This window comes from Phreatobacter aquiterrae (assembly GCF_053471285.1).
This window is the reverse complement of the sequence record NZ_JBJPHW010000003.1, coordinates 441,531-495,910: the sequence shown is the minus strand read 5'-3', so window position 1 is coordinate 495,910 and position 54,380 is coordinate 441,531. Positions and strand designations below refer to the sequence as shown.

Below are 54,380 nucleotides of genomic sequence, written 5' to 3'. Positions count from 1 at the left end.
TCGGCTCGGGCCGTGGAAATCCTTCGAGGCCGTCGAATACAAGACCCTCGAGTGGGTCGATTGGTTCAACCACCAGCGCCTGCTGGAGCCGATCGGCAACATCCCGCCCGCTGAGGCGGAAGCCAACTACTATGCAGCCCTTGAGAACCTCAAAATGGCCGCGTAGGACTCAAGCAATCTGCCCTCCGGCAAACCCAGAGCGGTTCAAAGTACTTCGACCAGATCTCACTTATTCATCCATCGCGAGCCTAGGACTCGGTCACGATGACGTTCTTTTTGATCCCAAGAACGACTCTTTGTGGAAAGTACGCCCCTACGCTAGGGGACTGGACAGCCTCACGCCTTCTCCCTTGTGACTCGCAGACAGAAATTCGACCCCCGCTTTGACCAACGCGTTCTCTACAGCCTGCAGTGTGCTGATCCGAGAGTCGACACGCCCCTTTTCCAAGCGGGTTATCGCGTTGAGCGACACTATCGCCCTATCCGCAAGCTCCTGCTGCGACCATCCTAGAAGGGCGCGAGCTGCTCGTATCTGACGCGGGGTGATCATGAAGATCACCAACGACAGCATAGCTGCCTGCCGCCACAATTAGGTGATTTTTTCACCTCATACGTTGAAATAATTGTCGTTAATGTGATTAGCTCTCCAGCAGCTTCCTGTGGCCGTTTCCGAATCAGGAGCAGGAGCAGGGAGATAGAATGGCTGACAATACCGGTACCCGATTGGCGATCGCCGGCATCGCTATAGTGGGCGCGCTCGTTGGCGCCTTTGCATACTCAGCAGGTCTTCTGCCCAGCCTGGGAGCTGGTATTGTCGCGGGGCAGATGCCCCAGTGTGACAGTCGTGTTTCCCGCGATCTGCTGCGCGACGCGATCGATAAATCGCCGCGAGCATTACAAACCGGCCTCAAGCTGTCGGAGATCGGCACCATCAATGACTACATCCCGGCCCAAGCGACCGACCCGAACAAGGACATTCGCTTCTGCCAGGCCAAAGTCTTCACCAACGGCGGCAGCGGCGAGGTTCATTTCGCCCTCAAGTGGATGGATCAGGCCAAGTCGCGTCTCTGGCTTGAAGTCACTCTTTGGACGTTTTGACAGCGTGTTACGGGAGCCCAGAGACCGGTGAGCTGCCGAACGTCTCTCCTTACTCTAAAAGATTGCAAGCGCCCGCACCCGGGTGTTTCAAAGCAAACTGTTGCGTTTCTTCTACGGTGATGCCAGCATCGCGAACCAACTATGCGTGAGGCATTAAATGCAACTAGCAGTCGTCGGCATGATGTTCGTTGCGACACTACTTGGTAGTTCAGCGTCGATGGCACAAGCACCTGTGACATCAGATTGGACCACACTGCAAGGACGTTGGGCGCCCTCGGAAGCGGCATGTGGCGACGACTCCGATTCGATAGTGACCATCACCCGATCAGGAGTCAGCGAGTATGAAACTAGCTGCCGCATGACGGACCGGAGGCGCACTTCGAATGGTTGGCAGTTGCGACAGATTTGCCAAGTTGATGAGAACACTCGGCCGCACCGCGTTCGCATCACGGTCACCGGCCGATCCAGCATTCGTCTAACAACGACACAGCAGGATGGGCAGGAGTATCATCGAGCGTTGCTGCGTTGTACCGCAGGCGCAGCAGTGTCGGGCGAACGTTCGGCCAGACCTGCCGATCATTCACCGATCCCCACCACGCGGCCGAGCACACCGTACGCCGACATCGGCTCATGGTCACGGTTCACCAATGCTCGCTACGGCGCGTCGGTCGAGTATCCAAGGTTCCTAGTAGCCGACGGATTCGTTGATCTGACTGATGGGCGGCCCGGTTCTGGTAACCGTCAGCCGACAGGCATTCGCTCAGTTCCGCTAGAGAACGGCACTGAGTTCGCGGTTTACGGCTTGCCGCACCCTCCCGCAGGTCGCACGATTTACGATGCCATGTGTCCTGGCAGCGAATGCGCCCGCCAAACCTATCGCGTAGATCAGTCGCGCTACGCCATCTCCTCTGGCGTCAACGGCGAGGTGATTTTCTATCGGAAATGCGTCGGCAGGGAGTTGTCGCAGTCGATAAGCTGCTTCGAACTTCTCTATCCGATATCGCTCAAAGCGCACTTTGATCCCATCGTTTCGAGAATGAGCCAATCCCTTCGTTGAGCCATGCGCCGAAGTTTCGCTTCGTCAGAAGCCGGCCTGTCAGAATCACGCATCGTCAGGGGGGCTAAGCTCCTGATAAGCCTAAGAGTGCGGTGACGTTCGCAAGGAAAGTTTCTAAAATCAGCTGATGGGCTTCCGAAACCAACATCCAGCAACCCAGTGCGATGCCCATTCAAATATGGGTAGTCGTATGGGTGTTACTGGGGCCGAAACGGGTTTAACTGCGATATCAATAAGATAGGCGAGTAAATGGCGGAGAGGGAGGGATTCGAACCCCCGATACGGTTGCCCGTATGCCGCATTTCGAGTGCGGTGCTTTCAACCACTCAGCCACCTCTCCGCGGTCGCATGGGCGATGGACAAGAGCCATCGCCAGCTGTTGAAGCGAAGCGCGACATAGCGGAACGGGACGGCGCATTCAAGCACAGCTTTGGCCGGCGGCGGAGAATTGCGGCGATGCAGCCGGGAGCCGGGGGAGAGCGGCAAGGCGGAGATCGTGGCGACGCGCCAGAAAAAGCCCCGGAGTTGCAGGGTTTTCCTTGACTCCGGCGGCCGTTTCCATCATTGAGCCGCCTCCTGGACCTTCAGGCTGCGCGTGTCATGCGGGCATCGGATCGTCCGGACCCTGAACCAACCGCCTCTTTCGGGGGCGGCAAGACCAAACAAGAAGACGGCCGGCCAGCCCCTCGCGGGGTCGCGCCAAGGCCCGTCGAGACAAGGACCCAGACGATGTACGCAGTCATCAAGACTGGCGGCAAGCAGTACAAGGTTGCCGCCGCCGACACGATCACGATCGAGAAGCTCGAAGCCGAAGCCGGCGACGTGGTGGTGTTCCCCGAGGTTCTCATGGTCGGCGGCGATGCCGGCGTCACCGTGGGCGCGCCCTTCGTGGCCGGCGCCTCGGTCGCGGCAGAGATCGTGCGTCAGGCCCGCGGCCCGAAGACGATCTCCTTCCGCAAGCGCCGCCGCCAGAATTCCAAGCGCAAGAAGGGCCATCGTCAGGACCTGACGATCGTCCGCATCTCCGAAATCCTCGTCGACGGCGCCAAGCCCTCCAAGGCCGCCGCCCCGAAGAAGGCCGCCGCTCCCGCCGCCGACGCGACGCCGCAGGGCATCGCCGCCGTGCCGGTCGCAGGCAGCATGGACACGTCCAACCTGTCGCTGATCGCCGGCATCGGCCCGACGATCGAGAAGAAGCTGCGCGCTGCCGGCATCACCTCCTGGGAGCAGATCGCTTCCTGGACCGAGGCCGACCTCGAGGCGACGGACAAGGAGCTCGCGCTCCGCGGCCGCGCCAAGCGCGAGGAATGGGTCGAGCAGGCCAAGGAGCTGCTGGCGGGGAAGCCGCCGCGCGCCAAGGCCGATCAGGCCGAGCAGAAATCCGGTGAGGACTGGTAAGCAGCGTCCTGCTGTTGCCATCTTCGTGAATCAGACGTCTTATAAGACATAACGGAATCGGGAGCTCCTCATGGCTCACAAAAAAGCAGGCGGCTCGTCTCGGAACGGTCGCGATTCGAATGCACAGCGTCTCGGCGTGAAGCGCTTCGGCGGCCAGGCTGTTGTCTCCGGCAACATCCTCGTGCGCCAGCGCGGAACGAAGTTCCATCCCGGAACCAATGTCGGGCTTGGCAAGGACCACACGCTCTTCGCGACCGTCGACGGCCGCGTAGAATTCCGAACGAAAGCGAATAACCGTACCTACGTGTCGGTTGTTCCGATGATTGCCGCCGCAGAGTAGCTGGCGGCACCGACATCGGAGCCGCCGGCGAGTTCGCCAGGCCGCTCCGCTGATCGAGGATCGTGGATCAAGGGGCGCCCGGCGAGACAGCCGGCGCCCCTTTTTCTTTCGGTCCTGGAAATGGTTCCGGGCCCGCATACCGGCGAGGGAAGGAACCTGCCATGACGTGCGTCGAAACCGAACTGGAAGGCCGCAGCGGCGGCGAACTGCTGGAGAGCTGTATGCCCGTCCTCGAGACGGAGCGGCTGGTTCTCCGTGTGCCGCGTTTCGAGGACGTCCCGGCGGTCGTGGCGATGGCCAACGATCGACGGGTTGCCGAAATGACGGCCAATCTTCCGCACCCCTATGCGGCAAAGGACGCGGAGAACTGGATCGCCGACGCCTGGACCTCCCAGGACCATCCCTTTCTCATCACCCTCAAGACCAACGGCGCGCCAGTCGGCGCGACGGGCTTCGTGATGCCTGAGCTCGGCGATCCGGAAATCGGTTACTGGCTCGGCACGGCCCATTGGGGCTGCGGCTATGCGACGGAGGCGGCCCGCGCCGTCGTCGACCACCTGTTCACGGATCGCGGCGCCGAGGCGGTCGCGGCCCGCGCCCGCGTCGTCAATCCGGCCTCGCGGCGGGTCATCGAGAAGTGCGGCTTCCAGTGGATCGGCGCCGGCCTCACCCGCTCGCGGCTGCTCGCAAGCTCCGTCCCGGTCGACAAGTTCCGCCTCGACCGCACGCTCTGGGCGAGCCTCAAGGCCTGGCGCGACCCGATCCTCAGGCGCTCGGCGCCCAAGGTGGTGATCGGCTCGCTCGCCTGAGGACTTGCCTCATCAACGGGGGTCCGCCGCGCTCCGGCGGACCCTCTCCGGAGACTGACATGACAGTGCCTGCGCCGTGATATCGTTTGCAACATGACCTCCCCTTCGCCGTGGCTTTCCGCCGCGCCGCTCGAAACGCGGCGGCTGGTGCTGCGCCAGCCAACCTTCGCCGACGTGTCGCGGATCGCCCTCTATGCCGGCGACCTCGACGTCGCCCGCATGCTGGTCGCGGTGCCCCATCCGTATAGCGAGGCCCATGCCTCGGCCTTCATCGGCGACGTGCTGGCGGCCAATCCCGCCGGCGGTTCGCTCGCCCTCGCCGTCGCCCGCCTGCGCGAGCCGCATGCTGCCATCGGCATGATCACCTTCACTCACGAGGGCGCAGCGGCGACCATCGGCTGGTGGTTCGGCAAGCCCTATTGGGGCCGCGGCTTCGCCACGGAGGCGGTCGTCGCCATGGCGGGCCTCGCCTTCCGCGATCCGGCCGTCTCCGTACTGAAGGCCGGGGCCTTCGAGGACAACCCCGCCTCCCTCAGGGTGCACGAGAAGGCCGGTTTCGTGCGGACAGGCACGGCGCCGCGCACCAGCGCGGCCCGTGGCGGAACCGTCACCCAGATCGACATGGAACTGACACGCCAGGGCTACGAGGCGTTGAGCGGCAGGTCGGGCCGGTCTAAGGAAGCCCGATGAGTTCTATCTCCACTCCCATCGGCGTCGTCACCGTCTCGGACCGCGCCAGCCGCGGCCTCTACGAGGACAAGGGCGGCCCGGGCATCGTCGCGGCGCTGACCGATCTTCTCGCCTCGCCCTGGCACCCGGTCGCACGCGTCATCCCCGACGAGCGCGCGGCCATCGAGGCGGCGCTGATCGAACTCGCCGACCGCGAGATGTGCCCGCTGATCCTGACGACGGGCGGCACCGGTCCGGCGATCCGCGACGTCACGCCGGAGGCGACCGAGGCGGTGTGTCAGAAGATGATGCCGGGCTTCGGCGAACTGATGCGGCAGGTGAGCCTCAAGGTCGTGCCCACCGCCATCCTGTCGCGCCAGACCGCCGGTATCCGCGGCCGGTCGCTCATCGTCAACCTGCCCGGCAAGCCCTCGTCGATCCGCGAATGCCTCGACGCGGTGATGCCGGCCATCCCCTACTGCATCGACCTCATCGATGGGCCGCGGCTGGAGACCAACCCGGCCCACTGCATCGCTTTCAGGCCGAAGGGGGCGTGAGGACGGAGCGTCGCCTCAGCGCAGCCGCTCCAGCACGCTGACGTAGTTGGCCACCGCCGCACCGCCCATGTTGAAGATGCCGCCGAGCTTCGCATCCTTCACCTGGATGCCGCCGGCCTCACCCGTCAGCTGCATCGACGAGAGCACGTGCATCGACACGCCCGTGGCGCCGATCGGATGGCCCTTGGCCTTGAGGCCGCCCGACGGGTTCACCGGCAGCTTGCCATCCTTCTGCGTCCAGCCCTCAAGGATGGCGCGCGCGCCCTGGCCCTCGGGGGTGAGCCCCATCGCCTCGTACTCGATCAGCTCGGCGACCGTGAAGCAGTCGTGCGTCTCGACGAAGGAGAGGTCGGAGAGAGTGATCCCGGCTTCCGCCAGCGCCTTGCCCCAGGCCTTGGTGCAGCCCTCGAACTTCAGGATGTCGCGCTTCGACATGGGCAGGAAGTCCTGCACATGGGCATGGCCGCGGAACGCCACCGCCTTCTTCATCCTGAGCGCCGTCGCCGTGTCGGTGATGACGAGCGCCGCCGCGCCGTCCGAGACCAGCGAGCAGTCGGTGCGCTTGAGCGGCCCGGCGACGAAGGGGTTCTTCTCGCTCTCGGTGCGGCAGAACTCGTAGCCGAAATCCTTGCGCATCTGCGCATAGGGGTTGTCGACGCCGTTCTTGTGGTTCTTCGCGGCGATCATGGCGAGCGCGTCGGACTGGTCGCCCCAGCGCTGGAAGTAATTGTGGGCGATCTTGCCGAAGACGCCGGCGAAGCCACCCGGCGTGTCGCCGTCCTCGGGCAGGTAGGAGGCCTTGAGCAGGTTCTTGCCGATCTCCGGACCCGGCGTCCGCGTCATCTGCTCGACGCCGACCACGAGGACCACGCGGGCGTCGCCCGCCTTCACCGCGCGCACCGCCTGATGCACGGCCGCCGACCCGGTGGCGCAGGCGTTCTCGACGCGCGTCGCCGGCTTGAAGCGCAGGCGCGGATCGGCCTGCAGCACCAGGGAGGCGGTGAAGTCCTGTGGCGAGAAGCCGGCGTTGAAGTGCCCCAGCAGGATCTCGTCGACGTCGTCCGGCCCGATGCCGGCATTGTCGAGCGCCTCGTTGGCGACACGGATGATCAGGCTCTCGACGGTCTCGGTCTCGAGCTTTCCGAAGGCCGTGTGGGCCCAGCCGACGATGCAGGCGGTCATGGAGGCGTTCCCCGGGAGTGATGAAGTGTCGTTACACTTTAGGCGGAGAGGGAGCGTTTCGCCATCCTCCGTCCGGCGCATGGCAGGTCCCGGCCGCGGCATGACGGCGGCAGCCGCCATGCTTTGGCCGCGTTGAGGTTGTTCTTCGGCACGACATATCCACCCTCAGACGGCCCGCGCCGGCCTGCTTCTGCGAGGTTTTCGTCTTCGCCCTTGGCGAAAGACGCCCGAAGCAGGTAAACAGGGCCGAGGTCGCGGCGACATTCCCAAAAGGCTCATGCTCTTGCGGATCAGCATCCCTGTTCTTGCCGGCGCCCTTGCGTTCTTCGCCGGCGCTTCCGCCGCCACCGCCCAGCAGGTGGGTCCCACCATCGTCGTCGATGCCGCGACCGGGCAGGTGCTGCAGTCGGATCGCGCCGGTACGCCCTGGCTTCCGGCCTCGCTGACCAAGATGATGACGACCTATGTGGCGCTCCGTCAGGTGCGCGCCGGCCGCGCCACGATGAATTCCGGCCTCGTCGTCTCGCAGCGCGCCGCCCGTTCCGCGCCGTCCAAGATGGGCTTCCGCCCGGGCACGGTGGTGACGCTCGACAACGCCCTTAAGATCATCATGGTCAAGTCGGCCAATGACGTGTCGGTGACCATCGCCGAGGGGCTCGGCGGTTCGGTCGAGAACTTCGCCGCCATGATGAACGCCGAGGCCCGCCGCCTCGGCATGAGCGGCACGCGCTTCATCAATCCGAACGGCCTGCCGGGCGCCGGCCAGCAGACCACGGCCCGCGACATGGCGCTGCTCGCCTATGCGATGATGCGCGAGTTTCCCGAGCACTCCCTGCTCTGGCGCATGCCGGCGATCCGCTACGGCAACCGCGTCATGCGCAATCCGAACCACTTGATCGGCCGCTACCAGGGCGCCGACGGCTTCAAGACCGGCTTCACCTGCGCCTCCGGCTTCAACGTGGTGGCGACCGCCACCCGCGGCGGCCGCAAGCTCATCGTCGTCGTGCTCGGTGCGACATCGGCCCGCGGACGCGCGGAAACGGCGGCCGGCCTGTTCGAGCGGAATTTCGTCTCGGGCGGCTCCGGCGTCGGCCTCAGCGGCATCGCCAACGATCTCTCGTCGGGCCCGCCCAACATCCGCGACCAGGCCTGCCGCCGGCGCGGCCGCGGCGGTCCGGTCTATATCGATGCCGGCGAGGAACTCGACAATGAGCCTGTCGCGTCGGTCACCGATCCGGGCAACCTGACCTATGCCCAGATGATGGCCGCCTCCCAGCAGCGTCAGGGCCGCTCCGGCGGCCGCCAGACCAGCGTCTTTTCCGCCATGCCCGGCGCGGTGGTCTCGCATCTCGGCCCCTACCGCCCCACCATGGACCCCGTCCCGGTCTTCATCGGCGGCGCCGGCCCGGCCGCAACGCCGGCGCCCGCCCTGGCAGCCGCGAGTTCGACCGCTGTGACCCTGCCGGCCTCCGCGCCCGTTGCGACCACCCCCACCGTCGCAGCTCCGTCGGCACCGGGCGCCATCCAGCGCGGCGCGGCCCCGGCCGCTGCCCCTGTGACGGCCGCCCGTCATGGCGCCATCGGCGCCCCGTTGTCCCTTCAGGGTGCGCTTCCCCCCGAACGGCCGGCCTCCGCCCCGCCGCGCGGCGCAGGCCCGACGGCAGCTCCCGCGCCGCGCCCCGCCCGCGCCGCCGCCGCGACACCGGCGCGCCAGACGACGACGCGCCAGCAACGCCAGCGCCCGCGCAGGTGACCCTCTCCCCGGTCGGCATCGGAATCGCAGCCGCTCTCGCCTCTGCGACGGCCTATGGCATCAACATCGTCTACGCCCGCATGGCGACGCAGCAGGGCGTCTCCGCCGCCGACCTCGTCTTCCTGCGCGTCTTCCTGATGCTTGGCGCCGTCGCGGTGATCGTGACCCTGCGCGGGCGGACGCTGGCCGTGGCTCCATCGGCCCGCCCCGCCGTGATCGCCCTCGGCATCGCCTCGGCCGGCGTCGGCCTCGCCTATTTCTTCGCCGTGTCCTTCGTGCCCATCGGCATCGCCGCGGTCCTGTTCTACACCTTTCCGCTGCTCATCCTCATCGCCAGCCCCTTCGTCGAGGGTGGCCGCTTCACCCCGCAGCGCTTCGCTGTCTTCGCCCTCGCCTTTGCGGGCCTTGCCATCGCCATCGGCCCGCGCCTCGGCGACATCGACATCCGCGGCCTGGCGCTCGCCGCTCTCGCCAGCACCCTGGCCGCCTGGCAGTTCTTCGCCGCCGCCCGCGCCGGACGCACGCTGAGCCTGCCGGTCCTGATGTTCTGGGCTCACGTCGTCATCATGCCGATCGCCGGCGTCTTCGCCTTCGCGCTCGGCGGCATCGGCTGGAGCGCCATCGCGATGGCCTGGTTCGCCTGCAGCGTGACGGTCACCGGCTATCTGGTGGGCTTTGCCCTGCAGATGGTGGCGGCGCGGCGCGCACCGGCCGCCCTGATCGGCCTCATCTTCTGCCTCGAGCCGGTCGTGGCCATCGTTTTCGCCGGGGTGATCCTTGGCGAAACGCTCACCATCGCCCAGATGACGGGGAGCCTGCTCGTCCTCGCCGCCCTCATCGCCACCTCGCTCGCCGAACTGAGGGGCGAGCCCGCCCCGCCAATGCCTCTCCAACGGCCCTCAGATGCCCGCTGAAGCCCCTCCCCGCCGCCCTGGGCCACCGATACCCGTCACCGTGCTGACGGGCTTCCTCGGGGCCGGCAAGACGACGCTGCTCAACCGGCTGCTGGCCGACGACGGCATGAAGGACACCGCCGTCCTGATCAACGAGTTCGGCGAGATCGGGCTCGACCACCTGCTCGTCCGCACCGTCGAGGAGGGCATCGTCATGCTGTCCTCGGGCTGCGTCTGCTGCACCGTGCGCGGCGACCTCGTGGCCGCCCTTGAGGACCTGTTGCGCGCCCTCGACAATGGCCGCGTCGCGCCCTTCAGCCGGGTCATCATCGAGACCACCGGCCTCGCCGACCCGATCCCCGTCATCCACACGCTGATGGCACACCCCTATCTCGCCCTGCGCTACCGCCTCGATGCGGTCATCACCGTCGTCGACGCGGTGAACGGCCTGGCGACCCTCGACGCCCACCCGGAGGCGGTGCGGCAGGCGGCAGTGGCCGACCGTATCGTGCTGACGAAGAGCGATCTCCTCACCGACGATGACAGGCGCGAGGCCCATGCGCGTCTGCTCGCCCGGCTCGACCAGCTCGCGCCCGGCGCCATCCGTCTCGACGCCGCGAAGGGCGAGGCGACGCCGGCCGCCGTGCTCGCCGCCGGACTGCTCGATCCCGTCACCAAGGCCCCCGACGTCGCCCGCTGGCTGAACGAGGAGGCGCTTGCCGGCTCGGATGGCGCCCACGCCCACGACGACGGCATCCGGGCCTTCGCGCTGACCAGCGACCGGGCCATGGGGTCGGCGTCCTTCGACATGTTCATGGATCTTCTGCGCGGCGCCCACGGGCCGCACCTGCTGCGCGTGAAGGGCGTGGTGAAGATCGCCGAGTTCCCCGACCGTCCGGTGGTTGTGCATGGTGCCCAGCATGTCTTCCACCCGACGACGGTGCTCGATTCCTGGCCGGACGGCGACGCGCGCACCCGCCTCGTCTTCATCCTCAAGGACATGGACCCGGCGGTGATCCGCGCCCTTCATGACGCCTTTCTCGGCATCGCCCGCGCCGACCAGCCGGACCAGGCCGCCCTGACCGACAATCCCCTCGCCATTCCGGGCATGCGTCTCTGACGGCACGATCCCGCCTCGGCGCTCTTGCCCATGGGCGCGGCGGATGATCGACTGCCGGCGGAGGCGAGGCCCATGGACTGGTCGGCGAAGCAGTATGTGAAGTTCGAGGACGAGCGCACGCGCCCCGCGCGCGACCTGCTGGCGGCGGTGCCGACCCGCGAGCCGCGCCGCGTGGTCGATCTCGGCTGCGGACCCGGCAACACGACCGAGCTGCTGCTCCAGACCTTCCCCAAGGCCGAGATCCTCGGCCTCGATTCCTCGCCCGACATGGTGACGAATGCCCGTGCCCGCCTGCGCGGCATCACCTTCGAGGTGGCCGACCTCACGACATGGCGGCCCGATCCCGCCGCCCCTGTCGACATCATCTATTCCAATGCCGTCCTCCAGTGGGTGCCGGGTCACGAGACGATCCTGCCGCGCCTTCTGGGGCTTCTCCCGGAGGGTGGCAGCCTCGCCATCCAGATGCCGGACAATCTCGATGAGCCGAGCCATGTCGCCATGCGCGAGGCTGCGCGGCAGGGGCCATGGGCGGTAAAGCTCGGCAATGCCGAGGATGCCCATACGCCGATCGGCACGGCCACGGCCTACTACCGGCTGTTGAAGCCCTCGGCCGCCCGGGTCGATGTCTGGCGCACGGTCTATCACCACCCGCTCGACGGCATCGACGGTATCGTCGAGTGGTTCAAGGGCTCGCGCCTGCGCAGTTATCTCGGCCCCCTTGATCCGGCCGAGCGGGAGGGCTTCCTCGCCGCCTATCGTGCGGCGCTCGCCCCTCATTATCCGGTCGATCCGGAGGGCAGGGTGCTGCTCGCCTTTCCCCGCCTGTTCATCGTCGCCACGCGCTGACATCGCCTGCCCAACACAAGAAGACCTGAGGAAACACCCATGAACCGCATCGACCTCGCCGGCCGCACCGCTGTCATCACCGGCGGCGCCCGCGGCATCGGCTATGCCGCCGCCGAGCGCATGCTCGCCTCGGGAGCCTCCGTCGCGATCTGGGACGTCGATGTCGCAAAGCTGCAGGAGGCGGCGGCAAGGCTGGCAGGGCAGGGCAAGGTCACCACCCACGCGGTGGAACTCACCGACGAGGCATCGGTCCAGGCCGCCACCGACGCGACGGTTGCGGCCCATGGCGGCATCGCCATCCTCGTCAACAATGCCGGCATCACCGGCGGCAACGGCAAGACCTGGGAACTGTCGCCCGAGGTCTGGAGGCGCGTGGTCGACGTCAACCTCGTCGGTCCGTTCCTGACCTGCCGGTCCGTCGTGCCGGTCATGCTGAAGAGCGGCTACGGCCGCATCGTCAACATCGCCTCCATCGCCGGCAAGGAGGGCAACCCCAACGCCTCGCACTATTCGGCCTCGAAGGCCGGCCTCATCGGTCTGACCAAGTCGCTCGCCAAGGAACTCGCCACCTCCGGCATCCTCGTCAACTGCATCACGCCCGCGGCGGCGAAGACCGAAATCTTCGACCAGATGAAGCAGGAGCACATCGACTTCATGCTGTCGAAGATCCCGATGAACCGCTTTCTGCAGGTCGAGGAGGCCGCCGCCATGATCGCCTGGCTGTCGTCGGAGGACTGCGCCTTCTCCACCGGCGCCGTCTTCGACATCTCCGGCGGCCGCGCGGTGTACTGAACCATGGCGCCGCGGGCCGATCCCGGCCGGCCCTTGCGGCGCGTCCTTGTGCGGTGCAACATCACGGCGACGTCATGACGGAGCCTCCCCTGAGCGACCTCAGTCTCACCATCGCCATCGTCGACGAGAGCCGCTCGCGCGCGGCCATCATCGAGGAGGGGCTGCGCGATGCGGGCTATGTCCGCATCGTCCACATCGACGAGATGACGAACCTGCTCGCGCGCCTCTATGCGACCGATCCCGACGTCGTCGTCATCGATCTCGAGAACCCTTCGCGCGATGTCCTCGAACAGCTCTTCCAGGTCTCCCGGCTGGTGAAGCGCCCGGTCGCCATGTTCGTCGACCAGTCCGACACCGGCATGATCAACAAGGCGATCGAGGCCGGCGTCTCGGCCTATGTGGTGGACGGGCTGAAGAAAGAGCGGGTGAAGTCCATCCTCGACATGTGCGTCGCCCGCTTCCAGGCCTATGCGCGGCTGCAGAGCGAGCTCGACCAGGCCAAGTCGGCGCTGGAGGAGCGCAAGGTCGTCGAGCGCGCCAAGGGCCTGCTGATGAAGCACAAGGGCATTTCCGAGGACGAGGCCTATGCCCAGCTCCGCCGCCGCGCCATGAACGAGAAGAAAAAGCTGGGGGAGATCGCGCAGGCGGTGGTCACCGGACTGGAGATGCTGGGATGAAACGAATCACCATCGGCTTCATCCCGCTCACCGACGCAGCCCCGCTGATCGCCGCCCACGAGCGCGGCTTCGCCGAGGCGGAAGGCCTCGCTTTCGATCTCGTGCGCGAAGTCTCCTGGGCGAATATCCGCGACAAGCTCTCCATCGGCCTGTTCGATGCCGCCCACATGCTCACCCCGCTGGCGCTGGCGAGCGCACTCGGCATCGGCCATGTGAAGGTGCCGATGATCGCCCCGGTGACGCTGGCGCTGAACGGCAATGCCATCACCCTGTCGACGGCCTTCGTCCGCGAGCTCGGCGGCCTGCCGGAGGACCCGGTGGCGGCGCTGCCGCTGATCGCCGCGGCGATCAAGCGGCGCGAGAGCGCCGGGCTGAACCCGCCGGTCTTCGCCAGCACCTTTCCGTTCTCGACCCACAACTACATCCTGCGCGCCTATCTGGCTGCCGGCGGCATCGATCCCGACCGCGACGTCCAGCTCGTCGTCATCCCGCCGCCGCTGATGGCGGGCTCGCTGGAAAAGGGCCTGATCGACGGGTTCTGCGTGGGATCGCCGTGGAACTCGGTGGCCGTGGACCGCGGCGCCGGACACATCCTCGCGCCGAGTTCGGCCCTGTTCTCGCGCATCCCGGAGAAGACACTCGCTATCGGCGACGCGCTCGCCACCTCCGACCCGGAGACGCTGCGCGCCGTCATCGCCGCCACCGTCAAGGGCGCCGCCTGGTGCGCCGACCCCGCCAATGCGCTCGAACTGGCGGCCATCCTGTCGGCGCCGCACTATCTGAGCGTCGCGGCCCCGCTCGTGCTGCGCACCATCGAGGGCCGGCTGATCTTCACGCCCGGCGGACCGTCGCATGCCGTCCCGGATTTCATCCGCTACGACGTTCCTGGCGCGACGCGGCCCGATGCCGGACGCTACGCCTGGCTCTACGCCCAGATCGTGCGCTGGGGCCAGACGCGCTTCGACCCGGCCGCGCGCGCCAAGATCGGGGCGCTGATCCGCACCGACCTGTTCGACGCCGCCGTCCCCGGCGCCGTCGCGGATCCGGCTCCCGATCCGGTTGGAAGCATCCTGGAGCCCGCCTTCGATCCTGCCGATCTCGGCGGCTATCTGGCGCGCTTCGATGCCCGGGGTCTGCCGAAGTCGGCTGCCTGAGCCACGTTTGCGCTGCACAATGAAGTGGCAGGCGCCGGACGATCTGGCGTCGATTCAGCCGCGGACGGCGTCGCAGTGCTCTTCGCCGACAGTCTGGAACGTTGAAAAACAACACTTTCGATCACCCTCGACCAGTTGGCACGGCCCTTGAATGGGTAAAGGCGAAGGTTTGGCTGTGATGGCCGGACCCCGGTCCAATGATGGGCCGATCAGCAACGCCGCTGACAAATGTCCGACGAGCCGCCCGCAAGCCAGGGCCGGCAGCTTCAGGACCTTTGTCGGCGGTTTTTTTGTGCCCGGAGCCAACCGGGCAGCATGGGGAAGCCAGCCGGATGCGGCACGCCGCGTCCGGAACCGAGGACCGAGATCAACCCGCGCCAATGCGCCGCAACCGGGACCTGACGAATGACAAAGACCTTGCAGGACACGTCCCTCATCTCCGCGCGCCGGCTCGACCGTCGCAGCTTCCTCAAGTCGACCGCCGCCACGGCGGCGCTGTTCTCGGCGGCCAGGGCCGCGTTTCCCGGCGGCGCCTTCGCGCAAGGAGCGGGCCCCGAGGTGAAGGGCACCAAGCTCGGCTACATCGCCCTCACCGACGCCGCGCCGCTCATCATCGCCAAGGAGAAGGGCTTCTACGCCAAGCACGGCGTGCCCGACATGGACATCGCCAAGCAGGCCTCCTGGGGCGCGACGCGCGACAACATGGCGCTCGGCACCAAGGCCAACGGCATCGACGGCGGCCACATCCTCCGGCCGAAGACCCACCTCTACACCACCGGCAAGGTGATGCAGAACGGCCAGCCGCTGCCGATGTACACGCTCCTCAACCTCAACGAGGACGGCCAGTCGATCTCGATCTCGAACGAGTATCGCGACCTCGCCATCAGCAAGGACGCCGCGCCGCTGAAGGCCGCCTTCGAGCGCAAGAAGGCGCAGGGCAAGGACCTCACCGCCGCCATGACCTTCCCCGGAGGCACCCACGACCTGTGGATCCGCTACTGGCTCGCCGCCGGCGGAATCGACCCCGACAGCGACATCAAGGTGATCGTGGTGCCGCCGCCTCAGATGGTGGCAAACATGAAGGTCGGCACCATGGACTGCTTCTGCGTCGGCGAGCCGTGGAACGAGCAGCTCGTCAACCAGAACATCGGCTACACTGCGGTCACCACCGGCGAGATCTGGTTCAAGCATCCGGAAAAGATCCTCGGCATGCGCGCCGACTGGGTCGACGCCAACCCCAAGGCGACCCAGGCCATCCTGATGGCCGTGATGGAAGCCCAGCAGTGGTGCGAGAAGCTGGAGAACAAGGACGAGCTGGCGCAGATCGTCGGCCGCCGCCAGTGGTTCAACGTACCGGTCAACGACATCAACGGCCGCCTCAAGGGCAACATCAACTACGGGCTCGGCCGCAAGGTCTCGGACTCGCCGCTTCGCATGAAGTTCTGGGGCGAGGGCGGCGCGGTCTCCTATCCCTGGAAGAGCCTCGATGCCTGGTTCGTCACCGAGAACATCCGCTGGGGCAAGTTCGAGCCGACCACCGACATCAAGGCGCTGGTCGACAAGACCAACCGGTCCGATCTCTGGCTCGCCGCGGCGAAAACCCTGGGCGTCACGGGTGTTCCGACCTCCGACTCACGCGGCGTCGAGACCTTCTTCGATGGCGTGAAGTTCGACCCCGCCGACCCGCAGGCCTATCTGCGCGCCCTCAAGATCAAGCGCACCCAGGTCTGATTGTCACAATTCTGACCGAACAGCCGCCCGGCCCGCCGGGCGGCACCGTCCCTCCCACGAGAGAGCGCTCATGTCCCGACCCGCATTGAGAGCCGTCGAAGCGATCCCCGCAGCCGGGATCGCGGCGCCCGTCGCCACGACGGCCGAGGTGATTCCGCTGACGCCGAAGGCCCGAACGACGCCCATGGAATGGCTGGCGCCCAAGCTCGCCGCCATCGCCACGGCGGTCGTGCCGCCGCTCCTGACGCTTGGCCTCATCATGCTGGTTTGGGAGATCCTCTGTTCCGGCGCCGGGGCGACGCTGCCCTCGCCGAGCCAGGTCTGGCGCGATGCCAGCGACCTGATCCTCGATCCCTTCTTCGTCAACGGCAGCCAGGACATCGGCCTCGGCTGGCGGGTGCTCACCTCGCTGCAGCGCGTCGCCATCGGTTTCGGCCTCGCCGCGATCGTCGGCATCGCGGTCGGCGCCCTCGTCGGACAGTCGACCTGGGCCATGCGCGGCCTCGATCCGATCTTTCAGGTGCTGCGCACCGTGCCGCCGCTCGCCTGGCTGCCCATCTCGCTCGCCGCCTTCCGCGACGCCAATCCGAGCGCCATCTTCGTCATCTTCATCACGGCGATCTGGCCGATCCTCATCAACACCTCGGTCGGCATCCGCAACATCCCGCAGGACTACCGCAACGTCGCCGCCGTGCTGCGGCTGAACCAGCTCGAGTTCTTCTGGAAGATCATGCTGCCCTCCGCCGCGCCCTACATCTTCACGGGCCTGAGAATCGGCGTCGGCCTCGCCTGGCTCGCCATCGTGGCCGCCGAGATGCTCACCGGCGGCGTCGGCATCGGCTTCTTCATCTGGGACGCGTGGAACTCCTCCAAGCTCTCCGACATCATCATCGCCCTCGTCTACATCGGCCTCGTCGGTTTCGTTCTCGACCGGCTGATCGCGGCGCTCGCGACCATCGTCACCCGCGGCACGGCCGCGAACTGAGGACAGACGCGATGAAACAGGTCCCCTATCTCCTGATCGAAGACGTCGAGAAGACCTTCACCCGCGGCGGCACCTCCAACAACGTCCTCGCCGGCATCAATGTCGGCATCGAGAAGGGCGAGTTCGTCTCCATCATCGGCCATTCCGGCTGCGGCAAGTCGACCCTGCTCAACATCATCGCCGGGCTCACCCCGGTGACGTCGGGCGGCGTGCTGCTGGAGAACAAGGAGGTCAATGCGCCCGGCCCCGACCGGGCCGTGGTCTTCCAGAACCACTCGCTGCTGCCCTGGCTCACCGTCTACGACAACGTCCGCATGGCCGTGGACAAGGTGTTCGGTGGCGCAAAATCGCGGGCCGAGCGCCATGAATGGACCATGCACAAGCTCGACCTCGTCCATATGGTCCATGCCAAGGACCGCCGCCCCGCCGAGATCTCCGGCGGCATGAAGCAGCGCGTCGGCATCGCCCGGGCTCTCGCCATGGAGCCGAAGATCCTGCTGCTCGACGAGCCCTTCGGCGCCCTCGACGCGCTCACCCGCGCCCATCTGCAGGACTCGGTCATGCAGATCCACGCCACGCTGAAGAACACGATGATCATGATCACCCATGACGTCGACGAGGCTGTGCTGCTGTCCGATCGCATCATCATGATGACCAACGGGCCCTCCGCCACCATCGGCGAGATTCTGGACGTCACCCTGCCGCGGCCGCGCAAGCGGCTCGAACTCGTCACCAACACCACCTACATCAAGGCGCGCGAGGCGGTGCTGAAGTTCCTCTACGAGCGCCACGCCTTCGTCGAAGCCGCCTGACGGGGCGCCATCATGTCCGAACCGCTCGTCGTGATCGGCAATGGCATGGCCACCGCACGCCTCGTCGAGGAGCTCGGCCGGCAGGCGCTCGGACGCTATTCCATCCTCGTCGTCGGGGCCGAACCGCGTCTCGCCTACAACCGCGTCCTGCTCTCCTCGGTCCTCGCCGGCGAGATGGCGCGCGAGGAGACCGAGCTGAAACCCCAGACATGGTGGGAGCGCCAGGGCGTGACGCTGGTCTACGGCCGCAGGGCCACAGGCATCGACCGCGACCGCAAGCAGCTCGTGCTGGAGGACGGCACCCTGCTGCCCTACGCGAGGCTGGTCCTCGCCACCGGCTCAGACCCCATCCGCCTGCCGAAGCCCGGCATGGACCTGCCCGGCGTCGTCACCTTCCGCGACCATGACGATGTCGGCGCCATGCTGGCGGCGGCGGGGCCTGCGACGCGCGCCGTGGTGATTGGCGGAGGCCTTCTCGGCATCGAGGCGGCCTATGGCCTCGCAGCCACCGGCACGCGGGTCACCCTCCTGCATCTGATGGACCGCCTGATGGAGCGCCAGCTCGACGCCGAGGCGGCAAGCCTGCTCAGGGCGGCGCTCGAGGCGCGCGGCATCACCGTCCTGCTCGGCGCCGACACCGCGGCCATCGAGGGCGAGGGCTGCGTCGAGGCGGTGCGCCTCGTCGACGGCCGGGAACTGCCCTGCGACATCGTCGTGTCCGCCGTCGGCATCCGCCCCAATGCGACGCTCGCCCGCGAGGCGGGCCTTCAGGTTGGCCGCGGCATCGTCGTCGACGACCAGCTCGCAACCTCCGATCCCGCCATCCACGCCATCGGCGAATGCGCCGAGCATCGCGGCGTCTGCTACGGCCTCGTCGAGCCGGCCTACCAGCAGGCGGCGGTGCTCGCCCGCCAACTCGCCGGGCGGCCGGCGGCCTATGCGGGAACGGTGCTCTCGACCAATCTCAAGGTGTCCGGCGTGCCGGTCTTCTCCGCCGGCGATTTCCTCGGCGAGCCGGGGACCGAGACCATCGTCTGGCGCGATCCGGGCCTTGGCGCCTACCGCAAGCTGGTGCTGCGCGACGGGGCTCTCGCCGGCGCGGTCCTCTTCGGCGAGACCTCGGACGCCCTCTGGTATCTCGATCTCATCCGTTCCGGCCAACCGCTCGGACCCCTGCGCGATCAGGTTGTCTTCGGCCGGTCGCTGGCCGAGGCGGCCTGACATGGCCATCCACGGCCCGCTGCCCAACCCCGTCGCCACCACCTGTCCCTATTGCGGTGTCGGCTGCGGCGTCATCGCCAGCGTCGACGCCGGCGGGCAGGTGACGGTTGCCGGCGATCCCGCCCATCCCGCCAACCGTGGCCGGCTCTGCGTCAAGGGCTCGGCGCTCGGCGAGACGGTAGGGCTTGAGGGCCGACTGCTACATCCGATGATGCGCACCCGCTCCGGCGGCATGGAGCGGGCGTCGTGGGAGACGGCGCTCGACGCGGTCGCCGAGGGCTTCGCCCGCACCATCCGCACGCGCGGGCCTGATGCGACGGCCTTCTACCTGTCCGGCCAGCTCCTCACCGAGGACTACTACGTCGCCAACAAGCTGATGAAGGGCTTCGTGGGGACGGCCAATGTCGATACCAATTCGCGGCTCTGCATGGCCTCTTCGGTTGCCGGCCACCGCCGTGCCTTCGGCTCCGACACGGTGCCCGGCACCTACGAGGACCTCGACGAGGCCGATCTTCTGGTGCTGGTCGGGTCGAACGCGTCCTGGTGCCATCCGATCCTGTGGCAACGCATGGTCGCCAGCCAGACGGCGCGGGGTGCGCGCATCGTCGTCATCGACCCCCGCCGCACGGCCACCGCCGCCGAGGCCGACCTCGTGCTGCAGATCCGGCCCGGCATGGACGGCGCGCTGTTCTCCGGCCTGCTTGTCCACCTCACCGATGGCGGCCATCTCGACCGCGCCTATCTCGACGCCCATACGACCGGCCTCGCCGAGGCCCTGATCCGCGCCCGCGAGATCGCCCCGTCCATCGCCGCCACCGCAGCGGCCACCGGGCTTGCGGCCGACGACGTGGCAAGGCTCTTCGACTGGTTCGCAAGGACCGAAAAGGCGGTGACCCTCTACAGCCAGGGCGTCAACCAGTCGGCGCAGGGCACCGACAAGGTTTCGGCCATCCTCAATTGCCACCTCGCCACCGGTCGCATCGGCCGGCCCGGCATGGGCCCCTTCTCCCTCACCGGCCAGCCCAATGCCATGGGCGGGCGCGAGGTCGGCGGCCTCGCCAACATGCTGGCCGCCCATATGGGCTTCACCGCCAGCGACATCGACCGCATCCGCCGCTTCTGGGGCGCACCGCGCATGGCCGGACGCGAGGGCCTGAAGGCCGTGCAGATGTTCGACGCCGTGGCAAAGGGCGCGATCAACGCGATGTGGGTGATGGGCACCAATCCGGCCGCCAGCCTGCCGCGCGCCGACCACGTCCGCCGCGCCATGGCCGGCCTCGATCTGCTCGTCGTCTCGGAGAACGTGCTGTCCAACGACACGGTCAACGCCGGCGCCCACATTCTCCTGCCCGCCGCCGCCTGGGGCGAGAAGGACGGCACCGTCACCAATTCGGAGCGTCGCATCACCCGCCAGCGACCGTTCCTCGCCCGGCCTGGCGAGGCGCAGCCCGACTGGTGGATCGTCGCGGAGGTGGCGAAGCGCCTCGGCTATGCCGAAGCCTTCACATGGTCAGATGCCGCCTCGATCTTCCGCGAACATGCGGCGCTGTCCGGCTTCGAGAATCGCGGCACGCGCGACTTCGACATCTCCGGCCTCGCCCGCATCACCGATGCCGACTATGACGGGCTCGCCCCCGTGCATTGGCCGGTGCGAACGCCCGCCGACCGCGGCGACAAGCGTTTCTTCGCCAAGGGCGGCTTCTACAGCGCCGATGGGCGCGCCCGCCTGATCGCCATCGAGCCGCCGGCTCTCAAGGCCTCGACGGATGCCGAGCGCCCATTGCTGCTCAACACCGGCCGTATCCGCGACCAGTGGCACACCATGACCCGAACGGGGAAGGCGCCGACCCTGGGCCGCCATAGCCCCGAGCCCTTCGTCGCCGTCCACCCGGCGGATGCTGCCGCGGCTGGCCTCGCCGAGGGCGACATCGCCCGGCTCGACAGCGCCCATGGCGGCGTCAGCCTCAGGCTCGCGCTCGACGAGGGCCAGGCGCGCGGCGAGGTCTTCGCGCCCATCCACTGGACGGCTGAGACGGCGGCCGACGCCCGCATCGGCGCTGTGGTGAATGCCTTCACCGATCCCTACTCCGGCCAGCCCGAGATGAAGGCGACGCCGGTGGCGCTGACCCGGGTCGCCATGGCCAGCGACGGGTTCCTGCTCTGTCGCGTCGAGGTCCCGGTCCCCGAAGGCCTCCTGTGGACGCGCGTGACGACCGAGGGCGGCATCGGGCTCCTGTTCGCCTCTCCAGCGTTCGTCGACGGCGCCGCGATCGTCGGCCGCCTCGCTGGCGACGGCGGGGCGATATCCGAGGTCAGCGATCCCGCCCGCGGCCTCTATCGCGCCGCCGTGTTTCGTGACGGACGGCTGGACGCGGTCATCTTCGCGGGGCCGGGCGCGCGCGACGCCTGGACCATCGTGCAGGGTCTCTTCGCCCGGGCGCATCTCGAGCCTGCGGATCGCAGGGCGCTTCTGTCCGGCCGCTCGGCCGACGGCCTCGCAGACCCGGGGCCGACCGTCTGCGCCTGCTTCGCCATCGGCCTGACCGCGGTGCGCTGCGCCATATCGGACGGCGCCACCGACGTCGACGCCGTCGGCCGCGCGACGAAGGCCGGGACGAACTGCGGCTCCTGCCGGTCGGAAATCCGCAAGCTCATCGCGCGCGAGGGCCCGCTCGTCCCGGCATGAAATCCCTGCGGCGAACGGGCGAGACAAAGCCCGCGCGCCATCCTATTCAGGACCCCATGGATCTGGGTCTGAGGAACAAGTCGGCCATCGTCTGCGGCGCGAGCCGCGGCATGGGCTTTGCGGCCGCCGGGATGCTGGCGGCGGAGGGTGTGGCGCTGACCATGTTCGCGCGCAATCCGGAGCGTCTGGAGGCCTCCGCCGCCGACATCCGCGCCCGGTTCGGCGTGCCCGTGACGACGGTCGCCGGCGACGTGACCATCGTAGCGGATCGCGAGCGGCTCGTCGCCGCCTGCCCGGCACCCGACATCCTTGTCACCAATGCCGACGGCATGCCGCCCGGCGACTTCCGCGCCTGGACCCGCGACGACTGGATCGCCGCCCTCGACGCCATGATGCTCGCCCCCATCGCCCTGATGAAGGCGACGGTCGACGGCATGATGGACCGCGGCTTCGGCCGCATCGTCAACATCGTCTCGCGCTCGGTGAAGAGCCCGCAGGCCGAGATGGGGCTGTCGAACGGCGCGCGGTCGGGCCTTGTCGGCTTCGTCGCGGGCCTGTCGCGCCAGACGGTCGGGCGCGGCGTCACCATCAACAACGTCCTGCCGGGCATCGTCGCCACCGACGCGCAGAAGCACCATGTCGAGAAGCTCAGCACGATGACCGGCCGGCCCTTTGCCGAGATCTGGGCCGAGCGCGCCGCGCAGAATCCCGCCGGCCGCTATGGCGAGGCCTCCGAGATCGGCGCCACCATTGCCTTCCTCTGTTCCGCCCATGCCGGCTTCATCACCGGACAGAGCCTGCTGGTCGACGGCGGCCAATATCCCGGAACTTACTGAGCTTCGCACCCCCATGGCCATCGACCTCGCCCGTATCCGCGCCGACGTGCCCGCCGTGGAGCGCCGCGCCTACCTGCACAACGCCGGCGCCGGCCTCATGCCGCGACAGGTTGTCGATGCGATGAAGGCCCATCTCGATCTCGAGGCGGAGATCGGCGGCTATGCGGCCGCCGATCGCGAGGCAGCGAGACTCGACGGCGTCTATGGCGCGGTCGCGCGCCTGATCAACGCCGCGCCCGACGAGATCGCCCTGATGGAGAACGCCACCGTCGCCTGGCAGATGGCCTTCTACGGGCTGGCCTTCGCGCCCGGCGACCGCATCCTGACCTGCGAGGCGGAGTATGGGGCCAACTTCGTCGCCTATCTCCAGATGGCGAAGCGCACCGGGCTCGTCATCGACGTCATCCCGAGCGATGAAACCGGCGAGATCGACCTTGCCGCCCTCGCGCGGATGATCGACGCGCGGGTGAAGCTCATCGCCATCACCTGGGTGCCGACCAATGGCGGCCTCGCCAATCCGGCGGCGGAGGTCGGCCGCATCGCCCGCGCCCACGGCATCCCCTATCTGCTCGATGCCTGCCAGGCGGTGGGCCAGATGCCGGTCGACGTCGCGGCGCTCGGCTGCGACATGCCCTCGGCGACCGGGCGCAAGTTCCTGCGCGGCCCGCGCGGCACCGGCTTCCTCTATGTCCGCCGCGACCTGCTCCGCACCATCGAGCCGCCGATGATCGACCATTTCTCGGCCGTCTGGGTGGCGCGCGACCGCTACGAGCTCAGGACCGACGCCCGCCGCTTCGAGACATGGGAGAACGCCTATGCCAACCGGGCCGGGCTCGGCGTCGCCGTGGACTATGCGCTCGCCATCGGCATGGAGGCCATCGCGGCACGCTGCCGGCTCCTGTCGGGCCGCCTGCGCGAGGGGCTTCGCGCGCTGCCCGGCGTGACGATCCGCGATCTCGGCCGCAACCCCTCGGCCATTGTCAGCTTCACCCTTCACGGCGTCGAGGCGCCGTCGGTCGTGGCCGCCGCCGACCGGGCCGGCATCACCATCGGCGCCTCTCACCCCTCGAGCACGCGGCTCGATGCGGAGGCGCGGCGCCTGCCGCCGCTCGTGCGCGCCTCGCCGCACTACTACAACACGGAGGCGGAGGTCGACCGGCTGGTCGACCTCGTGGCCGGCCTCCCCCGCTGAGCGGTCAGTCGCGCGTCACAAACACCGCGGCCAGCGCCAGCGCCGCCGGCAGCGCCTGCACGAACAGGATCGAGGCCTTGGCGGTCGCCGCGCCAAACAGGCCCGCGACGATGACGCAGCCGAGGAAGAAGACCTTGAGCGGGAACGCCAGAGATTTCGGCGCAACAAGGCTCCAGATCAGGCCCGCGGCGAGGAAGCCGTTATAGAGCCCCTGATTGGCGGCGAGCACCGCCGACTGGGCCGCAAAATCCGGCGTCAGATTGAAGGACCGCTGCCCGAAGGGCGTGTTCCAGAAGAACATCTCGATGACGAGAAAGCCGACGTGAAGCAGCGCCACGAGGGCGACGAGGGCCTTGGCGACCAGCGGCATTGGAAACTCCTGAGACTCTGCGGCGGCGGTGTCAGACCAGACGCTGTCCCGCGCCTGCGACACCGGGCCAACGGTGGACGGTCAGCGCTTGCCGCGCAGCTTGAACACGGCCTGCTCGCCGAAGAGGTTCCAGAACCACCAGGGCGCGTTCACCCGGACTTCGCGGCCGTGCCAGTCGAGCGCGGTCGAATGGTCGATGACCGCCTCGACCTCGCGCACCAGATCGACGAAATCGCGAATGGTGCAGAAGTGGATGTTGGGGGTGTCGTACCAGTGGTAGGGCAGATTTTCCGAGGTCGGCATGCGTCCGCGGGTGACGAGTTGCAGGCGCAAGCGCCAGTGGCCGAAGTTCGGGAAGGACACCACGACCTGCTTGCCGATGCGCAGCATGTGCTCCAGCACCACGCGCGGCGCCCGCGTCGCCTGGATCGTCTGCGACAGGATGACCACGTCGAAGGCATCGTCCGGATAGAAGGCGAGATCGGTGTCGGCATCGCCCTGGATGACCGCGAGGCCCTCGGCGACGCAGCGGTTGACGCCCTCGCGCGACAGCTCGATGCCGCGTCCGTCCACGCCCTTCTCGTCGCGCAAGAGCTTCAGGAGGCCGCCGTCGCCGCAGCCGACGTCGAGCACCTTCGAGCCCGGCGCGATGAGCCGCGAGACGACGAGATAGTCGGCACGGATCGGCCCGGGCACGGCCGCCATGGTCAGGTCGGCGTTCATGCCGATGTCCTCATCCCCGGACCCCTCATGCGATGCCCCGGGCGCGCGCCGCCGATTCGAGGAAGCCGCGGGTGATGGCAAAGAGCTCCGGCTCGTCGAGCAGGAAGGCGTCGTGGCCCTTGTCGGAGGTGATCTCGGCGAACGACACCGAGGCGCCGGCGGCGTTCAGGGCGTGGACGACCTGGCGTGAATCCGCCGTCGGGAACAGCCAGTCGGAGGTGAAGGAGACGACGCAGAACCGCGTCTTGGTGCCGGCGAAGGCTCGGGCCAGCGTGCCGCCGTGGTCGGCCGCGATGTCGAAATAGTCCATCGCCCGCGTCACGTAGAGATAGGAATTGGCGTCGAAGCGCTCGACGAAGGCCTCGCCCTGGTAGCGCAGATAGCTTTCCACCTGGAAATCGGCATCGAAGGAGAAGGTCGGCGCGTCGCGGTCCTGGAATCGGCGGCCGAACTTGCGGTGCAGCGCCGCATCCGAGAGGTAGGTGATGTGCGCGGCCATGCGCGCAACGGCGAGGCCGTCCGACGGCCTGGCGCCCTCCGCCAGATAGCGTCCGCCGCGCCATTCGGGATCGGCCATGATCGCCTGGCGGCCGACCTCGTGAAAGGCGATGTTCTGCGCCGAATGGCGCGCGGCGGTGGCGATGGGCATGGCCGAGAAGACGAGGTCGCGATACTGCGTCGCCCATTGCAGCACCTGCATGCCGCCCATCGAGCCGCCGACCACAGAGAACAGGGTGTCGATGCCGAGGCGCTTCACCAGCATGGCCTGCGCCCTGACCATGTCGGGGATGGTGATCAGCGGCAGCGACAGCCCATAGGGCTCTCCCGTCGCCGGATCGGTCGAGGCCGGCCCCGTCGTGCCCATGCAGCCGCCGAGGACATTGGACGAGATGACGAAATAGCGATCCGTGTCGATCGGCTTGCCCGGGCCGATCATGATCTCCCACCAGCCGGGCTTGCCGGTCACCGGATTATCGCTGGCGACATGCTGGTCGCCGGTGAGCGCGTGGCACACCAGGATGGCGTTGGACCGGGCGGCGTTCAGCCTGCCGTAGGTGCGGTAGGCGATCTGGAAGGGGGCGAGCGCGATGCCGGCATCCAGCACCAGCGGCTCGTCGCGGCCGAAAAGGGCCACCTCGCCGGCGGGCTGATCGGCCTGCAGGCGGGCGATATCGTCGGAAATGCGCCGGGGGCGAGCCATGGACGGGCGTGATCGCGTTTCACAAGACAGTCGGACCGTTCGTTATTCCGAACAGCCCTCAGATGGCAAGAGGATTCGCGGAGGCCTCAGTCTTCCGAACGTCTGAGACGGTCGAGATCGCGACGCTCGGACTTGGTAGGCCGGCCGCTGCCCGCCTCGCGCTCGGCCACCGGGGAGGGTGGGTCGAACCGCGGGGGTTCGGGGGAAAGATCCTGGTAGAGATGCTGGGCCTCGGAGAAGGGGCCGCGCCGCTCTGCCATCGAAATAACCTTCAGCACCTTGATGCGGTCCGCCAGCGCCACCGTGACCACGTCATCGACCCTGACGGCCTTGTGGGCCTGATCCACTCTGATGCCGTTGAGGCGGACCGAGCCGTCCTCGCAAAGCGCTGTCGCCGCACTTCGCGTCTTCACGACGCGGGCGAACCACAGCCATTTGTCGATCCTCAGCTTGCCTGTGTCGCTCAAGCGTCCTCGTCCGGAAGGCGTCAGGGCTTCTTCGTCAGCGCTTCCTTCAGCGCGGCGAGCTTGGCGAAGGGCGAGTTCGGATCGGGTTCCTTCTCCTTGCGGGGGGCGCGATCCTGCGGACGCGGCCCGCGCTGGTCGGGACGCTCGTCGCGCTGCGGACGATCGCGGCGCTCGTCGCCGCCCTTGCCGCGGAAGTCCTTGGCGCGGACATCCTTGAACTTGGAGAAGTCGCGGCGCGGCGGACGGCCGCCCTCGCGGCGTTCTCCCTCCGGCGCCCCCTCGCGCGGTGCGGGACGCTCGCCCGCGGGCGCGCCCTCGCGCGGAGGAGCACCCTGCGGCGGACGCTGGCCGCCCCGCTGGTTCTGGCCATGGCGCGGCCGGCCCTGATGGGGACGCTGTTCGCCCTCGCCCCGTTCGCCGCGCTCGCCGCCGCGGCGGAAGTCGCGGCGGGCGGGACGCTCGCCGTCCACACGACCGCCGGGCCGCCAGACATCGACGAGAACCGGTTCGGCGGCAACGGCCGCTTCGGGAGCCGCCGCGGCCTCTGCGGGCTCGGCATTGGTTTCCACATTCGCATCGACCGCCGGGGCCTCGGCCACGGCAACGGACACATCTGCCTCCACATCGCCGTCCGCAGCCAAAGGCTCGGCAGGGGATGCCGTTCCGGCGTCGGCGGCAGCGTCCTCGACAGCGACCGGCGCGTCAGCCTCGACCTGACCGTCGGCGGCGAGCGGCTCGGACAGCGCGGGCGCCTCGAAGCCGGGAGCGACCACATCGACGGGAGCGAACTCTGCGGCAGGCACCGCGGCGGGTTCGTCGACCACCGTCGCGACATTGGCTTCGACATTCGCATCCGTGGGCTCGGCCTCGGGCGCCGTCTCCGCGTCAGGTGATGCGGCCGCTTCCGGAGCGGTCTCCACCGGCGCAAGCGCGCTCTCGACGACGGGCTTCGGCGGCGGCGCGGGACGCTTCTCCACCCGGTAGCCGAGGCCCTTCAGGATGGAGGCGAAATCCTCGCCCGAACAGCCGACCAGCGAGGTCATGCCAACGGTCGCGGTGAAGCCGCCACCGGGGAAGTGCCCTGCCGGTTCCGGCGTCGGCGTGCCGGGACGCCAGGCGAGGGCCGGGCGGATGATGTCGGCGAGGCGCTCCAGGATATCGACGCGCACGGCGCGGGTGCCGAGCGCCCGGAAGCCGACGAGGCGATAGAGATCCTTCTCGATCTCCGGATCGACGGCAATCGAGGTGCGGCCCGAGGCGGCCAGGGCCGGCAGTTCGGCGAGGCCCTTCTTCTCCAGCATGTCGTGCCTGAGCATGTAGAGCTGCAGCGCCATGGCGCGCGGCGCCGGCTTCAGTGTCGCCGGCAGGTAGATGTGATAGGCGCCGAAGCGCACGCCGAGCTTGCGCAGGGCGGCGCGCGCCTCCTGGTCGAGCTGCTTGACGTCGTCGGCGACCTTCGGCCGCTCGATCACGCCGAGCGCTTCGGCGAGCTGGAAGGCGACGCCGCGGGCAAGCCCGGTGAGCTCCGCCGAGGTTTCCAGCGCGAGGACCGGGCCGAGCAGCTTCTCGATCTGCGCATGGACCCACAGGTCGAGACGCGCCTGCACCTGGTCGCGCGGGCCGCCGGTCAGATGCTCGTCGGAGAGGATGCGGACGCGCGGCGACAGCACCTTGTCACCGCCGACGAGCTTGGCCACCGCCTCGCCGTGCCAGCGAATGGTGCCGTCGTTGGACAGGATGAAGGCCTCGTCGCCGGATGAGGAGAGCTTCTCGGCGCGCGAGTCGATCTCCCCGGACAGCGCCTTGGCGGCGGCCGCGCGCAGGGCCTTGCCGGCCTCGCCGTCGCCCGCCTGCGGGTCGGGCACGAACCGGAAGCCCTCAAGCCGGCCGACGTGCTGGCCCTCGACGGTGACGTCTCCGGTCTTGGTGATCTCGGCCTCGAGCATGGTGTTTTCCCTTAGGCGCCGCATCAGCACGCTCGTCCTGCGGTCGACGAAGCGCTGCGTCAAGCGTTCATGGAGGGCGTCGGACAAAATGTCCTCGACCCGGCGGGTCTCGGCCTGCCAGTGGACGGGGTCGTCGACCCAGTCCGGGCGGTTGGCTGCGAAGGTCCAGGTGCGGATATGGGCGATGCGCGTCGACAATGTGTCGATGTCGCCATCGGTGCGGTCGGCGAAGGCCACCTGGGCGGCGATCCAGTCGGAGGGAATGCGCCCGGAGCGGCCCGTCAGATAGCCGAACAGCGTCGAGACGAGGTCGGCATGGCTCGCGGGAGAGATGTTGCGGTAGTCCGGCATCAGGCAGGCGTCCCACAGCCGGGACACCGCCGCGCGCCCGCGCGCCCGCGCGCGAACCTCCGCATCGCGCAGCACGAGCTCGAAAACCCTCTGGTCCTGGGCGATGGGCGAGCGGGTCAGGCCGGGCTCGCCGGGATTCTGGTCGAGGCTGTCGCGGAGGCTCTCGACGGACGAGAAATCGAGATGGGTGTTGCGCCATTGCAGCACCTTCACCCCGTCGAAGGAGTGGCTTTCCAGCGCCTGGACAAGGTCGTCCTCCAGCGGCGGGCAGCGGCCCGTGGTGCCGAAGGTGCCGTCGCGGTTGGAACGCCCGGCCCGGCCAGCGATCTGCGCGAACTCCACCGGATTGAGGCGGCGGAACTGGTAGCCGTCGAACTTGCGGTCGGCGGCGAAGGCGACATGCTCGACGTCGAGGTTGAGACCCATGCCGATGGCGTCGGTGGCGATCAGGTAGTCGACGTCGCCCGACTGGTAGATCTCCACCTGCGCGTTGCGCATGCGCGGCGACAGCGCTCCCAGCACGACGGCCGCCCCGCCCCTCTGGCGGCGGATGAGCTCGGCAATGGCATAGACCTCGTCCGCCGAGAAGGCGACGATGGCCGACCGCCGCGGCAGCCGGGTGATCTTCTTCTCGCCGGCGAACATCAGGTTCGAGAAGCGCGGCCGCGTGACGATATTGGCGCCCGGAATGAGCTTCTCGATGAGTCCGCGCATCGTGCCGGCGCCGAGCAGCATGGTCTCGTCGCGGCCGCGGCGGTTGAGGATGCGGTCGGTGAAGACGTGGCCGCGCTCGAGATCGCCGGCGATCTGGATCTCGTCGATGGCGAGGAACGACACGTCGAGGTCGAGCGGCATGGCTTCGACGGTGGCCACCCAGTAGCGCGCGCCGGGCGGCTTGATCTTTTCCTCGCCGGTGACGAGGGCGACCGCCCCTGCGCCGGCGCGGGCGACCAGCTTGCCATAGACCTCGCGGGCGAGGAGCCGGAGCGGCAGTCCGATCAGGCCGGAGGGATGGGCCAGCATCCGCTCGATGGCGAGCGTCGTCTTGCCCGTATTGGTGGGCCCGAGCACTGCGGTGACCCCACGCCCGCGAAGGGCGGGGGGCAATGGCGGAAAAGACAGGGTCATTCAGGACCGTGTGTATCATGCCGGCACGCGCATGGCGTGACATTTCGGTATCGGGCAGGGGCGTGTTCACGCGGAGAACGAGTCTGGAACGAATCGGGTCCGAATCGCTGACTCACGCAGAGTCACGATTCGTTCACGACCAGATGTGGTGGCTCAGAGTCGAGCAGGCCACTAGACGAGTCGATTCGTGGAGAGCTGCGAGTCGAACGTCGCGCCGGTTGAGTCATTCTGGTTGACGAATTCTTAACGACGACTCGCAAGGCGCCGGATCGTCCATGGCTCGGCCCCGCAAGACTCAGGCCCCCACGATGAGGATTCATGTCCCGGTTCCGGCGACTCGCAGGGACCGCAATAATCTTCAGGTGAAGGCGGCCAGCACCCGCCGCACGTCCGCCATGGTGAAAGGCTTCTCCATGATCGGGATGGTGCCGTCTCCGGCATGGCGCGCGATGGCGCCCGGCCCCTCCACGGCATCGCCGGTCATGATCACGACGCGGTCCGCCAGACCTGGGTTGAGCCCGATCGCCCGGTCACGGAAGCGCAATCCGTCGACGCCGGGCATGCGCAGATCGACGAAGACGAGATCAGCGTCGAGAACCGCGCCTTCCTCCAGGGCCTCGCGCGCCGTCTGCGCCGGCAGCACGCGATGTCCGAGAAGCTCGAGCATCTCGGCCAGGCCGGAACGCACATCGGCCTCGTCGTCGACGACGAGGATCGACAGGCCGTTCTTGGCGGCCGGCTCGTCGGCCTCCGCAGCATCGGCGTCCCCGGCGGCGACCGGGATCAGCACCGTGAAGCGCGCTCCACCCTCCTCGCTGCGGTCGAGACCGATGGAGCCGCCATGCGATTCCACCACCGTCTTGCAGATGGATAGGCCGATACCGGTGCCGACGCCGGACGGCTTGGTGGTGAAATAGGGCTCGAAGATGCGTCCGGCGATGGCATCGGGAACGCCGTGGCCGTTGTCGGAGACGACGAGCCGGACGTGACCGTTCTTGCGGCGGGTGGAGATCGTCACCTTGCGCGGCGGCTCCAGATCGACGAGCGCGTGCTGGGCGTTGATCACCAGATTGGCGATGACCTGCCCGATGAAGTCGCGGTCGGCGATGATGGCCGGCAGATTTGGATCGAGGTCGAGGTCCAGCGTCACGTCGTGGCTGCGCAGGCCATAGGCCAGCATGTCGGCGGTGGCCCGCACCAGCTCGTTGATCTGCGTCGTCTCGCGCTTCTCCGGCCTTTGCCGCGCCATGGCGAGGAAGCTCTTGACGATGCGTCCCGCCCGGTCGGCCGCCGCATGGATGCGCTCGGCGCGGCGCTTCTGCCCGGCATCGGCCGCGGTTTCCATCAGCAGCGTCGACTGCGCGACGAGAATGGCCAGCGGATTGTTCAGCTCGTGCGCGACGCCGGCCAGCAGCGAACCCATGGCCGAGAGCTTCTCGGCCTGGTGCAGCCGCTCGCGCTGCTGTTCCATCTGCCGCTCGGCCTCGCGCGCCTGGGAGAGGTCGCGCAGATGCGCGGTGAAGACGCGGCGCTGCGGCAGCCTGATCTCGGAAATGGTCAGCTCGATCGGGATCAGCGCTCCGTCGGCGCGCTGCGCATCGATGGTGATGCGCTGGTCCAGCACGCGGCTGATGCCGGTGGAGGTATAGCGCGCCATGCCGTTGGCATGGGCCTGCCGCAGCCCCGGCGGGATGATCAGCTCGGCGATGGAGCGGCCGACAGAATTGCTGCGCGAATAGCCGAAGGTCGCCATCGCGGCGGGGTTGAGGTCGATGAGGACGCCTTCCTCGTCGACCACCATGATCGGGTCGATCGAGGTCTTGATGATGGCGGTGTTGATGGTCTCGGCGACATTGAGCGCCACGATCCGCGCCTCCAGCGCCTCCTCGCGCTCCTTCAGCGCGGTGGCGTCGCGGATGAAGGCGATGAAGCCCACCAGCCCGCCCTCCCGGTCGACGCAGGGCGAATAGGTCTGTTCGACAAAGCGTCGCGTACCGTTCCGATAGGAGACCCAGTCGCTCCAATGCAGGGTCTCGCCCTTCCGGAGCGCGGCCAGCATCGGCGCGGTGCGCTCGGCCATGTCGTCGCCGAGGACCTCGCGCACGGTGCGGCCGACGACGTCCTCAAGGCCGAGATCCATCATCGCGAGGGCGACGCGGTTGGCATAGACGAAGCGGCCGTCGGCATCGGCGGCGGTGACGCGCATGGGCATCGCGTCGAACAGCCGGCCGAGGATGCCCGGGTCGAACCGGCCGTCCGGCGCCACGATGTCGTCGCGAAGCATGGCGGCAAAGCCGTCATCGAGATCCGGGGTCGCGTCCCCGCCGAGGGCCGCCATCTGATTCAGGCTCCGTTGGGGACGAAGACATAGCCCTCGCCGCGCACCGTCTTGATGAAGCGCGGGTGCTCGGGATCAGGCTCGATCTTCTTGCGCAGCCGCGTCACCCGGATGTCGATGGACCGGTCGCTCTCGTCCGCCGAGCGCCCATGGGCGAACTCCTGGAGCTGTCCGCGCGACAGCACGCGATTCGGCCGCGTCGCCAGGGCCTGCAGCAGGTCGAATTCCATCGCGGTCAGCTCGACCGCGCCGTTCGATCCGTCCACCAGCCGCCGCGCGTCGAGATCGAGCGTCAACGAACCGAAGCGCAGGCTGCGTCCCTCCGGCGCCTGGGCCGCCTGGGGCGTCGCCGAGGCCGGAGCCGCCTTGACGCGGCGCAGGACGCTCTTGATCCGGGCCAGCAGCTCACGCAGCTCATAGGGCTTCACGACATAGTCGTCGGCGCCGATCTCGAGGCCGACGATGCGATCGATCGCCCGCCCCGCCGCGGTCGCCATGATGATTCCGGTGGACCCCGACTTGCGGATGAACCGCGCCAGCGACAGGCCGTCCTCGCCGGGCATCGCGATGTCGAGGATCGCGACATCGATGTGCTTGCCGGCGGACTCCTCGCGGAACACCTGGGCGTTGCGGTAGCTCAGGACCTCGAAGCCCTGCAGCTCCAGATACTCACCCACCGCCTCACGCAGGTGCTCCTCGTCGTCGACGATCGCCACGATGGCCTTCATGCGGGATGCCCTTGTGTTTCGAGCGAGGGTGACAGCGCGGAACGGCGCGCACTAGAATAGTCTGTCGCATTCAGATTCACACTCTGCGACCGTTCTGGAAAGGTCTGATGATGGCGCGGCGCGGCCGGATTGCGGTGCTCGACGACGAACCCGACTGGGCCGACGCGGTGCGCGAGTATCTGTCCGATCTCGGCTACGATGTCGATTGCCTCAAGGCTGCCTGGGAGCTGGAACCCTATCTCGCCCGCGAGAAGCCCGACCTGATCATTCTCGACATCGGCCTGCCCGGCGAGAACGGCATCGACATCCTCATCCGCACCGACCTCGCCAGCGACGTCGCCGTGCTCGTGCTGACCGGAAATCCCGATCCGGTGGACCGGGTTCTCGGGCTTGAACTGGGGGCCGACGACTACGTCCAGAAGCCGGTGGAGCTGAGGGAGCTGGCCGCGCGCGTCGCCGGCATCCTGCAGCGCCGGCTCGGCCGCCGCCGCAATCTGGTCGTCTTCGAACAGGCCTCGGTCGACCTGGTGGCTGCGCGCATCCTGAAGGCCGATGGCTCGACCGACCGGCTGTCCGCCGGCGAGGTGGCGCTGATCCGCATCTTCGCGGAGAACCCGGGAAAGGTCCTCACCCGCGAGGAGATCATGGAGCAGGCGCCGGCCGAGGACGAGGAGGCCTTCGACCGCGCCATCGATTCGCGCATCGCGCGCCTCAGGCGCAAGCTTGAGACCGAGACCATCCGGACGGTGCGGGGCCATGGCTACGTCTTCGACGTGCCGAGCCATGCCGCCACGCCCCCGGCGGCCGACGAGGGCGCCTGAGAGCCCCGGGGGTCTCCCCTGGTCTTCTTGCGGCGTGCGGATTGTGGTCATGCGGGGTGGCATCGGGTGTCCATGCTGCTTGCGACCTAACTGCCCGCCTTATTCCTGCGTTTGAATGTCGCGGCGCTGCCGGCGGTGTTTCAGTCCGTGTTTCAGCGCGCGGCGCGGACTGGCCCACGGTTCGCGGAAACGGGAGAAACAGGCCCCCTGTCCGGTCGGCATGCCCGGGAAGGATCGAGAAGGCAGGGTGCGGTCATCAACCCAGACCGTAACCGGATCCCTCCATGACACCCTCCCAGATCACCCTCATCCGCCATCAGTTCGGCACCATCGCCCGCCAGTCGGACGCCTTCTCGGGGCAGTTCTACGACCGGCTGTTCCGGCTCGATCCGGCGCTGCGCCCGATGTTTCCCGCCGATCTCGGCGGACAGCGCGGTAAACTGGTCAAAGCCCTCGCCCACGTCATCCTGTCGCTGCACGACCTCCCGGCGGTGATCGGGGACATTCGCGCGCTCGGTCTGCGCCACAACGGCTATGGCGTGACCGCTGCGCACTACGACACGGTCGGTCTGGCCCTGCTCGAAACGCTGGCCGAGATGCTCGGCGACGCGTTCGACGACGGGTCGCGGACCGCCTGGGCGCTCGCCTACGGCACGATCGCGGACGCCATGATCGAGGCGTCGGAGCAGGCCTGCACGCGCGTCGCCGCCGAGTGACCGTCAGCCCGTCGGGGAGCGCTCCGCTGCCGGCCCGCCGCCTTCGCGGACGGCGCGCGCCATGGCCGAGCGCACCTCGTCGAAGGTGAAGGGCTTCTCGAGCACCATCACCTCGGGGCCGAGCGCCCGGGCGAGGCGGTTGGGTCCGGCGACGGTATCCCCCGTGACGATGACCGTTCGACGCGCCAGCGCCGGGTCGCGCGCGTGGATGCGGTCGCGCAGATCGACGCCGTCGAGGCCGGGCATGCGCAGGTCGGCGAAGATCACGTCGAAGCGCTGGCTGTCGATCCGCTCCAGCGCCGCCGTGGAGCGGTCGACGGTGATCGGCCGATGGCCCAGGCCCTCGACGATCTCGGCGAGGCTGCGGGCGACATCGACCTCGTCGTCGACGATCAGCACGGCAAGGCCGGCATCTGACGACAGGGCCTGCGGCGGCGCCGTCTCGGCCTCGGCGACCTCCGCGATCGGCAGGGTGATGTCGAACTGCGCCCCGCCCTCCGGGCGATTGCCGAGCGTGACCTTGCCGCCATGGGCCTCGACCACGTTGCGGCAGATCGACAGGCCGATGCCGGTTCCGACCCCGGCCGGCTTGGTGGTGAAGTAGGGCTCGAACACCCGCCGCATGATGTCCTCTGGAATGCCGGGGCCGTTGTCGGCGACGCGGATGGCGATGTCCGTGCCGGACCGGAAGACGCTGAGCTCGATGCGCCGGGGCGGAGCGCGGTCCATCAGCGCCTGCTGGGCGTTGATCATCAGGTTGGCGAGCACCTGTGTCAGGAGATCCTTGTCACCCGAAATGGCCGGCAGGTCCGGGGTGATGTCGACGTCCAGCTCGATGCCGGAGCTGCGCACCCCGTAGCTCACCATGTCGAGGGCCGCCGCCACCGCCTCGCCGATATGGACCGGCTCCCGCTGCGGCGGCTTCTGCCGCGCCATGGCGAGGAAGCTCTTGACGATGCGCCCGCAGCGCTCGGCGGCGGCATGGATGCGCTCGCCGCGCCGCCGGACATCGTCGCTGGCGGCCTTCTCCACCAGCAGCGAGGACTGGGCGATGACGATGGCGAGGGGGTTGTTCAGCTCGTGCGCGACGCCCGCCAGCAGGGATCCCATGGCGGAGAGCTTCTCGACCTGATGCAGCCGCTCGCGGCCCGCCTGCGCCTCGGCCTCCATGCGGCGCGCTTCGGTGAGGTCGCGGGCATGGGCCATGAACAGGCGATGGTCGCCGGTCCTGACGGTATTGACCGAGTACTCGACCGGAAAGGTCGAACCGTCTCGGCGGCGGGCGAGACCCTCGAAGCGGCGGGCGAGGTTGCCGACGTCGGCCTTGGACTTGTAGCGCTCCATCACCCCGATCTGATCGTCGCGCATGGTGTCGGGCACGACGATGTCGAACGCCGGGCGCCCCAGCGCCTCGTCGCGACGGTAACCGAACATCGCCTCGGCGGCGGGGTTGAACTCCACCACCTTCCAGTCCACGTCGGCGACGATGATGGCGTCGAGCGAGGACATCACCACGGCCCTGTTCATCGCCTCGCTGCGCGCCAGTTCCTGCTCGCCGAGCTTCAGTTCGGTCAGGTCGCGGGTGAAGGTGAGAAACCCGACGCGGGTGTCGCCGACCGCCACATAGGGCATCAGCGAGACCTGTAGGTAGCGCTGGCCACGGGTGACGAAGGGAATCCAGCCCTCCCAGCGCATGGTCTCGCCAGCCTGAACCCGCGCCGCCATGGCGTGATACTGGTCGACGACTTCGGGGCCGAGGATCTCCGCGACGGTATGGCCGATGACCTCGTCGCGGCTCTTGCCGACGAACTCCAGGAACTCGCGGTTGGCGTCGCGATAGATGAGGTCCGGGTCGACATAGACCGTGCGCAGCGGAATGCCGTCGATCATCGCCCGGAGCTGGTGGATCTTGGCCTGCTGCTCGGCGATGGAGATCTCGAGCTGCCGCCGCAGGCCCGTCCAGGGTCCCGGCACCTGCGGCAGGCTGACGGCGGCCCCGGCTCCCGCTGCCGCGGCGGTGCGCGCCAGCGCCACCGCCGGCGCCACGAACTGGCGCCAGACGAGGGTGGCCAGGATGGTGAAAGTCGCGACGATGCCGACGACGAGCACCAGATGTTCCAGGAGGTGTTCGCGGGCCTGGGCCGTGATCTCGGCGCGGCCATAGGTCGACCAGGCGAGGATGAGGACCAGAAGGAGCAGCGGCAGCCCGCACAGGACGAGCAACCCGGCGAAACGACGGGACAGGTCCGAGCCGCCATGGTGCGGCGAGGCACCGCGCGTGCCGGTTTCGGGCATCGCCTTCTCCGCGGCCTTGCGTCACGGCCACAGACCGGACACCGGTCGGGACATTGGTGGCCGGCTGACCCCGCGTCAAGACGGACGGCGGCGCCCGTCCTGCTCGAAGAGGCGGCCGACGCGCAGGAGATCGGCGGTGGTCGCCCGCATCTTCTCGCGGAAATCCTCGTGAATGCGGTGCGCCGCCTCGGGGAACTCGGTCATGACGCGGCGGAACAGCGCCCGCGGTATCCGCAGGACGGTCGCCGCATCGCGCGCCGTCGCCGTCGCCGGCCGCAGCGTCTCGACGATCAGCGCGATCTCGCCGATGAGACTGCCCGGCCCGGCCAGGTGTTCACTCAGGCCGCCGTCATGGGTGAGCGCGATCTGCCCCGCGGCGACCACATAGCCACAGTCGGCCGCCTGGCCCTCCTTGAACAGCACGTCGCCGGCCCGCAGGAACCGCGTCTCGGTGGAAAAGGCGAGAAGACGGATCGGCTCTCCGCCCAGACCTGCGAACAGCGGAACGCGCGACAGAAGGGCGATGTCGTCGTCGAGGGCCATGGGCTCCGCTTTGCACGACCGGCAGGACAGGGGGCAGCGTCACGGCCCGCGCACCGCTGGAACGGACGCACCGGGACGATAGATCGTTTCGTCGTCGAAAGGGAGTTCGGAAACGGCCTATGGGACGAGCTTGTAGCCGCCACCCTCGGTGACGAGAAGAGTGGCGTTGCCGGGATCCTTCTCGATCTTCTGCCGGAGGCGGTAGATATGCGTTTCCAGCGTGTGGGTGGTGACACCCGAATTGTAGCCCCAGACTTCGGACAGCAGGATCTCGCGCGACACCGGCTTGATGCCCTGACGGTACAGATAGCGCAGGATCGCCGTCTCCTTCTCCGTCAGGCGGATCTTGCCGTTCTTCTCGGTGACGAGCAGCTTGGAGGAGGGGCGGAACGAATAGTCGCCGATCTGGAACACCGCGTCCTCGCTCGCCTCGTGCTGGCGCAGCTGGGCGCGCACCCGGGCCAGCAGCACGGCGAACCGGAACGGCTTCACCACATAGTCGTTGGCGCCAGCCTCGAGGCCGAGAATCGTGTCCGAATCGGTATCGTGGCCGGTGAGCATGATGATCGGGCTCTTGAAGCCGCCCTTGCGCATGATCTTGACGGCCTCGCGCCCGTCCATGTCGGGCAGGCCGACATCCATGACGAGGAGGTCGTAGTGGTCCGCCTTGGTGGCCTGGATCGCCTTGCTGGCCGAATCGACGCTCGTCGTGTCGAACTCCTCGTGGAGCGCCAGCTGCTCGGACAGCGCCTCGCGCATGTCGGCATCATCGTCGCAAAGCAGGATCTTGCGGACTTGGCTCATCGAATCACCCGGGGAAAGATGGGCAACCGCGTGCACGGGCCCGATAATGGGACACAGAAGCGCTCTGCGCGCAAACGGCCGGCCGCATCAGGCGGTCGACCGCATGCCTCCGCAAGATATGGATGACATTTTCATGGCGAAAGGCCGCATCACACGGATTTTTGTCCACGCGCTGCCCGGCCGGCGCAGCCGCGGCATGCTGCATGTCGGCCTTGCCGCCTTTCCCTGCGCGCTCGGCCGCGGCGGCATACGCTCCGACAAGCGTGAGGGTGACGGAGCGACGCCGCGGGCCCGGCTGCCGCTGCGCCGCGTCTTCCATCGTGCCGACCGCCTTGTCAGGCCGCGCACCCTGCGGCCGGTCCGACCGATCGGACCTGAGGACGTCTGGTGCGACGATCCGGCCGACCGTCGCTACAACCGCCTCATCCGCCGCCCGCCCGGACCGGCCGAGGAGCGCCTGATGCGCGGCGATCATCTCTACGACACCATTGTCGAACTCGGCTGGAACGACGCGCCGGTCCGCCGCCTGAAGGGCAGCGCCATCTTCTGGCACGGCGCCCGCGACGGCTTCACGCCGACGGCGGGCTGCGTCGCCATCCGTATCGCCGACTTCGCCAGGATCCTGCCGCGGCTGTCGCGCCACGCCGTGATGGTGGTCAGGTAGGCGTGGCGGAGGCTCAGACCGATGCGGTCAGGCCACCGTCGACAAAGAGGACATGGCCGGTGACGAAATCGGACGCGGCGGAGGCGAGGAACACGCAGGCTCCCTGCAGTTCGGAGACATCGCCCCAGCGGCCGAGCGGCGTGCGCGCCTCGAGCCAGGAGGAGAATTTCTCGTCCTTCACCAGCGCGTCGGTCAGCTCCGTCTTGAAGTAGCCCGGGGCGATGCCGTTGGAACGGATGCCGCGGCGACCCCATTCCACCGCCATCTGCTTGGTCATCATCTTCACCGCGCCCTTGGAGGCGGTGTAGGGGGCGATCGAGGGCCGGCCGAGCTCGCTCATCACCGAGCAGGTGTTGATGATCTTGCCGTAGCCGCGCGGCAGCATGTGCCGCGCCACCGCCTTGGAGACATAGAAGACGCTGTCGATGTTGGTCGCCATCACCCGGCGCCAGGCGTCGTCGGCGAAATCCTCCAGGGGCTGGCGGATGGTCATGCCGGCATTGTTGACCAGGATGTCGATCGGCCCGATCTGGCGCTCGACGGCATCGACGCCGGCCGTCACGGCGGCCGGATCGGTCACATCGAAGGCGCTCGACGACACTTTGAAACCCTTCGCCCTGAGGGCCGCCTCGGCGCCCGCCAGCTTGCCCTTGTCGCGGCCGTTGAGGACGATCTCGCATCCGGCGCCGGCGAGGCCCTCCGCATAGGCGAGGCCGATGCCGCTGCCCGATCCGGTGATGAGGGCGCGCCGGCCGGTCAGGTCGAAGGTCTTGAGGGTCATGGTGGATTGCCTTTGTCGTTTCCTCGCTCGGCCGAGGAGCAAAGGCCAAGGCGCGACCGGACGCAAGCGCCGACATCGCCTTGTATGGCAGTCATTGCTCCGCGACGAACTTGACCAGTTCCCCGCCCCGCGGCTGTTCGCCGTCGGAAAGCCCGTTGAGCACGCGGAACCGCTCCTCGGCGCGGTCGGGCACCTGCATGCGCCGGGCAAAGGTCAGCACCGTGTCGCCCTCGCCGGCGCGGATCGTCCGGACCCGGATCGGCTTGACCGCGGCCTCGGCGGCGGTCAGCCGGCGGAACGTCTCCATGGAGGCCCGGAAGCTGGCGTCGACCTCGCCGTTCAGGTCACGGGCCGCGTAGATGATGCGGTAGACCTCGCTGCCGAAGCGCACCACGAAGATGCGGAACGACCAGTCGCTGCCGCGGGCCACTGCGGTGGCCGCCTGGAAGCCGTTGACCGTCACCGCCTCGACCGTGGTCTCGGACAGGCCGTCGATCCAGCCCGAGGAGAGGTAGGAGGTCAGCGCCTGGTTGGCCTGGACGCGGACCACGTCGAGCCGGATCGCCATCTCGCTGGGGCCGAGGCCGGTGACCGCCGAGCGCGAGTTTTCCAGCGTGAAGCCCTCCGGTGCCGTGACCGTGAAGCCGAGGCGGGGGTGGATGAAGCTGCGGCCGCGCACAAAACCCTGGCGCGGATCGTCGCCGAAGGTGATGCCGTCGATGGCGCGGAGGTAGCGCTCGCGGTCACGCGGCCGGCCCTCGGGGGCCATGTGCTGTCGGGCGGCGAGGACGGCCTCGCGAACACGATCGGGCGTCGAGGGATGGGACGCCATGAAGTCCGGCCCGCCGCCGGCCGCCTGCGTCGGCGTCCTGAGGCTGGCGTTGCGGTCCATGGTCTGCAGGAAGCGCGAGGCGCCATAGGGGTCGTAACCGGCCTTGGCGACCAGTGCGACGCCGATCACGTCGGCCTCCAGTTCCTGGGTGCGGGAGAAGCTGGCCAGCGACACGCGGGCCGCCTCGCGCCGCGCCTCGGCGCCGGCCATGTCGTTGAGCAGGCGCGCACGCATCACGGCGACCAGTTCGCTGGTGCGGACCTGGTCCTCGCGCTGGCTGGCGTGCCGCGCCGAGACATGGGCGATCTCATGCCCGAGGACGGCCGCGAACTCGCTCACGTCGTTGATCAGGGCGAGCATGCCGCGCGTGATGTAGAGATGGCCCGAGGGCAGCGCGAAGGCGTTGATGCTCGGCGAATTGAGGATGGTCAGGCGGTAGCGCTGGTCCGGCTTGTCGGAGGCGGCGGCGAGGCGGTCGAGGATTTCGTTGGCCAGCCGCTCGACCGTTGGCGCGGTATATTCACCCCCGAAGGCCGTGAGGATGCGGCCATGGTCGCGGCTCGTCAGCGGTGGCAGCCGCGTTTCCGTCGGAACCGGCTCGGGAACGGACACGGTCGATTCGGGAGCTGTGGCGCAGGACCCCAGAAACAGGGCGAGCGCCAGCATCGACGGCCTGACCGCCCGACACAGCACTGTCTCTGCTCCTGCGAACCGAAACACGGTCCTGGGCTACCTCGCGCCGCGGACCGGCGCCTGTGCGGTGGTGATCGCCTCCGGCATCGCCGCCGCGATGAAGGGGCTGCGCCGGATCGTCACGGTCCCGCGCACCCGCAGCATGTGCCCACGGATTGCGGCAGGTTCAAGCCCGGCCTCGCGAAAAGCCGGCATGTCGCGATCATGGATCGTCACCGTCAGGGCCCCCGACCGGGGCGGCCCGAAATTCACGTAGGTGATGCGATTGACGGTACGAACGCTGCGAACCCGGCCCGTCGCGACGACGAAGCGCCCGTCCGCGGCCTTCAGGGCCTCGGCGTCATTTGTATCGAGAATTGCATCAGCCGTTGCCCAGATGCCACGCCGGGCGGTAACGGCGTCCGTCTCCGCGGCCTCCATCAGGCGCCAGCAGTCGCGCGGAACGAGACGGGACGGCGTGAGACGCGCGCCGCCGTCACGCAGGATCACGGCTTCCACCGGTCCGTCGGCGCCGAGCGCGATGACGGGCAGCCGCTCGTGACGATCGGGCCCGCCGAGGATGGCGACGCGGACGACGCGATCCGCCGGCACGGCGGCGTCCCCGCTGAGGGCGACGAGACGGAAACGCCGCCCGTCCGGCGCGGCAAGCGTCAGTGGCGTGTCGGGCCTGAGGCCGGAGACGGGCTCGAGTCGTTCGGGAGCGCAGGCGAGCGCCGGAACGGCCAGAACCGCCGCGACCAGACGGATGAAAAGGCTCCACAGGCGCGTCATGGCCGGGCTCCACCCGGCCATTGAGAGCGCCGGGCGGCGCTCGCGTCAACAGGGGCCGGGAGTGGGCCCGGCCCGCCGGAGAGAGGTCAGGCGCCCTTGCGGTTCTGCCGGTTGTTGATGAGATCGTCGACGACGGCGGGATCGGCAAGCGTCGTCGTGTCGCCCAGCGCCCCGAACTCGTCCTCGGCGATCTTGCGCAGGATGCGGCGCATGATCTTGCCCGAGCGTGTCTTCGGCAGGCCGGGCGAGAACTGGATGAGGTCGGGCGAGGCGATCGGGCCGATCTCCTTGCGCACCCAGGCGACGAGCTCCTTGCGCAGTTCCTCGCTCGGCTCCTCGCCGGTCATCAGCGTCACATAGGCGTAGATGCCCTGACCCTTGATGTCGTGCGGATAGCCGACCACCGCCGCCTCAGACACCTTCGGATGGGCGACGAGCGCCGATTCCACCTCGGCCGTGCCCATCCGGTGGCCGGAGACGTTGATGACGTCGTCGACGCGGCCGGTGATCCAGTAGTAGCCGTCGGCGTCCCGCCGGCAGCCGTCGCCGGTGAAGTACTTGCCGGCATAGGTCGAGAAATAGGTCTGCACGAAGCGCTCGTGGTCGCCGAACACCGTGCGCATCTGCCCCGGCCAGGAATCGGCGATGACGAGATTGCCCTCGCAGGGACCCTCCAGCACCTTGCCCTCGGAATCGACGATCTCCGGCTGCACACCGAAGAAGGGCCGCGTCGCCGAGCCCGGCTTCAGCGCGATCGCGCCCGGCAGCGGGGTGATGAGGATGCCGCCGGTCTCCGTCTGCCACCAGGTGTCGACGATCGGGCAGCGGCCCTCGCCGACGACGCGGTGATACCACTCCCAGGCCTCCGGATTGATCGGCTCGCCGACCGAGCCGAGGAGGCGCAGCGAGGCGCGCGAGGTCCGCTTCACCGGCTCCTCGCCGGCCCCCATCAGCGAGCGGATGGCGGTGGGCGCGGTGTAGAAGGTGTTGACCTTGTGCTTGTCGACCACGTCCCAGAAGCGCGAGATCGACGGATAGGTCGGGATGCCCTCGAACATCAGCGTCGTCGCGCCGTTGGCGAGCGGCCCGTAGACGATGTAGCTGTGGCCGGTGACCCAGCCGACGTCCGCCGTGCACCAGTAGATGTCGCCGTCCTTGTAGTCGAAGACGTACTGGTGGGTCATCGAGGCATAGACGAGATAGCCGCCGGTGGTGTGCAGCACGCCCTTGGGCTTTCCGGTGGAGCCCGAGGTGTAGAGGATGAACAGCGGATCCTCGGCGTTCATCGGCTCCGGCGGGCAGTCATCCGGCACGTTTGCCGCGAGGTCGGCATAATAGTGGTCGCGGCCCTCCTTCATCGCCACCGCCGAACCGGTGCGCTTCACGACGATGACGCTCTTCACGACGCCCGGCACCTTGTCGCAGGCGGCATCGACATTGACCTTCAGCGGCACCTTGCGGCCGCCGCGCAGGCCCTCGTCCGCCGTGATGACCACCGCCGTGTCGGCGTCCTCGATGCGGCCGGCGAGGCTGTCCGGCGAGAAGCCGCCGAAGACGATGGAATGGACGGCGCCGACGCGGGCGCAGGCGAGCATGGCATAGGCGGCCTCGGGGATCATCGGCAGGTAGAGCGTGACCCGGTCGCCCCTCTTCACGCCCTGGCTCTTGAGCACGTTGGCCCATTTCATCACCTCGGCATGGAGCTGCCGGTAGGTGATCTTCGCATCATCCTTCGGGTCGTCGCCCTCCCAGATGATCGCCACCTGATCGCCGCGCTTGGCCAGATGCCGGTCGACGCAGTTGTATGAGACATTGGTCGTGCCGTCCTCGAACCAGCGGATCGACACGTTGTGCGGGTCATAGGAGGTGTTCTTCACCCTGGTGTAGGGCTTCATCCAGTCGATGCGCTTGCCGTGCTCGCCCCAGAAGGCTTCCGGCGAGGTCACCGAAGCCTCGTACATGGCCTTGTACTTGGCCTCGTCGACATAGGCGCGCGACGCCCAGTCGGCGGTGACGGGATAGAGCTTTTCCGACATGGCGGTCCCTCTCGATGGTCGCCGCCCGTCCACGATACCGGGTAGCGATGCCGTTTCCCCATGGGGCAGCCCGTTCGACCGGGCGCCTCCCGTATTCAGCCGCGACCATACGTCGGCGCGGCGCACCGGCTCAAGAGAGGCCTGTCTCACACTTTGGTCGCTCGCATCGCGCGCAACCGGCTTGGCGCTTCGGCCGACTTGCCCCCGTCGCGGCAGGCGTCAAAGCTGACCGCCCCTGCCAATGCCGCGGATTCCTTGCCCATGACCAGCGCCCTCGACACCCTCCTCGCGCGATCGGCCGCCCGCGGCGACGTTCCCGGTGTGGTCGCCATGGTCGCAAACCGCGACGGCGTTCTCTACGAGGGTGCCTTCGGCGTCCGCCGTCTCGGTGAGGCACAGCCGATGACTGCGGATACGGTTGCCTGGATCGCCTCGATGACCAAGGCGATCACCACGGCCGCGCTGCTGCAGCTCGTCGAGGAGGGCAAGGTCGCGCTCGACGCGCCCGCCGAGACCTACGCCCCCGGGATCGGCACGGCGCAGCTGCTGTACGACTTCGACGCCGAGGGGCGGCCATTGACGCGCCCGCCGGCGCGGCCCGTCACCGTCCGCCACCTCCTCACCCACACCTCCGGCTACTCCTACGACTTCGCCTCCTCGGCCATCCGCAAATACATGAAAGCGACGGGCATGCCGGCGACCAACACCGGGCGCATTGCCTCCCTCGGCGCGCCGCTGATCGCCGAGCCCGGCGAGGCCTTCATCTACGGCATCTCCACCGACTGGGCCGGCCGCATCGTCGAGACGGTGACCGGCAAGCCGCTGGAGGCCGTGTTCCGGGAGCGCATCTTCGCGCCCCTCGGCATGACGGATTCGATGTTCCGCCTCGGGCCGGACCAGCACGCCCGCCGCGCCACGGTGCACGGCGTCAAGGAGGACGGCACCTATGTGCCGACCGACATGGTGGTGGTGCAGGAGCCGGAATTCGCCTCCGGCGGCGGCGGGATGTATGCGACCGCCGGCGACTATCTCACCTTCCTGCGCATGATCCTGGGCAAGGGCGCGCTGGGCGGCGCGCGCATCCTCGCATCCGACAGCATTTCCGGCCTGATGACCGACCAGATCCCTCAACTGACCGTGCCGGCGCTCGGCCTGATGTCGCCCATGGGCCTGCGCAGCGCCGATTTCTTCCGCGGCAAACCGACCGGCTGGACCCTCGGCTTCCAGATGAACCGCGAGCCGACGGAAGAGGGCCGCTCCGCCGGCGCCCTGTCATGGGGGGGCTTTGCCAACACCTTCTACTGGATCGACCCTGCCAAGGGCATCGCCGGCGTCTTCCTCACCCAGATCGTGCCCTTCTTCGATCCGCGCGCGGTGAAGCTGTTCCGCGAGTTCGAGGCGGAGGTCTATCGGGGGCTATCGTGACCGAGGAAAAATCAACTGATGAAGCAAATGCGCATAGAGAAGCTTACGCGATCGTTGGCGAACTAGTTCTTATAGCAAATGCCATTGACGACCAACTGAATAAGCTTCTAGTAGAAGTGCTAGATCTTGGGTCATCTGCAATGACCATACCGGTTGTGGCGACACTTGACCCTCAAAGGAAAATTGAAATACTAAAGGAACGAGCAAAATTCATCCCGAATGCCGATTGGAAATCAGGACTTAAGAAGCATATCGACCGAGTCGAGCGTGTGTTCAAACAGCGAAATATTGTATGCCACATGACGCTGGTATTAGAGGATGGTGCGTGGCTTCTGAGGCCGACAGCAGCAGCAAAGCTTCTTAAGAATCTAGACCTCACAACTCAACAGTTGCGCCACTTTCCGGTGCGTGAGTTCAGGGATGAAATCCAGAAGGCGGAGGAAGCGCTCGGAGAGGGCGGAAAGCTGATCTCCAGTTTCCAGCGCCTCAACAAAGAGCTCGAAAGTCGCCGACGCAAGACCCGGTGACGTCGGCCCGGTCGTCTTGTCACCTACTCCGCCGCCTTCGGCAGCTCGACGCCCGCTTCCCTCAGCACCTCGGCCGTATCCTGCCCGAGCTTCGGCGGGGCGAGGCGGGTGGAGGCCGGCGAGGCCGCGTAGTTCACCGGGTGCTTCATGTCGACCCAGGTGTAGCCGTCGGGATGGGCCTGCTTGCGGAAGAAGCCGACCGCCTTGAGGTGCGGGTCGTCCATCAGGTCCTCGAAGCGGTTGATCGGCGCGAAGGGGATCGCCTTCTCGGTCAGCACCTTGGCCCAGTCGTCGTTGGTCCGCGTCGCGACCATGGCGTCCATCATGGAGTAGAGCTCCTTGATGTTCACCATGCGCGCCCGGTAGGTCGAGAACTTCGGGTCGGTGTTCAGCTCCGGACGCCCGGCCAGCACGAAGAAGTCGGCCCAGTTCTTGTCGGAATAGGGCAGGATGCCGATCCAGCCGTCCTTTGACTGGTAGGGCCGGCGGTCGGGATTGTGAATGCGCGCATAGCCGAAGTCGGTGCCGGCGGGAGCCGGGTCATAGACGTGGCCGTAGAGGTTCTCGTGCATGACGAAGTGCGTGTAGCACTCGAACATCGGAACCTCGACGAACTGCCCCTCGCCGGTGCGCTGCTTGTGGAACAGCGCTGCGAGCACCGCCTGCACCATGAACAGGCCGACCGTCTTGTCGGCGGCCAGCGTCGGCAGGTAGCGCGGCGCCGGATTGCCGTCGACGCGGGGGAGGATGTCGGCGCCGCCCGAAATGCCCTGGATCAGGTCGTCGTAGGCCGGGCGGCCGGCATAGGGACCCTCGGCGCCGAAGCCGGCGGCATGGATGTAGATGAGGTTCGGAATCCGCGCCTTCAGACTGTCGTAGTCCATCTTCAGGCGTGCCGCGGTGTCCATCCGCATGTTGGAGCAGACGACGTCGCAGGTCTTCGCCAGCGCGATGCAGGCTTCCTGATCCTCGCGGCGCTTCAGGTCGAGCGCCACCGACTTCTTGTTCTTGTTGTACATCATGAATAGCGGGCCCATGCCGGCGCCGGCCTCGGCCGGCCACGAGCCCGGCCAGCGCATGATGTCGCCGCCGCCCTCGCCCGGGCTCTCCACCTTGATGATCTCCGCCCCCATGTCGCCGAGCAGCATCGTGGCATAGGGCCCGAGGATGACGGCGGTGAGATCGAGGATGCGGATGCCGGCGAGGGGGCCGCGCGGCGCGGTGGGCTGGGACATGGGTGGAGCCTTCACGAAACGGCGTTTCGCCGATTGTAGTCGGCTTGGCGAGACTTGCGAACCCGCCACGTCGAAGCGGTGATCGGCGCTCAGCGCAGGTCGCGCCGGGATGTCACGGATCGATCCCGCCCATGGCGCAGACGATGGCCCATTCCGCATCGGTGACCGGCTGCACGGAGAGCCGCGACAGCTTCAGCAGCGCCATGTCGGCGAGCTTGGGCTCGTGCTTCACCGCCTCGAGGCTGACCGGCGCCCTCAAAGGCTTCACCGCCTTGATGTCGACCACAACCCAGGGTTCGCCAGCCTCGGCCGTCGGATCGGGGTAGGCCTCGCGGATCACCTCGACGATGCCGACGATCTCCTTGCCCTCGTTGGAATGATAGAAGAAGCCGCGATCGCCCGTCTTCATCCGCATCAGGTTGAGCTTGGCGGCATGGTTGCGCACGCCGTCCCAGAAGGTGCCCTTGGCGCCGGCCTTCACCTGCTGGTCCCAGGACCACTTGAAGGGCTCGGACTTGTAGAGCCAGTGCGCCATTCACTCGCCCTCGATCTTCGGCGCGCCGGAGGCCGTCGGGATGAGCTTGCGGAAAGCGTCGATTTCGGTGACGAAGCGGTCGAACTCCGCGAGCGTCATCGTCGTCTTGCTGTCGGAGAGCTCGACCACGACGATCGGCTCGCCGCCGGTGCGCCGCTTCATCAGCTTGGCGACCGGGAAGACCACCGAGTGGGTCAGGTCGAAGGGGTGGGTCTCGGCCACCAGATCGGAGCCCATCGCCTTGGTCGCCGCCTCGACGCCGCGCGCCAGCTTGTCGAAGAAATTGGTCATCGTTGAACCCCGTCCCGTTCGCTCGAATTCATTCCGCCCGCTGCGGACGCGCCATCAGCTGCACGATCGCCTGGTCGACGTCGATGATGCCGCCGAGAACCGCATCGACGGCCTCCGAGATCGGCATGTCGACACCGGCCTCGCGGGCCTTCTCCACCAGTATCTCGGCAGTCAGGGCGCCTTCCGCAAGCGCCCCCTTGCCGGAGACGAGGTCGAGGCCCTTGCCCTCTCCAAGCGCATGGCCGAGGGCGAAATTGCGCGACTGCACGCTGGCGCAGCTGAGGATGAGGTCGCCGAGGCCGGACAGGCCCATCAACGTCTGCGGCTTCGCGCCGAAATGCGCCCCGAACCGCGACAGCTCCGCGAAACCGCGCGCCGTGATCGCGGCCGTGGCGCTCGCCCCAAGGCGGCGGCCAGCGACGATGCCGGCGGCGATGGCGAGCACGTTCTTGGTGGCGCCGCCGATCTCGACGCCGCGCAGATCGGTGGTGTGATAGAGGCGGAAGGCCGGGGAGCCGAGCGCCGCGGCGATGCGCCGTGCTTCCGTTTCCTCGCGGGCCGCGACCGTCACGGCGGTCGGCAGGCCGCGGTCGATATCGGCGGCAAAGCTCGGCCCCGACAGGATCGCCGGAACCGTCGCCGGAGCCTCCTCCTCGACGATCTCCGACATGAACCGGCCCGAGCCGCGCTCGATTCCCTTGGCGCAGATGACGAAGGCGGTTCCCGGACGAAGCCAAGGCGCAATGGACCGCGTCACCTCGCGCAGCGCCTGCGCCGGAACCACGGCCAGCACCATCCCGTTGCCGGCCGCCTCCTCCAGCGAAGCCGTGGCGGTGACCCGCTCGTGGATCGTCGCCCCGGGGAGCCGGCGCGCATTGGTGCGGCGCGTATTGACCTCGGCAACGACCGCCGCCTCGCGCGCCCACAGCGTCACCCGCCGTCCGGCGCGCGCCGCGACGTTGGCGAGCGCCGTGCCGAAGGCGCCGGCGCCGAGAACGGCGAGGGGATCGTCCTGCGTCATGCCGTAGCTCCGTTCATGCCTTGGCGCCCAGCCGCCCCGAGCCGATGGTCGCAGCCCCAGCGTCGAGGGGCCAGCGGGCGCGCGGCGCGATGTCGAACGGATCGCTGAAACCCATTCTCAGGCGTTCGGCGCCCGCCCATGCGATCATCGCCCCGTTGTCCGTGCACAGCTTCGGCGTCGGCACGACGAGTGGCAAGCCGGCCGCATCCGCCGTCCTCTGCAATACGGCCTTCAGGGTCTGGTTGGCACCGACACCGCCGGCCGCCACCAGCGCGGTGGGCGCGCCATGGCGCTCCCGGAACAGGCGGATAGCGACCTTGCAGCGGTCGGCCACCATGTCGGCCACCGCAGCCTGGAAGGAGGCGCAGACATCGGCGACGTCCTGGCCGGTGAGCGCGCCTGATGCGGCGCGGAGGTCCTCCACCTTCAGCCGCACGGCCGTCTTCAGTCCGGACAGCGAGAAGTCGGGCTCCGGCCGGCCGATCAGCGGGCGGGGAAAGGCGAAGCGGCGACAATCACCCGCCATGGCGCGGCGCTCGACTTCGGGACCGCCGGGATAGGCGAGGCCGAGGAGCTTCGCCACCTTGTCGAAGGCCTCGCCGATGGCATCGTCGATGGTCGTGCCAAGCTTGGCATAGTCGCCGACGCCGTTGACGGCGAGGAGTTGGGTATGCCCGCCGGAGACAAGCAGCAGGAGATAGGGAAAGGCCACATTGTCGGTGAGGCGGGCCGTCAGGGCATGGGCCTCCAGATGGTTGACGGCGACGAGGGGCTTGCCGAGCACCAGCGCCATGGCCTTGGCGGTGGTGAGGCCGACGAGAACGCCACCTACCAGTCCCGGCCCGCCCGCGGCGGCAATGGCATCGAGATCGCCTGCGACAATGCCGGCCTCGCGCAGCGCCTGCGCGGTGACGCGGTCGACGATCTCGACATGGGCGCGCGCCGCGATCTCCGGCACCACGCCGCCATAGGGCGCATGCTCCTCGATCTGCGAGCGCACCACATTGGACAGGATCGTGCCGCGCCCGTCGGCGTCGACGCGAACGACGGAGGCCGCCGTCTCGTCGCAGGTGGTCTCGATCCCGAGAACCAGCATGAAGTCCATCCCCCGCCGTCGGCACGACGGGACTTCCGGTCCGCCGATCCGTCGCTATGATCGCGCGCTTCGCGTATCACCGGACCTTCCCATGGCGCAATCGCCCTTCCTCCGCATCGGCACCCGCGGCTCGGCCCTCGCTCTCGCCCAGGCCCATCAGGTGCGCGGTCTTCTCGCCCGCGCCCATGGCGTCGGCGAGGAGGACATCGCCGTGGAAGTCATCAAGACCAGCGGCGACGCCATCCAGGATCGGCCTTTGTCGGAAGCCGGCGGCAAGGGGCTCTTCACCAAGGAGATCGAGGAGGCGCTGATCGATGGCCGCATCGATCTCGCGGTCCACTCGTCCAAGGACATGCCGACGACGCTTCCCGAGGGGCTCGGGCTCGTCGCCTTTCTCGCGCGCGAGGACGTGCGCGACGGCTTCATCGGCCGCACCTCCCCGACCATCGCCGGCTTGGCGAAAGGCGCCCTGGTCGGCTCCTCCTCGCTGCGCCGCCAGGCCCAGCTCCGGCGCGAGCGGCCGGACCTCCAGGTGATCACCTTTCGCGGCAACGTCCAGACGCGCATGGCCAAGCTCAACGCCGGCGAGGTTGCCGGCACCATGCTCGCCATGGCCGGCCTGAAGCGCCTCGGCATCGCGACCGAAGTGACCGAAATCGTCGCGACAGACCGCTTCCTGCCGGCCGTCGGACAGGGCGCCATCGGCATCGAGGCGCGGCTGGGCGACCAGCGCACCCTCGACCTGCTGGCGCCTCTCGATCATCCGGACACCGCGACCGCTCTCGCGGCCGAGCGCGCCTTCCTCGCTGTGCTCGACGGATCCTGCCGCACGCCGATCGGAGGCCTCGCGACCCTTGAGGGAGATACCCTGTCGTTCACCGGGGAGATCCTGCGCCCCGACGGCAGCGAAAGCCATGTGACGCGGCGAAAGGGGTCGCGCGCCGACGCCGTCGCGCTCGGCCGCGATGCCGGTGCCGAGCTCAAGGCCCTGGGCGGCGGCGGCTTCTTTGGCCCGGCCTGATGCGGGTCCTGGTGACACGGGCGGAGCCGGAGGCGGGCCGGACTGCGGCTAAGCTGGCCGATCTCGGCCATGAGGCCCTCGTCGCCCCGCACTTTGCGCCCGAACCATTGCCCGTCGACATCGATGTGGCACGCGCCGCGGCCATGGCCGTCACCAGCCCGCGCACCGTCGCGATGATGCCGGAAGGGTGGCGCGCCGCGCTCCGGCCGCGTCCGGTCTTCGCCGTCGGCGACCGCACGGCGGCGATGCTGCGCGATGCCGGCTTCACGGACGTCCGGTCGGCGGCCGGCGACATCGAGGCGCTCGTCCGCCTCATCCACGAGGAGCGGCTCCCTGCGGGGGCGACCCTTCTGCATCCGGGGGGAGAAGAGCGGGCCGGGGACCTTGCCGCCGCGCTCGCCGGCTGCGGCCTGACCGTCGTCAGCCCGAGTATCTACCGCATGGTCGCCGCAAGCACGCTTCTTCAGGCAGCGCGACAGGCCCTTGAAGCGGGAACAATCGACGCGGTCCTGCACTATTCGCCGCGTTCAGCGCGGGTCTTCGCCGATCTCGTCAGCGCCGCGGGTCTCTCCGGGGTCGCCCGGCATCCGCTCCATGCCTGCCTCTCGCCGGCCGTCGCCGCGGCGCTGGAACCTCTCGCCGCGCCACGCGTCGTTTCGGCAGTCCGCCCCGACGAGGCCTCGCTGCTGGCCGTCCTTGCGACCTCAATCGGGTTGCGGCAGGACGCTCCCGCGCGCTAGACCTCACAGACGGGGCAAGCGGGAGACGACGGATGGCCAGTGACGACCGCCCGACCGACGAGTTGAAGCCCAGGCGCCGCGGCAAGGCGCCGGTCATCACGCTGGAAGCTCGGGAGATCGAGCCGACCACCGCGGCAGATCCCGCAGCGGACCCGGCGGGGGAGACTGCGCACGGCGCGACGGCAGGGCAGGAAGGGCCGGTCCCCGGCGAAGCAAGCGCATCGGAAACCATCGACACGATGCCGGTTGCGCCTGCCTCCATCGACGAGGCGGACAAGCCTTCGCTCACGGCGGCATCGGGTGTGGACGAGACGGCAGACGCCGCTCCGGCCGAGCCTGCCGCGCCCGAGACGCCCTCGCCCGAACCCGCTTCCTTCGAAGCCGCGCCCCCTGATGCTACCCCTGCACATGTCGCATCCTCCGGGAGCGAGCAGTCCGCACCCCCGAGGCCCGACTATCGCGAGGACCCCCAACTGGTGGTGCCCCCTCCATCCGGTGGCGGTTTCGGCCGGCTGGCCGCGGCCGGCCTCGTCGGCGCGCTGATCACCGGCGGTCTCGGCATCGCCGCCCAGATGAGCGGCTACTGGCCGGGAACGGCCCGGCAGGACACGTCGGCACTCGAACAGAGGCTCGCCGCCCTCGACGGCCAGGTGCGCCAGATCGCCGCGCGCCCCGCCGCGCCTTCAGCGCCGGCGGTCGATCTCGCCCCCCTGACGCGGCGTATCGAGAGCCTCGACGCCGCCCGGGCGAGCCTCGAGGGCCGCCTTGCCGCCATCGAGCAGCGGCCTGCCGCGACCGCCGGCCAGAGCCCTCCGCAACAGTCGGCCGCCATCGATCTCGATCCTCTGAAGACGGAGATCGACGCGCTCAAGGTGGCCGTCGAGGCCATTGCATCGGCCCAGCGTACGGCAGCGCAGTCACCGCCGGCCGCGCCCGCTGCCCCCGCTGTCGACATGACCGCCGTCGAGGCGCGCGTGGCGGCCCTGCTGGCGCCCCAGACAGAGCGCGTCGATGCCACGGCCGCACGCATCCGCTCGCTCGACGAGGAGATCAAGGCGACGAGCGCCGCGGCCCGCGCCCTCGGCGAGAAGGTCACGACGCTCGAGACGGCCCGGTCGCAGGCGGGCGATGCCGGCCGGCGCGCCGCCCTGGTCGTCGGCCTTTCGTCGCTGCGCGGTGCCTTCGATCGCGGGCAGTCCTTCGCGGCTGAACTCAAGTCGGCGGCGACCCTCGGCCTGCCGGCGGAGGCTGTCCGCAGCCTTGAGGCCCACGCCGAACGCGGCCTGCCGACATCCGCGGCTCTCGCCCAACGCTTCTCGGCGCTTGTGCCCGCGCTCCTGCGCGCGGCGCCGGCGAGGGCAACCGACGGCACGCTGCTCGACCGGCTCTCGGCCACAGCGCAGAATCTCGTCCGGGTCCGCCCGGTCGGCGAGGCGGCCGGTGACGACGTCCCGACTGCCGTGTCCCGAGCCGAAGCCAAGCTGAGGCGCGGCGACATCGCCGGCGCACTGGCCGACATCGACCGCCTGCCCGAACCCGTGCGGGCCCTTGCCGCCAGCTGGGCAGCCGAGGCGCGGGCGCGCGTGGCGGCCGAGGCGACGCTGCGGCGCCTGACCCTCGATGCAACCGCCGCCCTGACCGGCGGCTGAGGAGAACATCATGGTTCGCGTCGTTCTCTTCCTCCTGCTGCTCGCCGCCCTCGCCTCCGGCGCGGCCTGGATCGCTGACCAGCCCGGCACGGTCTCCGTCCTCTGGCTCGGCCGGCAGATCGAATTCGAGGTGCTGACGGGCATCATCGGCCTGCTGGTGGCCGCGGCCGCCGCCATGGCGCTGATCGGTATCGTCAAATGGCTGATTGCGAGCCCGGCCCTGGCCGCGCGTGCCATGCGCCGACGGCGCGACAGGAAGGGGCGTGACGCAGTCAGCCGGGGCATCGTCGCCATCGGCGCCGGTGATCGCCGGGCGGCGGAGCACCTTGCTGCGGAGGCCGAGAAGTTCGCGCCCGGACAACCGCTCACCCTGCTTCTGAGGGCGCAGACCGCCCAGCTCGCCGGCGACCGTGGCGCTGCCGAACAGGCCTTCCGCGCCATGCTGGCCGGGCCGGAGACGAAGCTCCTCGGCCTACGCGGGCTCTATGTGGAGGCGAAACGCCGCGCCGATCCGGCCGCCGCGCGCGCCATCGCCGAGGAGGCCGTGAAGGAATCGCCCTCCGCCGGCTGGGCCGGACAGGCCGTGCTGGAAAGCCAGACGCTCGGCGGCGACTGGGATGGCGCCCTCGCCAGCATCGAGAGGCAATACGCCGCCCGCGTCATCGACAAGGCGCAGGCGAAGCGCCGACGCGCTGTGCTGCTCGCCGCCAAGGCCACCGCGCTGGAGGATCATGATTCCGTTGCCGCCAAGGCGCTGGCCATCGAGGCGCAGGGGCTGGCGCCCGACCTCGTGCCGGCCGCAGTCGTGGCCGGCCGGCTTCTCG

Annotated in this window: 50 protein-coding genes, 1 tRNA gene and 1 pseudogene (1 of these 52 only partly in view); 30 read left to right on the top strand and 22 right to left on the bottom strand. The window is 68.5% G+C overall.

Features of this window, described 5'->3' with window-relative positions; all coding sequences use genetic code 11:
• Window positions 1-166, top strand: a pseudogene (locus ACJ4V0_RS07490) (IS3 family transposase); the annotation flags it as partial.
• Between the two features lie 147 nt (window positions 167-313).
• Here ACJ4V0_RS07490 and relB read toward each other — a convergent pair.
• The gene (relB, locus tag ACJ4V0_RS07485; RefSeq protein ID WP_448298928.1) at window positions 314-550 is read right to left on the bottom strand and encodes a type II toxin-antitoxin system RelB family anti-toxin; all 237 of its coding nucleotides are present in this window, start codon (window positions 548-550) and stop codon (window positions 314-316) included.
• Between the two features lie 149 nt (window positions 551-699).
• On the opposite strand from relB, the gene ACJ4V0_RS07480 reads away from it, so the two are divergent.
• Window positions 700-1,098: a hypothetical protein gene (locus ACJ4V0_RS07480; RefSeq protein WP_448298927.1), complete on the top strand. Its 399-nt coding sequence runs from the start codon at window positions 700-702 to the stop codon at window positions 1,096-1,098.
• A gap of 1,307 nt (window positions 1,099-2,405) precedes the next feature.
• On the opposite strand, the gene ACJ4V0_RS07475 is transcribed toward ACJ4V0_RS07480, so the two are convergent.
• A tRNA-Ser gene (locus ACJ4V0_RS07475) sits at window positions 2,406-2,495 on the bottom strand.
• A 389-nt stretch (window positions 2,496-2,884) separates the two neighbouring features.
• Here ACJ4V0_RS07475 and rplU point away from each other — a divergent pair.
• The 5 genes from rplU (at window position 2,885) to mog (ending at window position 5,928) form a co-directional block, all read left to right on the top strand.
• Window positions 2,885-3,553, top strand: coding sequence for a 50S ribosomal protein L21 (gene rplU, locus ACJ4V0_RS07470; RefSeq protein ID WP_448298926.1), 669 nt, complete (start codon window positions 2,885-2,887; stop codon window positions 3,551-3,553).
• 70 nt (window positions 3,554-3,623) lie between these two features.
• Window positions 3,624-3,893, top strand: a complete 270-nt coding sequence (gene rpmA / locus ACJ4V0_RS07465; protein ID WP_448298925.1) for a 50S ribosomal protein L27 — start codon at window positions 3,624-3,626, stop codon at window positions 3,891-3,893.
• Between the two features lie 161 nt (window positions 3,894-4,054).
• The gene (locus tag ACJ4V0_RS07460; protein ID WP_448298924.1) at window positions 4,055-4,702 is read left to right on the top strand and encodes a GNAT family N-acetyltransferase; all 648 of its coding nucleotides are present in this window, start codon (window positions 4,055-4,057) and stop codon (window positions 4,700-4,702) included.
• Window positions 4,703-4,795: 93 nt separating this feature from the next.
• Window positions 4,796-5,392 (top strand): GNAT family N-acetyltransferase, encoded by a 597-nt coding sequence (locus tag ACJ4V0_RS07455; RefSeq protein WP_448298923.1) that lies wholly within the window; start codon window positions 4,796-4,798, stop codon window positions 5,390-5,392.
• Window positions 5,389-5,928, top strand: a complete 540-nt coding sequence (mog, locus tag ACJ4V0_RS07450; RefSeq protein ID WP_448298922.1) for a molybdopterin adenylyltransferase — start codon at window positions 5,389-5,391, stop codon at window positions 5,926-5,928. Before ACJ4V0_RS07455 ends, mog begins: the two co-directional genes overlap by 4 nt.
• 15 nt (window positions 5,929-5,943) lie before the next feature.
• On the opposite strand, the gene ACJ4V0_RS07445 is transcribed toward mog, so the two are convergent.
• Window positions 5,944-7,110 carry an acetyl-CoA acetyltransferase gene (locus tag ACJ4V0_RS07445; protein ID WP_448298921.1) on the bottom strand — a complete coding sequence of 389 codons (1,167 nt, stop codon included), beginning with the start codon at window positions 7,108-7,110 and terminating at the stop codon, window positions 5,944-5,946.
• A gap of 277 nt (window positions 7,111-7,387) precedes the next feature.
• Between ACJ4V0_RS07445 and ACJ4V0_RS07440 the strand changes: the two genes are divergently transcribed.
• The 14 genes from ACJ4V0_RS07440 (at window position 7,388) to ACJ4V0_RS07375 (ending at window position 23,808) form a co-directional block, all read left to right on the top strand.
• A complete protein-coding gene (locus ACJ4V0_RS07440; protein WP_448298920.1) occupies window positions 7,388-8,863 on the top strand; it encodes a D-alanyl-D-alanine carboxypeptidase family protein in 1,476 nt (491 codons plus the stop codon).
• A complete protein-coding gene (locus tag ACJ4V0_RS07435; RefSeq protein ID WP_448298919.1) occupies window positions 8,860-9,777 on the top strand; it encodes an EamA family transporter in 918 nt (305 codons plus the stop codon). The genes ACJ4V0_RS07440 and ACJ4V0_RS07435 overlap by 4 nt, the downstream gene beginning before the upstream one ends.
• Complete coding sequence (locus ACJ4V0_RS07430; RefSeq protein WP_448298918.1) at window positions 9,767-10,876, top strand: CobW family GTP-binding protein; 1,110 nt, start codon at window positions 9,767-9,769, stop codon at window positions 10,874-10,876. Before ACJ4V0_RS07435 ends, ACJ4V0_RS07430 begins: the two co-directional genes overlap by 11 nt.
• 72 nt (window positions 10,877-10,948) lie before the next feature.
• Window positions 10,949-11,722: a trans-aconitate 2-methyltransferase gene (tam, locus tag ACJ4V0_RS07425; RefSeq protein ID WP_448298917.1), complete on the top strand. Its 774-nt coding sequence runs from the start codon at window positions 10,949-10,951 to the stop codon at window positions 11,720-11,722.
• A gap of 39 nt (window positions 11,723-11,761) precedes the next feature.
• On the top strand, window positions 11,762-12,514 hold the full coding sequence (locus tag ACJ4V0_RS07420) for an SDR family NAD(P)-dependent oxidoreductase (RefSeq protein ID WP_448298916.1): 753 nt from the start codon (window positions 11,762-11,764) through the stop codon (window positions 12,512-12,514).
• A 74-nt stretch (window positions 12,515-12,588) separates the two neighbouring features.
• Entirely contained in the window at window positions 12,589-13,191 is a 603-nt protein-coding gene (locus ACJ4V0_RS07415) for an ANTAR domain-containing response regulator (protein ID WP_448298915.1), read from the top strand.
• Window positions 13,188-14,345 carry a CmpA/NrtA family ABC transporter substrate-binding protein gene (locus ACJ4V0_RS07410; protein WP_448298914.1) on the top strand — a complete coding sequence of 386 codons (1,158 nt, stop codon included), beginning with the start codon at window positions 13,188-13,190 and terminating at the stop codon, window positions 14,343-14,345. Before ACJ4V0_RS07415 ends, ACJ4V0_RS07410 begins: the two co-directional genes overlap by 4 nt.
• Window positions 14,346-14,750: 405 nt before the next feature.
• The gene (locus ACJ4V0_RS07405; RefSeq protein WP_448298913.1) at window positions 14,751-16,076 is read left to right on the top strand and encodes a CmpA/NrtA family ABC transporter substrate-binding protein; all 1,326 of its coding nucleotides are present in this window, start codon (window positions 14,751-14,753) and stop codon (window positions 16,074-16,076) included.
• A gap of 70 nt (window positions 16,077-16,146) precedes the next feature.
• The gene (ntrB, locus tag ACJ4V0_RS07400; RefSeq protein ID WP_448298912.1) at window positions 16,147-17,061 is read left to right on the top strand and encodes a nitrate ABC transporter permease; all 915 of its coding nucleotides are present in this window, start codon (window positions 16,147-16,149) and stop codon (window positions 17,059-17,061) included.
• 11 nt (window positions 17,062-17,072) lie between these two features.
• Complete coding sequence (locus ACJ4V0_RS07395) at window positions 17,073-17,873, top strand: ABC transporter ATP-binding protein (protein ID WP_448298911.1); 801 nt, start codon at window positions 17,073-17,075, stop codon at window positions 17,871-17,873.
• A 12-nt stretch (window positions 17,874-17,885) separates the two neighbouring features.
• Window positions 17,886-19,094 (top strand): NAD(P)/FAD-dependent oxidoreductase, encoded by a 1,209-nt coding sequence (locus tag ACJ4V0_RS07390; RefSeq protein WP_448298910.1) that lies wholly within the window; start codon window positions 17,886-17,888, stop codon window positions 19,092-19,094.
• Window position 19,095: 1 nt separating this feature from the next.
• The gene (locus tag ACJ4V0_RS07385) at window positions 19,096-21,780 is read left to right on the top strand and encodes a nitrate reductase (RefSeq protein ID WP_448298909.1); all 2,685 of its coding nucleotides are present in this window, start codon (window positions 19,096-19,098) and stop codon (window positions 21,778-21,780) included.
• Between the two features lie 56 nt (window positions 21,781-21,836).
• Complete coding sequence (locus ACJ4V0_RS07380) at window positions 21,837-22,616, top strand: SDR family oxidoreductase (protein WP_448298908.1); 780 nt, start codon at window positions 21,837-21,839, stop codon at window positions 22,614-22,616.
• A 13-nt stretch (window positions 22,617-22,629) separates the two neighbouring features.
• Window positions 22,630-23,808 carry an aminotransferase class V-fold PLP-dependent enzyme gene (locus ACJ4V0_RS07375; protein ID WP_448298907.1) on the top strand — a complete coding sequence of 393 codons (1,179 nt, stop codon included), beginning with the start codon at window positions 22,630-22,632 and terminating at the stop codon, window positions 23,806-23,808.
• Window positions 23,809-23,812: 4 nt separating this feature from the next.
• Here the strand turns inward: ACJ4V0_RS07375 and ACJ4V0_RS07370 are convergent, their stop codons facing one another.
• The 7 genes from ACJ4V0_RS07370 to ACJ4V0_RS07340 all read right to left on the bottom strand — a co-directional run bounded on the left by ACJ4V0_RS07370 (window position 23,813) and on the right by ACJ4V0_RS07340 (window position 33,060).
• On the bottom strand, window positions 23,813-24,178 hold the full coding sequence (locus tag ACJ4V0_RS07370) for a DUF1304 domain-containing protein (protein ID WP_448298906.1): 366 nt from the start codon (window positions 24,176-24,178) through the stop codon (window positions 23,813-23,815).
• 81 nt (window positions 24,179-24,259) lie between these two features.
• Entirely contained in the window at window positions 24,260-24,901 is a 642-nt protein-coding gene (gene metW, locus ACJ4V0_RS07365) for a methionine biosynthesis protein MetW (RefSeq protein WP_448298905.1), read from the bottom strand.
• A 25-nt stretch (window positions 24,902-24,926) separates the two neighbouring features.
• A complete protein-coding gene (gene metX, locus ACJ4V0_RS07360) occupies window positions 24,927-26,102 on the bottom strand; it encodes a homoserine O-acetyltransferase MetX (RefSeq protein ID WP_448298904.1) in 1,176 nt (391 codons plus the stop codon).
• Window positions 26,103-26,188: 86 nt separating this feature from the next.
• Window positions 26,189-26,569 carry an RNA-binding S4 domain-containing protein gene (locus tag ACJ4V0_RS07355; protein ID WP_448298903.1) on the bottom strand — a complete coding sequence of 127 codons (381 nt, stop codon included), beginning with the start codon at window positions 26,567-26,569 and terminating at the stop codon, window positions 26,189-26,191.
• Window positions 26,570-26,589: 20 nt separating this feature from the next.
• Window positions 26,590-29,994: a helicase-related protein gene (locus ACJ4V0_RS07350; protein WP_448298902.1), complete on the bottom strand. Its 3,405-nt coding sequence runs from the start codon at window positions 29,992-29,994 to the stop codon at window positions 26,590-26,592.
• Window positions 29,995-30,352: 358 nt separating this feature from the next.
• Window positions 30,353-32,332, bottom strand: a complete 1,980-nt coding sequence (locus ACJ4V0_RS07345; RefSeq protein ID WP_448298901.1) for a hybrid sensor histidine kinase/response regulator — start codon at window positions 32,330-32,332, stop codon at window positions 30,353-30,355.
• 5 nt (window positions 32,333-32,337) lie between these two features.
• On the bottom strand, window positions 32,338-33,060 hold the full coding sequence (locus tag ACJ4V0_RS07340; protein ID WP_448298900.1) for a response regulator: 723 nt from the start codon (window positions 33,058-33,060) through the stop codon (window positions 32,338-32,340).
• Between the two features lie 107 nt (window positions 33,061-33,167).
• On the opposite strand from ACJ4V0_RS07340, the gene ACJ4V0_RS07335 reads away from it, so the two are divergent.
• Together ACJ4V0_RS07335 and ACJ4V0_RS07330 are read left to right on the top strand one after the other, a co-directional pair.
• Complete coding sequence (locus tag ACJ4V0_RS07335) at window positions 33,168-33,881, top strand: response regulator transcription factor (RefSeq protein ID WP_448298899.1); 714 nt, start codon at window positions 33,168-33,170, stop codon at window positions 33,879-33,881.
• Between the two features lie 284 nt (window positions 33,882-34,165).
• Window positions 34,166-34,597 carry a globin domain-containing protein gene (locus ACJ4V0_RS07330; protein ID WP_448298898.1) on the top strand — a complete coding sequence of 144 codons (432 nt, stop codon included), beginning with the start codon at window positions 34,166-34,168 and terminating at the stop codon, window positions 34,595-34,597.
• A 3-nt stretch (window positions 34,598-34,600) separates the two neighbouring features.
• Here the strand turns inward: ACJ4V0_RS07330 and ACJ4V0_RS07325 are convergent, their stop codons facing one another.
• The 3 genes from ACJ4V0_RS07325 to ACJ4V0_RS07315 form a co-directional block, all read right to left on the bottom strand.
• On the bottom strand, window positions 34,601-36,892 hold the full coding sequence (locus ACJ4V0_RS07325; protein WP_448298897.1) for a hybrid sensor histidine kinase/response regulator: 2,292 nt from the start codon (window positions 36,890-36,892) through the stop codon (window positions 34,601-34,603).
• 75 nt (window positions 36,893-36,967) lie between these two features.
• Window positions 36,968-37,435 (bottom strand): cyclic nucleotide-binding domain-containing protein, encoded by a 468-nt coding sequence (locus tag ACJ4V0_RS07320; protein WP_448298896.1) that lies wholly within the window; start codon window positions 37,433-37,435, stop codon window positions 36,968-36,970.
• Between the two features lie 117 nt (window positions 37,436-37,552).
• Entirely contained in the window at window positions 37,553-38,239 is a 687-nt protein-coding gene (locus tag ACJ4V0_RS07315) for a response regulator transcription factor (RefSeq protein WP_448298895.1), read from the bottom strand.
• Between the two features lie 133 nt (window positions 38,240-38,372).
• On the opposite strand from ACJ4V0_RS07315, the gene ACJ4V0_RS07310 reads away from it, so the two are divergent.
• Window positions 38,373-38,903 (top strand): L,D-transpeptidase family protein, encoded by a 531-nt coding sequence (locus tag ACJ4V0_RS07310; RefSeq protein ID WP_448298894.1) that lies wholly within the window; start codon window positions 38,373-38,375, stop codon window positions 38,901-38,903.
• Between the two features lie 13 nt (window positions 38,904-38,916).
• On the opposite strand, the gene ACJ4V0_RS07305 is transcribed toward ACJ4V0_RS07310, so the two are convergent.
• From ACJ4V0_RS07305 to acs, 4 genes are all read right to left on the bottom strand, one after another.
• Window positions 38,917-39,684 (bottom strand): SDR family oxidoreductase, encoded by a 768-nt coding sequence (locus tag ACJ4V0_RS07305; RefSeq protein WP_448298893.1) that lies wholly within the window; start codon window positions 39,682-39,684, stop codon window positions 38,917-38,919.
• Window positions 39,685-39,775: 91 nt separating this feature from the next.
• Entirely contained in the window at window positions 39,776-41,209 is a 1,434-nt protein-coding gene (locus ACJ4V0_RS07300) for a M48 family metalloprotease (RefSeq protein WP_448298892.1), read from the bottom strand.
• A gap of 36 nt (window positions 41,210-41,245) precedes the next feature.
• A complete protein-coding gene (locus ACJ4V0_RS07295; protein WP_448298891.1) occupies window positions 41,246-41,980 on the bottom strand; it encodes a hypothetical protein in 735 nt (244 codons plus the stop codon).
• A gap of 86 nt (window positions 41,981-42,066) precedes the next feature.
• Window positions 42,067-44,016, bottom strand: a complete 1,950-nt coding sequence (gene acs, locus ACJ4V0_RS07290; RefSeq protein ID WP_448298890.1) for an acetate--CoA ligase — start codon at window positions 44,014-44,016, stop codon at window positions 42,067-42,069.
• Between the two features lie 261 nt (window positions 44,017-44,277).
• Here acs and ACJ4V0_RS07285 point away from each other — a divergent pair, with 261 nt between their 5' ends.
• On the top strand, window positions 44,278-45,441 hold the full coding sequence (locus ACJ4V0_RS07285) for a serine hydrolase domain-containing protein (RefSeq protein WP_448298889.1): 1,164 nt from the start codon (window positions 44,278-44,280) through the stop codon (window positions 45,439-45,441).
• Window positions 45,438-45,968, top strand: coding sequence for a hypothetical protein (locus ACJ4V0_RS07280; RefSeq protein ID WP_448298888.1), 531 nt, complete (start codon window positions 45,438-45,440; stop codon window positions 45,966-45,968). The genes ACJ4V0_RS07285 and ACJ4V0_RS07280 overlap by 4 nt, the downstream gene beginning before the upstream one ends.
• A 23-nt stretch (window positions 45,969-45,991) precedes the next feature.
• Here the strand turns inward: ACJ4V0_RS07280 and ACJ4V0_RS07275 are convergent, their stop codons facing one another.
• The 5 genes from ACJ4V0_RS07275 to tsaD form a co-directional block, all read right to left on the bottom strand.
• Window positions 45,992-47,203: a CaiB/BaiF CoA transferase family protein gene (locus ACJ4V0_RS07275; protein WP_448298887.1), complete on the bottom strand. Its 1,212-nt coding sequence runs from the start codon at window positions 47,201-47,203 to the stop codon at window positions 45,992-45,994.
• A 112-nt stretch (window positions 47,204-47,315) separates the two neighbouring features.
• Window positions 47,316-47,738 carry an EVE domain-containing protein gene (locus tag ACJ4V0_RS07270; protein ID WP_448298886.1) on the bottom strand — a complete coding sequence of 141 codons (423 nt, stop codon included), beginning with the start codon at window positions 47,736-47,738 and terminating at the stop codon, window positions 47,316-47,318.
• A complete protein-coding gene (locus tag ACJ4V0_RS07265; protein ID WP_448298885.1) occupies window positions 47,739-48,029 on the bottom strand; it encodes a hypothetical protein in 291 nt (96 codons plus the stop codon).
• 28 nt (window positions 48,030-48,057) lie between these two features.
• Window positions 48,058-49,050, bottom strand: a complete 993-nt coding sequence (locus ACJ4V0_RS07260; RefSeq protein ID WP_448298884.1) for an NAD(P)H-dependent glycerol-3-phosphate dehydrogenase — start codon at window positions 49,048-49,050, stop codon at window positions 48,058-48,060.
• A gap of 13 nt (window positions 49,051-49,063) precedes the next feature.
• Complete coding sequence (tsaD, locus tag ACJ4V0_RS07255; protein WP_448298883.1) at window positions 49,064-50,146, bottom strand: tRNA (adenosine(37)-N6)-threonylcarbamoyltransferase complex transferase subunit TsaD; 1,083 nt, start codon at window positions 50,144-50,146, stop codon at window positions 49,064-49,066.
• A 91-nt stretch (window positions 50,147-50,237) separates the two neighbouring features.
• On the opposite strand from tsaD, the gene hemC reads away from it, so the two are divergent.
• The 4 genes in view from hemC to ACJ4V0_RS07235 are tightly spaced (at most 32 nt apart) and all read left to right on the top strand, a layout consistent with a single transcriptional unit that may run on beyond the window.
• Window positions 50,238-51,167, top strand: coding sequence for a hydroxymethylbilane synthase (gene hemC / locus ACJ4V0_RS07250; protein ID WP_448298882.1), 930 nt, complete (start codon window positions 50,238-50,240; stop codon window positions 51,165-51,167).
• A complete protein-coding gene (locus ACJ4V0_RS07245) occupies window positions 51,167-51,907 on the top strand; it encodes a uroporphyrinogen-III synthase (protein ID WP_448298881.1) in 741 nt (246 codons plus the stop codon). The genes hemC and ACJ4V0_RS07245 overlap by 1 nt, the downstream gene beginning before the upstream one ends.
• Window positions 51,908-51,939: 32 nt before the next feature.
• Window positions 51,940-53,556: a COG4223 family protein gene (locus ACJ4V0_RS07240; RefSeq protein ID WP_448298880.1), complete on the top strand. Its 1,617-nt coding sequence runs from the start codon at window positions 51,940-51,942 to the stop codon at window positions 53,554-53,556.
• Window positions 53,557-53,566: 10 nt separating this feature from the next.
• Window positions 53,567-54,380: the 5' end (the start) of a heme biosynthesis protein HemY gene (locus tag ACJ4V0_RS07235; protein WP_448298879.1), read on the top strand. 815 nt of this gene lie beyond the right edge of the window; 814 of the gene's 1,629 nt are visible here — the first part of the coding sequence; it begins with the start codon at window positions 53,567-53,569; its stop codon lies beyond the right edge, outside the window.

Coding starts and splice junctions, on each gene's coding strand:
- relB (WP_448298928.1), bottom strand. CDS start 550: ATGATCACCCCGCGTCAGATACGAGCAGCTCGCGCCCTTCTAGGATGG.
- ACJ4V0_RS07480 (WP_448298927.1), top strand. CDS start 700: ATGGCTGACAATACCGGTACCCGATTGGCGATCGCCGGCATCGCTATA.
- rplU (WP_448298926.1), top strand. CDS start 2,885: ATGTACGCAGTCATCAAGACTGGCGGCAAGCAGTACAAGGTTGCCGCC.
- rpmA (WP_448298925.1), top strand. CDS start 3,624: ATGGCTCACAAAAAAGCAGGCGGCTCGTCTCGGAACGGTCGCGATTCG.
- ACJ4V0_RS07460 (WP_448298924.1), top strand. CDS start 4,055: ATGACGTGCGTCGAAACCGAACTGGAAGGCCGCAGCGGCGGCGAACTG.
- ACJ4V0_RS07455 (WP_448298923.1), top strand. CDS start 4,796: ATGACCTCCCCTTCGCCGTGGCTTTCCGCCGCGCCGCTCGAAACGCGG.
- mog (WP_448298922.1), top strand. CDS start 5,389: ATGAGTTCTATCTCCACTCCCATCGGCGTCGTCACCGTCTCGGACCGC.
- ACJ4V0_RS07445 (WP_448298921.1), bottom strand. CDS start 7,110: ATGACCGCCTGCATCGTCGGCTGGGCCCACACGGCCTTCGGAAAGCTC.
- ACJ4V0_RS07440 (WP_448298920.1), top strand. CDS start 7,388: ATGCTCTTGCGGATCAGCATCCCTGTTCTTGCCGGCGCCCTTGCGTTC.
- ACJ4V0_RS07430 (WP_448298918.1), top strand. CDS start 9,767: ATGCCCGCTGAAGCCCCTCCCCGCCGCCCTGGGCCACCGATACCCGTC.
- tam (WP_448298917.1), top strand. CDS start 10,949: ATGGACTGGTCGGCGAAGCAGTATGTGAAGTTCGAGGACGAGCGCACG.
- ACJ4V0_RS07420 (WP_448298916.1), top strand. CDS start 11,762: ATGAACCGCATCGACCTCGCCGGCCGCACCGCTGTCATCACCGGCGGC.
- ACJ4V0_RS07415 (WP_448298915.1), top strand. CDS start 12,589: ATGACGGAGCCTCCCCTGAGCGACCTCAGTCTCACCATCGCCATCGTC.
- ACJ4V0_RS07410 (WP_448298914.1), top strand. CDS start 13,188: ATGAAACGAATCACCATCGGCTTCATCCCGCTCACCGACGCAGCCCCG.
- ACJ4V0_RS07405 (WP_448298913.1), top strand. CDS start 14,751: ATGACAAAGACCTTGCAGGACACGTCCCTCATCTCCGCGCGCCGGCTC.
- ntrB (WP_448298912.1), top strand. CDS start 16,147: ATGTCCCGACCCGCATTGAGAGCCGTCGAAGCGATCCCCGCAGCCGGG.
- ACJ4V0_RS07395 (WP_448298911.1), top strand. CDS start 17,073: ATGAAACAGGTCCCCTATCTCCTGATCGAAGACGTCGAGAAGACCTTC.
- ACJ4V0_RS07390 (WP_448298910.1), top strand. CDS start 17,886: ATGTCCGAACCGCTCGTCGTGATCGGCAATGGCATGGCCACCGCACGC.
- ACJ4V0_RS07385 (WP_448298909.1), top strand. CDS start 19,096: ATGGCCATCCACGGCCCGCTGCCCAACCCCGTCGCCACCACCTGTCCC.
- ACJ4V0_RS07380 (WP_448298908.1), top strand. CDS start 21,837: ATGGATCTGGGTCTGAGGAACAAGTCGGCCATCGTCTGCGGCGCGAGC.
- ACJ4V0_RS07375 (WP_448298907.1), top strand. CDS start 22,630: ATGGCCATCGACCTCGCCCGTATCCGCGCCGACGTGCCCGCCGTGGAG.
- ACJ4V0_RS07370 (WP_448298906.1), bottom strand. CDS start 24,178: ATGCCGCTGGTCGCCAAGGCCCTCGTCGCCCTCGTGGCGCTGCTTCAC.
- metW (WP_448298905.1), bottom strand. CDS start 24,901: ATGAACGCCGACCTGACCATGGCGGCCGTGCCCGGGCCGATCCGTGCC.
- metX (WP_448298904.1), bottom strand. CDS start 26,102: ATGGCTCGCCCCCGGCGCATTTCCGACGATATCGCCCGCCTGCAGGCC.
- ACJ4V0_RS07350 (WP_448298902.1), bottom strand. CDS start 29,994: ATGACCCTGTCTTTTCCGCCATTGCCCCCCGCCCTTCGCGGGCGTGGG.
- ACJ4V0_RS07345 (WP_448298901.1), bottom strand. CDS start 32,332: ATGGCGGCCCTCGGCGGGGACGCGACCCCGGATCTCGATGACGGCTTT.
- ACJ4V0_RS07340 (WP_448298900.1), bottom strand. CDS start 33,060: ATGAAGGCCATCGTGGCGATCGTCGACGACGAGGAGCACCTGCGTGAG.
- ACJ4V0_RS07335 (WP_448298899.1), top strand. CDS start 33,168: ATGATGGCGCGGCGCGGCCGGATTGCGGTGCTCGACGACGAACCCGAC.
- ACJ4V0_RS07330 (WP_448298898.1), top strand. CDS start 34,166: ATGACACCCTCCCAGATCACCCTCATCCGCCATCAGTTCGGCACCATC.
- ACJ4V0_RS07325 (WP_448298897.1), bottom strand. CDS start 36,892: ATGCCCGAAACCGGCACGCGCGGTGCCTCGCCGCACCATGGCGGCTCG.
- ACJ4V0_RS07320 (WP_448298896.1), bottom strand. CDS start 37,435: ATGGCCCTCGACGACGACATCGCCCTTCTGTCGCGCGTTCCGCTGTTC.
- ACJ4V0_RS07315 (WP_448298895.1), bottom strand. CDS start 38,239: ATGAGCCAAGTCCGCAAGATCCTGCTTTGCGACGATGATGCCGACATG.
- ACJ4V0_RS07310 (WP_448298894.1), top strand. CDS start 38,373: ATGGCGAAAGGCCGCATCACACGGATTTTTGTCCACGCGCTGCCCGGC.
- ACJ4V0_RS07305 (WP_448298893.1), bottom strand. CDS start 39,684: ATGACCCTCAAGACCTTCGACCTGACCGGCCGGCGCGCCCTCATCACC.
- ACJ4V0_RS07295 (WP_448298891.1), bottom strand. CDS start 41,980: ATGACGCGCCTGTGGAGCCTTTTCATCCGTCTGGTCGCGGCGGTTCTG.
- acs (WP_448298890.1), bottom strand. CDS start 44,016: ATGTCGGAAAAGCTCTATCCCGTCACCGCCGACTGGGCGTCGCGCGCC.
- ACJ4V0_RS07285 (WP_448298889.1), top strand. CDS start 44,278: ATGACCAGCGCCCTCGACACCCTCCTCGCGCGATCGGCCGCCCGCGGC.
- ACJ4V0_RS07275 (WP_448298887.1), bottom strand. CDS start 47,203: ATGTCCCAGCCCACCGCGCCGCGCGGCCCCCTCGCCGGCATCCGCATC.
- ACJ4V0_RS07270 (WP_448298886.1), bottom strand. CDS start 47,738: ATGGCGCACTGGCTCTACAAGTCCGAGCCCTTCAAGTGGTCCTGGGAC.
- ACJ4V0_RS07265 (WP_448298885.1), bottom strand. CDS start 48,029: ATGACCAATTTCTTCGACAAGCTGGCGCGCGGCGTCGAGGCGGCGACC.
- ACJ4V0_RS07260 (WP_448298884.1), bottom strand. CDS start 49,050: ATGACGCAGGACGATCCCCTCGCCGTTCTCGGCGCCGGCGCCTTCGGC.
- tsaD (WP_448298883.1), bottom strand. CDS start 50,146: ATGCTGGTTCTCGGGATCGAGACCACCTGCGACGAGACGGCGGCCTCC.
- hemC (WP_448298882.1), top strand. CDS start 50,238: ATGGCGCAATCGCCCTTCCTCCGCATCGGCACCCGCGGCTCGGCCCTC.
- ACJ4V0_RS07245 (WP_448298881.1), top strand. CDS start 51,167: ATGCGGGTCCTGGTGACACGGGCGGAGCCGGAGGCGGGCCGGACTGCG.
- ACJ4V0_RS07240 (WP_448298880.1), top strand. CDS start 51,940: ATGGCCAGTGACGACCGCCCGACCGACGAGTTGAAGCCCAGGCGCCGC.